Source organism: Solibacillus sp. FSL W7-1472 (assembly GCF_037969775.1).
Taxonomy (GTDB): domain Bacteria; phylum Bacillota; class Bacilli; order Bacillales_A; family Planococcaceae; genus Solibacillus; species Solibacillus silvestris.
In genome coordinates, this window is the sequence record NZ_CP150208.1 from 1,134,558 (window position 1) to 1,192,228 (window position 57,671).

Below are 57,671 nucleotides of genomic sequence, written 5' to 3' on the forward strand. Positions count from 1 at the left end.
GGTACACAAAAAGAACAAACAATCGTGATCCAATCTGATTCCGGTTTATCAGAAGAAGAAATCGAGCGTATGGTGAAAGATGCTGAAGCAAACGCTGAAGCTGATGCGAAACGTAAAGAAGAAGCAGATCTTCGCAACGAAGCAGACCAATTAGTATTCCAAGTGGATAAAACAATCACAGACTTAGGTGAGCAAATTACAGAAGATGAAAAGAAATCTGTTGAAGATGCACGCGACGAGTTAAAAGCAGCTTTAGAAAAAGGCGAGCTTGAAGGCATTAAAGCTTCTAAAGAAAAATTAGAAGGCGTACTACAACCATTAGTAATGAAAGTATACGAGCAAGCAGCGGCAGCAGCGCAAGCAGCACAAGGCGGCGCTGAAGGCTTTGAAGGCGCAGCAGACGCTGGTCAAAAAGACGACGGTATCGTAGACGCTGACTTTGAAGAAGTTAAAGACGACAAAGACAATAAATAATTCTTTCTGATTTTCACATAAAAGCCAAAGACCGCTTGCGGCTTTGGCTTTTAAGTTTGTACAGTAATGTTAATAAATACCGTAAGCTACTTATAAAGTCCAGTGCTTTCCATTCCGGGTCGGACGCTTTCCGCGGGCACGGCCTGAGCCTGTAGTCTCAGACATCGTGCTGTTCCCGCAGGAGTCGCCTCCCCTCCATTCCAAGCACTTCTGCTAAAATAGAAATTTCGTCTCCTAACTAATTTTCTTTATAATTAGCTATGAGGAAATTTATTTACTAACTTTAATGTTAGTACTTTAATACTAACCGGTAGTTGTGCGAAGTGGAGGGGCCGACTCCTAGGGGATTAGCGTGCGCGGAAAATCAGGTTGCTCCTGCGGTTACTCGTCGCAAAGCTTTATTCAAAGCTTTGGAGCCACGCCCCCAGGAAAGCGTGCCCCGCAACGCAGCACAACGGGCTATGTGATTACAACGGAATATTAATTGCATTCATTATGCAAAGCAAAAGCTATACATCATTTTTTCAACATGTTAAAATAGACGTTATGTAAAAAGAGCGGAGAGTGAACAATGAGTAAGCGCGATTACTATGAAGTACTTGGCCTGAGCAAAGGTGCAAGCAAAGATGAAATAAAAAAAGCGTATCGTAAATTATCAAAACAGTATCACCCGGATTTAAACAAAGAAGAGGGTGCAGACGAAAAGTTCAAAGAAGTCGCAGAAGCGTATGAAGTGCTGTCAGACGACCAAAAACGCGCACGCTATGACCAGTTCGGCCATGAAGATCCAAATGCAGGCTTTGGTGGCGGCGGCTTCGGAGGCGGCGCTGGCTTCGGCGGATTCGAAGACATTTTCAGTTCGTTCTTCGGAGGCGGCCGACGCCAAGATCCGAACGCCCCGCGTAAAGGCGACGATCTTCAGTTCCGTATGAACATTTCTTTTGAAGAAGCAGTATTCGGAAAAGAAACAGAAATTGAAATTCCAAAAGAAGAAACATGTGATACATGTCACGGCTCCGGTGCAAAACCAGGTACGCAGCCACAGACATGTACACAATGTAATGGTGCGGGCCAAATTAACCAAGCGGTCGACACACCGTTTGGCCGTATGGTAAACAAACGTTCTTGTCCATCATGTCGTGGTCAAGGTAAAATCATTGTGGAAAAATGTACACCATGTCGCGGTACTGGTACGATTACGAAAAAGAAAAAAATCAAAATCACAATCCCTGCAGGTGTTGATGATGGTCAACAATTACGCGTAGCAGGTCAAGGTGAAGCAGGATACAACAATGGTCCGGCCGGCGATTTATACATTATTTTCAATGTTCGCAAGCATGAGTATTTCGAACGTGACGGCGATGATATTTTATATGAATTAAAACTAACAATCCCGCAAGCTGCATTAGGTGATGAAATCGAAGTACCGACAATTCACGGTAAAGTGAAGCTGAAAATCCCTGCAGGTACACAATCGGGTGCACAATTCCGCCTGAAAGATAAAGGTGTAAAAAATGTACACGGCTATGGTATGGGGAACCAGTATGTTATCGTAAATGTTGTCACACCGACGAAATTAACGGAAAAACAAAAACAATTGTTACGTGAATTCGCAGAAATTAGTGGAGACATTCCGGAAGAACACGGAAGCTCGCTGTTCGACAAAATCAAGAAAAAAATTAAAGGCGACTAAGGAGTGTATTGCAAGTGAAATGGACAGAACTTTCGATTTTAACAACGCATGAAGCTGTTGATGCAGTGACGAACATTTTACACGAAGCTGGTGCAAGCGGTGTAGTAATTGAAGATTCAAAGGAATTAGACAAAGAGAGAATCGATAAATTTGGTGAAATTTACGCACTGAATCCAGAAGATTTTCCGAAAACAGGTGTCATTGTAAAAGCATACTTATCGGCTTCAAGTTTTTTAGCGGAAACAATCGAAGAAATTAAGCTTGCAATCGCAAACCTTGTAAACTTTGATATTAATATTGGTGAAAATGTATTAACTTTATGTGAAGTTGATGAAGAAGATTGGTCAACGGCGTGGAAGCAATACTACCATCCGGTAAAAATTTCGGAACGCTTTACAATTGTGCCGACTTGGGAAGACTACAAACCCGTATCAACGGATAAGCTGATCATTGAGCTGGATCCGGGAATGGCGTTCGGAACAGGAACACACCCTACAACGGTCATGTGTTTACAGGCACTTGAAAAAGTTGTACAACATGACCACACAGTAGTCGATGTTGGTACAGGATCTGGCGTACTGTCAATTGGTGCTGCCATGCTTGGCGCGAAAAGCGTTCATGCACTGGACTTAGATGAAGTAGCAGTTAATGCAGCACGTGAAAACGTTGAATTGAATAAAATGAGTGATATTGTAGAAGTATTCCACGGCAATTTATTGGACACAGTAAAAGAACCGGCTGATATTGTCGTAGCGAATATTTTAGCAGAAATCATTATGTCATTTACGGACGATGCATTTTCAATTGTAAAACCAGGCGGCATCTACGTGACATCGGGCATTATTGGAGCGAAGAAAGATGATGTCAAAGCAGCTCTTGAAAAAGCCGGATTTGTCATTGAAGAAGTATTAATGATGGAAGATTGGGTAGCGATTATTTCACGTCGTCCTTAATTAAATCGTTTAATCGAAAATCGAACATTTTGCTAATGTGCAAAATGTTCGATTTTTACGTTATCAACTAGGAGTGAAGACAATGCAAAGGTATTTTGTAGATACTGTGGAAAATGATATGGACCACTTTATGATTTCTGGGGAAAACGCGCGCCATATTTCAAAAGTAATGCGTATGGCGGTAGGAGAAGAAATCATTGTTGTACATGACAATGTAGCGTATGTTTGTGAAATTATCGAGCTGGACCAGGATGTACGTGTGAAAAAAACAGGTACGACAATCCCTTCGCCGGAAATGCCGGTACAAGTCGATATTGCTTGCGGCTTGCCAAAAGGCGATAAACTGGAACTGATTGCGCAAAAAGCGACAGAACTTGGTATGCACGCGTTAATTCCGTTTGCTGCGGAACGTTCGATTGTAAAATGGGATGATAAAAAAGCAAAGAAAAATCAGGAACGTCTTCAAAAAATCTCTCAGGAAGCAGCGGAGCAATCGCATCGTACATATGTCCCGGATGTTGTACAGCCAATCAGTTTTAAGCAGCTTGTACAAACATTCTCAAACTATGATGCTGTCTATATTGCTGATGAAGAGGATGCGAAGTTGGCAAACCGTACGACATTCAAACAAAAACTGCAATCGTTAAATAAGGAAAAAACGTTGCGCATTTTATGTATTTTCGGTCCTGAAGGTGGCATTTCCCGTAATGAATCGGCAGTATTCCTTGAAGCCGGTGCACAGACAATGTCACTGGGGCCTCGTATTTTACGGGCAGAGACGGCACCGTTGTATGCGTTATCTGCAATTTCGTATGAATTTGAATAGTGAATGATTTAAAATAACAGGCCTAAACAAAGCGAAGAGCCTTAATTTCTCACACAAAGAGAAATTAAGGCTTTTTGTTTTGTACATCGGAAATCCGTTATGTACAAACTATCTCAAATTAAGTGTATTTCTCCCTTGTATAACGAAAAATAAATATGTATAATGTTTGTATAACTTGGAACAGTGTTTCTGGACAAATTTTTATTGTAAACAGCTACAATATGGAATTTTATTAATATTAATCGTGAAATGAATAAAGAATATTACTAAACATTATACAAATTATTCTGTACGAGGAAATCGTTGTACAATTTCGAATCGAAACAGGGAGGAACTATAGATGAAAAAAATTGCAGTGGTAGGGGCAGGACCTGGTGGATTAGCGGTTGCCATGTTATTGGCGCATAAAGGCTATGAAGTGACGGTATATGAAAAGCAGGCTTATGTAGGTGGGCGAACAAGCGAGATTAAGCTTGGTGATTATAAATTTGATATGGGACCAACATTTTTAAATATGTTGTACATTGCAGAGGAAATTTTTGAGTTAACAGGTCGCGATATTCAAGACTATGTGGATTTGATCGATTTAAATCCGATGTATCAATTAATCTACCATAATAAAAAGATTAATATGACGCGTGATGCAGATGAGATGATTCGTCAAATCGATGAGCTGTTCCCTGGAAATGAGGGAAGTTATGAGCGTTATATGGAACAGACGCAAAAGAAACTTGAAGTGCTTGCTCCTGTATTGCAGGCACCGATGAACAAGCTGACAGACCTGTTCAATCCGAAAGTGATGAAAGCTTTCAAAGAATTGGAAGTAGGGAATTCTCTTGTTGATACGCTTTCAAAGTTTTATAACGAAGAGGAATTACAGCTTGCTTTTACATTCCAGGCAAAATATCTGGGGATGTCTCCATGGGAAAGTCCCGGCGCATTTTCAATTCTTTCATATATTGAACACGCTTACGGCGTTTACCACATTAAAGGTGGTATCAATAAGCTGACAGAAGCGATGGCGAAAGTTGTCCTGGAATCAGGCGGGAAAATTTTATTAAATAACGGTGTGAAGAAGTTAAGAACAACAGGCAAAAAAGTAACGGGTCTACTGCTGGAAGATGGTCAGGAAATTGAGGCAGATGAAGTAATCATTAACGGAGACTTCGCACATGCGATGACGAATCTTGTGGAACCCGGTCTATTGAAAAAATATACTCCGGAAAAGCTCGAGAAAAAACAATACTCCTGTTCAACGTTCATGCTGTATTTAGGTGTCAATAAACGATTTGATTTACCGCACCATACAATCTGGTTTGCAAAAGATTACCGGAAAAATGTAGAGGAAATTACAAAAACGAAATTGATGTCTGAGGATCCTTCGATTTACATTCAAAATGCCGTCGTTACGGATGAAACGGTTGCACCAAAAGGAAAGTCGACATTATACATTTTAGTTCCGGTGCCGAATAATATGAGCGGTATCGACTGGTCGGAAAAGGCAGGTCCTTTCCGGGATATGATTTTAAATATGGTAGCCGATAAACTGGGTGTTAAGGATATGTGGGAATATATCGAAGAGGAGCGAATGATTACACCAGCCGACTGGGAACGAGATATTCATGTATATAAAGGGGCAACGTTCAATTTAGGGCACCAATTATCGCAAATGCTTGTATTCCGCCCGCGCAATAAATTTGAAGAGCTCGATCATTGCTGGTTAGTCGGTGGTGGTACACATCCGGGCAGTGGCTTGCCGATTATTCTGGAATCGGCTCGAATTACAGCAAACGGTATTTTACAGCAGGATAAACAGACGTTACTCCCGGTTAAACCACTGCCGAAAGTGGAACTATATAGAAAGAAACAATCTCAATTAAAGCATCAGCCTGCAGCCATTCAAACAAATGTCTGACTAGGGATTTCAATGTAATGAAACCTTTAATTGAATGGAAACGTATAATAACTATTCAATTAAAGGAGGCAATACAATGTTCAAAAAATTAGCATCAGATGCATTAGGGTTATCAGATATCGGGGTAGTGATTTCAAGACAGGACTTTGACAAAACAGATGCAGATGATTTTATTTTTAATGAAGTGGATGAACAAATCTATTTTCTGATCAAAACAAAAGCGGATGAGTATTGCTTCACCAACTATGCATTAATCCATGTAGACGGGGCAAATGCGATCAGTAAAAAACGTATGCTGCGCCGCTATGACTACGAACATTTTGCGATTGAAGAAGTGCTGCTGGAAACGGCCGGAACAATTGATTTGGATGTGGAAATTAAATTTGTGATCGGAAATATGCCGTTAAGTATTGATATTCATAAAAAACACTTAACGGAAATTAAAGATCTATACAAAGCGCTTCATGCGATTTCCCTTGAACAGAAGGCGAATACATTCAGCATGGATGCGGCAAAACAAAGCTTGAATTTAGCTGCCTCTGCAATCGGCCGCGCGGGTAATGAAGGTGTTTCACCAGCTGATGCATTTAAGGAAATCACAGCATTTTCACATAGCTGGCTGTTGGAGCAAAAGAAAGCGTTTGTTAAAAAAGATTTCGGCGATGTTTTCGAGAAATATATTAATAACTAATAGATTGAAGATGACACTCATATCTGAAATAGGTTATGAGTGTTTTTCTTTTCAATTCTTTTCCGTTTTTGGACCGTGTTTAAGGGGAAGAGAAACAATAAAGTAATTCTTTCCCTTTTTAATTATAAATGATGATAGGTGGCGCTGATGAAAAAAATATTACTCGTACTAGGATTGCTGCTGATGATTACAGTTCCGTTAGGGATATATTTCATCAATGATAAATCCGTTTCGGAAAGTGATGATGCAGATGAGGATTCTTCAACATCGAAGCAAATAGTTACAACATCCGTTGAACCGGTCTATGAGCAGAATATTGCCTATAATGCCCGGGTGTTAAGCGATCGATATGAAGTGATGCAAAACGGTAAATGGCAGGAAATGACCATAAAAGGGGTAAATATCGGGATGGCTAAGCCCGGTCTTTTCCCGGGTGAAGCAGGAATTACAAAAAAAGATTATACAAGATGGCTCAAATCAATTGGTGATATGCACGCGAATGCAATCCGTGTTTATACAATCCACCCGCCGGCATTTTATGAAGCGTTGCTGGAGTACAATGAGTCGCATGAACAGCCGATTTACTTGTTCCATGGGGTTTGGCTGGAAGAAGAGCCGGTAATTGAGCAATTGGATGTATATGGTGAACCGACAGAAAAGTTTCAAAAGGAAATAAAAGATATTATCGATATATTACACGGCAATGCAGAAATTGAACATCAGCCGGGACATGCTTTTGGGAATTATACTGCCAATGTCGCTCCATATGTTATTGGCTGGATGATGGGCATCGAGTGGTATCCGGATGCAGTTAATTCAGTTAATAATAAAGGCAAGGCACAATATGACGGCAAGTACTTTTCGACAAAAGATGCTGCTCCATTTGAAATCTGGCTAGCAGAGCAGATGGAATATGCCGCCCAGTACGAAATGGACGAATACAAATGGATGCGGCCGTTCAGCTTTACGAACTGGGTAACGACCGATTTATTGGACCACCCGTACGAACCGAGTGAAGAGGAAGATATGGCGACCGTAAATCCGAATGTCATTTATGAGAAAAACGAGCTGCAGCATGTTGGTCAATTTGCAAACTACCATGTCTATCCGTATTATCCGGATTTTTTGAACTTTACGCCTGAGTATTTACAATATAAGGACCATCGCGGTGAACCGAATAGCTATGCAGCCTATTTAAATGATTTGAAAAAAGCGCACCGTCTGCCGATATTAATCTCCGAATTCGGAATACCGGCTTCCCGTGGATTGACTCATAAAAATCCGTTCGGCTGGAATCAGGGCTTTGTGACCGAGCGCCAGCAAGGGGAATATTTAGTCAGTCTCTATGAAGATATTCTGCAAGAAGGCATGCTTGGCGGTTTAGTGTTCTCATGGCAGGATGAATGGTTTAAGCGGACATGGAATACGATGGATCTCGATAATCCGGATCAACGGCCATTTTGGTCAAATGCACAAACAAATGAACAGCAGTTCGGACTGCTCAGCTTTGATACATTGAAAATAAAAGTGGATGGGGATATTTCGGACTGGTCAGGGAAAAAGCCGATGTATAAAACGAAACAGATGGCCATGTATATGGATTCCGACGAACGCTATTTGTATATACGGATGGATATGGAAAATACGGAATTCTCAAATGCCGATTTTCCGTTAATTTATTTCAATACAGTGAAAGGGCAGGGGAATTCAACATATAAGGACTACCCGTTATTGAACAAAGCTGATTTTGTACTGACGATTAAAGATGAGGAAAATAGCAGAATTGAAGTCGATGCCTACTATGATGTGTTCCAGAAACTGTACGGCGACCGATTGAAGCTCGTCCCGTTTGAAGGGATGACCGAAAAAAACAGCGGGCAATTTAACCCTATTGAGTATGCAATAAATAAACAGCTCACGATTCCGATTCTCGATAAAACCTATCCATTCGAAAAATACGAGACCGGGAAGCTGCGAAAAGGAAACGGTAACCCGGAAAGCCCGGATTATGATTCACTAGCCGATTATGAAATCAACAAAGCGGAGGGGATTGTCGAAATTCGTATTCCTTGGCTATTGCTGAATTTTACGGATCCGAGCCGTCTGGAAGTTTGGTCGGATTTATATGAAAATGAAGAAATGACAAAGGAAATAATAGAAGGAATTGAAGTCGGTGCATTGCTCGTCGAAAATAATACCGTGAAAAACCGTATACCGGACAAAAAATCCGACCTAAAAACCTATACTTGGGAAGGCTGGACAATACCCGAGTATAAGGAACGTTTAAAGCAATCGTATTATATTTTACAGGAAAAATTTTCAGAGATACATTGAGCTAAAGCAAAGACCCACTGTTTTCCGAGCGATTGAAGTGGATTACAGTGGGTTGAGGCATATGTATGAACAGGGGTGAAATAAAAATGAAAGAAACGGAGAATCAGTTTAGTAATAGCGTAGAGAATCTTCAAAATTTGAAGCATCTTTATGATTTGCAGTTAACTTATATCCGAAAAAAGGGGATTCATTTTACGTTTGTTTTCGTGAAATATTCAGATGAAATGTCTGTAAGCTATGAAGAATTCTATCAGTTGGTAAAAGAAAATTTACGTAAGTCGGATTTTGCTTTTTCGCATCAGTCAAAACAATACATCATTCTTGTTCTATCGATCAGTAAAGCAATGGAATCCAAATCATTTCTAGGTCGGCTTCAAACTGCTATGTCAACTTTCAAAATGCCGCTTGTTGCCGTTATTGCAGAAATTGCGAATTCTTTGCATCCGCTTGAAGAAATACTGGAAGTTGGCGAGGAAGAGTTGATGAGCCTTGATTTTTCAGATTCACAAATAGTGGTGATTCCGCAGTTTATGGAAAAAGAGCGAATCAAGATGAAAGTCAGCATCATCGAAAATGATCATATTACACAATCTATTTTTTCGAATCTGTTTCACAATCTGGAAACAGCTGAACAAGATTTGGAGGTCCGGGTGTTTAATGACGGACTTGAATTTATAGAATCCGACTGGTACCGAAGTGAGCATCATCATATTATCGTGCTGAATGATATTTTACCTAGAAAAAATGGCTTTGAGGTTTTGCATTATTTGCGCGGTTTGCCTAATGAACAAAAATATTTAATTTTATTTATTTCATCACGTAATTCCGAGGAAGCACAGCTTTATAGTTTTGAAAATGGAGCTGATGCTTACTTTGTCCGTCCCTTTAATTTGAAAATTTTTGAAATACGTATTAAAAATCATTTGAGAAGGTCGCGATAATATGATAGATCGTCAATTTTTAGTCGGGGCGGTTATTGCCGGCACTATCATGCTGATCGTTATTTTATGTATATTTATATATTTAGTCTATAAAGGGACGAAAAGAAATCGAATCAATGAAAGGATGAATGCGTATTTCGAACAATATAAAACGCAATGGTATAACTATCTTGTTTATAACAAACCGCTGGATCACCGGCCGGAAAATCAAATTACAATGAAGGCGGTTGATCATCTGTTTGTTTCCTATTTGACAACGCTTAATAATGCTTCTATTCACACCAAAGTTTCCGAATACGCTGCATCGAATATGCAGAATTATTATATCGAGCAAATAAAAAGCCGTGATCGATCGGTCCGTTTGAATGTATTGCAGCGTACATTACTGCTGGAGCTGGAATTTTTAGTGCCCCTCATTGAGCGGCGTTTAAAAAGAAAACGAGATTATGAGATGGAAGAGTATTTATTAATGCTGCGGGTAGTCGCGAAATATAATCAGAATTTATTTTATGCCCATGTTTATAAGCCAAGATTACCTTTGGATGATTATGAATATAAACTTTTGTTATCGACAATTGATGAAGGCTATATCGACTATTTCACAAGCCATTTTGATTCTTTGCCAATCGGATTGAAACTTGCCCTTCTTGATTTTCTGAGTTTAAGCACAAATGTAAGTAATGATTTTCTTTCTTTCTATGAGCGTTTGTTAACATCGGAAGATCAGGAGTTAAGAATTCGAGTTCTAAAAGCGATTGCATCATTCGGGATGGTTTCTGATTTCCAACTGTATGAGCGCTTTGTCGATTCCGCCAGCTGGGAAGAGAGGCTGATGATGGCGAAAATTTTGCGGTTTGTAAAAGAAGAGGTATCTTATCAAAATCTTCAGCGGTTAATGGCTGATTCAAATTGGCAAGTACGTAAACAGGCAGCCTTATCTTTACTGAATATGCCAAACGGACGAGTAATTTTACAGCAAATAATCGACAGTGAAAACGATTTGTATGCAGCAGATATGGCAAGGGAAGTCATGAAGTTAGGATGATGATAAATGAATCTAGATAACATACTTTATTGGTTTAACGAAGTGTTCAGTTCATTAATTTTTATATACATGTTATTTGTTATATTGGTTTATTCATTAATGCTGGTCTTTGCTTTCTTACAGTTGAGGAAAGACAGGAATCTGGATAAGAATTTGGAAGGAAAGGTAAATTTAAATGCGGTTTATTCGAAGCCTGTTTCAATCATTGTCCCGGCTTATAATGAGGAAATCGGTATTATCAGTACGGTTCAATCTTTATTGACACTTGAATACCCGCAATATGAAATCGTGATTGTAAACGATGGTTCAAAAGATTCGACATTGCAGACAGTGATTGATGTCTTTAAGATGGAGCCTGTTTTCCGGACTGTACAGAATCAGCTGCCGTCAGCGGAAATCAGGGGCATTTACCAGTCGAAGCTCCATTACAATATTGTTTTAGTAGACAAGGAAAATGGAGGGAAGGCCGATGCGTTAAACGCAGGCATAAATGTATCAAGATTTCCTTATTTTTGCTCGATTGACGGTGATTCAATTTTATCCACTAAATCATTGCTGCAGGTGATGAAGCCGATTGTCTCTTCCAACGGGAAAGTCATTGCTGCAGGTGGAAGTGTGCGTATAGCAAACGGTTCGGAAATCGAGTACGGCAGTGTTTTGAAATCGGTTGTCCCGAATAATCCGATTGTCGTCATGCAGATTATTGAATATTTACGTGCTTTTTATATGGGAAGAATTGCGCTGAGCCGTTTTAATTTATTATTAATTATTTCCGGTGCGTTTAGTGTCTTTTCGAAAGAATATACAATAAAAGTCGGTGGCTACAATAAGAATACGATCGGCGAAGATATGGAACTGGTCGTCCGGCTGCACAACTATTTACTGAAGAATAAAATAAAAAAATCGATTGAATTTATTCCCGATCCGGTATGCTGGACAGAGGCCCCGGATAATCTAAAGGATTTAAAAACACAGCGGAGACGATGGCATCAGGGGCTGTTAAGCAGTCTTATGCTGAACCGTAGGATGCTGCTCAATCCGAAATACAAACAAATCGGTCTCATATCTGTTCCGTATTTTGTATTTATTGAATTAATCGGCCCGATTGTTGAACTATTGGGATATATATATGTCATTTTATCATTTGTAATTGGGAACATCTATTTGGAATCGGCTCTTACTTTATTTGTCCTGTTTTTAATTTACAGTACCGTCATTTCGATGTTTTCTATTTTGCTGGAAGCATGGAGTATGGGTACTTATCCACGTATCCGGGATTCGGTAAAACTATTATTGTATTCATTATCGGAAGTGTTCTGGTTCCGTCCGCTAATGGTTGTTTTCCGTCTTCAAGGATTCTGGTACTTTATTCGGGGTAAAAACGATTGGGGAAGCTTAACACGTTCTGGATTGCAAAAGAAAACAAATGATACTTTATAATATAGACTAAGTTGATAGGCGGAACTACTCCGTCTATTTTGTCTGTCTTCTTCTTTATTTTCGAAAGAACCGGAATTTGTCCGTACATAAATTTTCCAAAACAAATTCATAAAGACTCCCCATTAATAACCAAAAAATTGGGTCAAATTCCATATATAAATGAAGTATTGGAGACAGGAGAAAAAATTGGTTGTATAAAGATAACGGAAAAAGGTGATATATTAGTAAATAACATGGAAAACAGATTGAGAGGGTCGCGATAATAATGGAGATTGAAGAAATTTTAAAAGGGATCTTAATTATCTGTAGTGTAATGCTTTTTATTTTATTATGTATTTATTTTTATGCAATTTATCGTAAGAACAGAAAGAAACACTCTTTTAATAAAATTAATAACTATATCCAGCAAAATGAAAGGGACTGGTATAATTATTTAGTTTTAAACAAGCCTCTTCGGAATCATTCTACTACAAAGAATGAGCTGGCGGCAATTGATACTATTTTTGTTTCGTATGTTACAACGATGAATAAAGAAGAAATCCTGGAGAGAGCTTCAACATATGCTGCATTAAATATGAAAAACTATTATGTGGAGCAATTGAATAGCCGTGATGAAACTGTCCGTCTACATGTTTTACAGCGCACATTGATTTTGGAGCTGGAATTTTTAGTGCCGTTAATCGAACGCCGGCTAAAAGATAATCGAACCGGCTCGATCGAAGAATATTTATTAATGTTACAGGTTGCAGCGAAATATAATAGAAATTTATTTTTGGCGCATATGTATAAGCCTAGATTGACTTTTTATGATAGTGAGTACCATCTGTTGCTATCGAATATTGAGAATAGTTATTGTGACTACTTTAAAGATCATTTTGAAGAATTGCCGATTCAGCTGAAATTAGCGTTTCTGGAGTTTTCATGCCTGAACATGAACATGAATCCTTCATACCTTGCATTATTTGAACAGTTATTGGTGTCCGAGTGTCCGGGAATCCGTCTTCGAGCATTAAGAGCCATTTCGTCGTATGGCAAAATTTCGCATGTGAAGCATTATGAAGTGTTTGTTCATTCAGCCCTTTGGGAAGAGCGTCTATTGCTTGCCGAAATTTTACGTTTTGTCAAAGAGGATGATTCATACACTTATCTGAAAATGTTAATGCTTGATCCAAATAGCCATGTTCGAAAACAGGCAGCTTTATCACTGATGGATTTACCGAATGGACAGGTAATACTGCAGCAGATTTCCGACAGTGAAGAACATATCTCTCCGGCTACATCTGTAGAAGAAAGCCGGTAGTTTAACAAGTAGTTAAAAAAATAGGCTTTGTATAGCGATTTATGCTATTATAAAACACGTTGATATTTTTCTTCATTTAGAGAATGAAGAGCATGCTACCGGTCGACTAAAAAGAGGCAATTCGCCGGAGTAAAATAGATAAGTGCTAACCTTGAAAGGATGATATAAATTATGAGTTACGAACGTACGAAAACCGTATCTCTACATACATTAGGGTGTAAAGTAAACCACTATGAAACAGAAGCAATCTGGCAGCTATTTAAAGAGCAGGGATATGAGCGTACTGAGTTCGATCATCAGGCGGACGTTTATGTTATTAATACATGTACAGTAACAAACACTGGGGATAAAAAATCACGCCAAGTGATTCGTCGTGCTATCCGTCAAAATCCGGATGCGGTTATTTGTGTTACTGGCTGTTATGCACAAACTTCACCTGCTGAAATTATGGCAATTCCAGGGGTCGATATCGTTGTAGGTACTCAGGACCGCGAGAAAATGCTTGGATATATCGATCAATACCGTAACGAGCGCCAGCCGATCAATGCGGTACGTAATATTATGAAAAACCGTGTGTATGAGGAATTAGATGTACCGGCATTTACTGACCGTACTCGTGCCTCACTGAAAATTCAGGAAGGCTGCAATAACTTCTGTACGTTCTGTATCATTCCTTGGGCGCGCGGCTTAATGCGTTCACGTGATCCGGAAGAAGTTATTCGCCAGGCTCAACAGCTTGTGGATGCGGGTTATTTGGAAATTGTCCTAACAGGTATTCACACCGGCGGATACGGACAAGACTTCAAAGACTATAACTTAGCACAGCTGTTGCGTGACTTGGAAGCGCAAGTAAAAGGCTTGAAACGTTTACGTATTTCTTCAATTGAAGCATCTCAATTAACAGATGAAGTAATTGATGTACTGCAAAACTCTGAAATTGTTGTAAACCACTTACACATTCCGATTCAATCGGGTTCAGATACAGTTTTAAAACGTATGCGTCGTAAATATACGATGGAATTTTTCGCAGAGCGTCTGGAAAAGCTGAAAATGGCTTTACCTGACTTAGCGGTTACTTCTGACGTAATCGTAGGTTTCCCGGGTGAAACAGAAGAAGAGTTCATGGAAACATTCAACTTTATCCGCGATCATAAATTCTCTGAGCTACATGTGTTCCCGTACTCTCAACGTACAGGTACACCTGCAGCAAGAATGGAAGACCAAGTTGATGAAGAAATCAAAAACGAACGCGTTCACCGCTTGATTGCACTGAATGACCAGCTTGCAAAAGAATATGCTTCTCGTTTTGAAGGGGAAGTGCTGGAAGTCATTCCGGAAGAGCGCTTTAAAGATAGCGACAACGAAAACCTATATGTCGGCTATACAACGAACTACTTAAAAGTAATTTTTGAAGGCACAGAAGAAATGGTCGGCCAGCTTGTAAAAGTTAAAGTTACTAAAGCAGGCTACCCGTACAACGAAGGACAATTCGTTCGCGTATTGGAAGGCCAGGCAATTTAATAATATGCTTGATAAAAAAGAGGGATTGCACTATGCAATTCCTCTTTTTGTCCGTTGTTCTCCTTTAATAACACTAATTCATTTTAATAATAAAAAATAGGGTAGAGAAAATAGTGTGCGCAAGTTTTTATGATCGGGCGAAACGTTATGTATTTTTTTACAGCATATTAATTTACAAATAGTTAGTCCTAAACTAATGGAAGTTTAAGTATATTATGTAGAGGACAAGCCAACACTATTATTTGGAACATTATGTTTATCCCGATTACAAGCAAAGAAGGTGAGCAATTTATATGAAGAAAATATGGATGGTTGCTGCAATTCTATTTATATTATATGGTTGCACGGAGAAAAAAGAAGAACCAACAGTAGAAAGTGAATCGGCTATGGTAGAAGTCAATATCCCAACGGAAGTAGCCCAGCATTACGGCTCGCTTAATATCGAGTACAAAGCATCGGACGTTTATAAAACTATTCAGCCGAATGGTGCCGTTTCTTTAGAGATTAATAAGCAACAATTAACTGAAATTGCGCAACAAACGGAACAATTCCTGGAGCAGTACAAAGAAACGAGTGAGCAAAGTACAGAAGATGGAATTACACATATCGATGCTAATGAAGACTTTTCAAATTGGAAAATTGTATTATCGGATGATGCACTTTTAGGCGAAGAAGCATTTGATTTGGCACAAGAGCATTTAATTAAAAATATTTTAACGTACCAGTTAGTCCACCGTAATATTCCTGAATTAAATATTCAGTATGTCACAGATACCGGTGAACCTTTGGACAGAAAAATTATTCGTACAAAATTTGCCTATTCAGACGAATAATTTAAGTTGTCTGATAATTTGCGTCAATTAAAATACATGCTAAACTATAGATGTACGGACAACTAATGTTTAGTAAAAGGAGTAATGAGAAATGACTCAAAATTATGCAGTAATGATTGATCATACTTTATTAAAAGCTGAATCTACAAAAGATCAAGTAGAAAAAATTTGTGCAGAAGCAAAGCAATATGGATTTGCTTCAGTATGTGTAAATCCTACATGGGTTAAATTCAGTGCAGAGCAATTAGCTGGGTCAGACGTAAAAGTTTGTACAGTTATCGGCTTCCCGTTAGGTGCTACAACATCTGCAGTAAAAGCATTTGAAACAAAAGATGCGATTGCAAACGGTGCTGGCGAAATCGATATGGTTATTAATATTGGTGCTCTAAAAGACGGAAATTACGATTTAGTTCGTGATGACATCAAAGCAGTAGTAGACGCTGCAAATGGTACATTAGTGAAAGTAATTATAGAAACTTGCCTATTAACGGATGAAGAAAAAGTAAAAGCTTGCGAACTTTCTGTTGAAGCAGGTGCCGATTTCGTTAAAACATCTACTGGTTTTTCAACAGGTGGAGCGACAGCTGAAGATATCGCATTAATGCGTAAAACAGTCGGTCCGGATCTTGGTGTGAAAGCATCCGGCGGTGTTCGTAGCCTTGAAGATATGCAACGTATGATTGAGAATGGTGCTACTCGAATTGGCGCTTCTTCTGGTGTTGCTATTATGAATGGTCTAAAATCAGATTCTAATTACTAATTCGATAGTTTTTGTTGACTCTTTTTTAATCATACGCTATACTACTTTAGTACACATTAACTAACAGTTAATGCATGTATGACGTGTGTTCGGAGGGAGGGAAAGAGAGATGTCAAAAACTGTCGTTCGCAAAAACGAATCGCTTGAAGATGCTCTTCGTCGCTTCAAACGTACTGTATCAAAATCAGGTACAATTCAGGAAGTTAGAAAGCGCGAGTTCTACGAAAAACCTAGCGTTAAACGTAAAAAGAAATCAGAAGCTGCACGTAAACGTAAGTGGTAATTTTCCCTGTAAAAACCCTACGTTCATAACACGCAATTTTCAGATTTAACTGAGCAGACAAATGATATACCCCGCAGTTATTTATATAACTGCGGGGTATTTGCATTTGTTTTTATTCTTCAAATCAACCATAATAGAGAAGAGAAAGAAAGCGTTTTCGAGAAACTTTTAATAATTAGCGATCAGTACCGTATAATTGGTATATGTTAGCAAATAATATAGGAGGAAGTTTTTTTTAGGTATTTAAAAAAAATTGAAACTTTTCTTCATCTCATCCGTAGAATTAACTGTACATAACTTAGCTAAAGGGGTGATAAAATTGAGACGAACGAAAGGGATTAGTTGGATTTTTCTGATGGTCATGTCATTCGTATTAATGTTTCCTTCTTTAACAGCATTTGCAGATGGTAAAGTGTATGAAATATCCATCAATAATGAAATTGAAAAAGGTTTGGTGGAGCATTTAAAGCGTGGATTTGATGAAGCAAAAAGTAATAACGCAGAAGCAATTATTCTGAATATGCATACACCCGGCGGATTTGTTGCTGCGGCTTCGGAAATCGGCAGGCTGATGGATGCAATCGATATACCGATTATTGCATTCGTCAATTCGGATGCGCTGTCTGCTGGTGCGTATATTGCTTTACATGCTGATAAAATTTATATGACACCAAACGCAACAATGGGTGCTGCGGCGGTCATCGATTCTTCCGGTAACACAGCAGGAGAAAAGGCGGAAAGCGACTGGCTTGCCAAAATGACTTCGGCTGCCGAAAACTCCGGCAGGGATCCTATATATGCGCAGGCAATGGTCAGAAACGACTACGATTTGCCTGAACTAAGAGCCCCTAAAGGAAAGCTCCTCACTTTAACTGCAGAAGATGCGGAAAAAGTTAAGTACTCAGAAGGCACTGTTGCTTCGATAACGGAACTGCTTGAAATCACCAACCTTGATGGCAGCGAAGTAGTAAAAGTTGAGCTAACATTTGCTGAAAAACTGGCACGCTTTATTACAAATCCGATTATCGTTCCTATTTTACTGTCGATTGCAAGTATCGGATTAGTTGTTGAGCTGTATTCACCAGGCTTTGGTGTTGCAGGGACAATGGGGCTTGCTTCATTAGGTATGTTCTTCTTTGGACATACGATTGCAGGTTTTGCCGGATATGAAACAGTCATCATTTTTGTAATCGGACTTATTTTACTCATTGCCGAGCTATTTGTACCAGGTGGTATAGTTGGTATTATCGGTGGCGCATTAATGATAGGAAGTTTGCTTTTTGCAGGGGAAAGCTTTGTTCATATGGCTTATTCGATTTTAATCGCAATGATAATTGCAGGTATAGGAATGGTGATACTTATGAAATTCTTCGGGAAAAAGTTGCATATGTTCAACCGTCTCGTGCTGAGAGATGCAACGACGACGGAAGAAGGTTATGTTTCAAACAAAAACCGAATTGAATTAATAGGCAAAACAGGGCAGGCTATTACGCCGTTGCGACCATCAGGAACCGTTGTTGTTGACCAGGAACGTCTTGATGTTGTAACACAAGGCGGTTATATTGATGCTGGTAAAACAGTTGAAGTAGTGAAAGTAGAAGGCTCTCGTATTGTCGTAAGAGAATTTATTGGAAGAGGTGGAGAATAAGTATGAATATGTTGGCAGATGCAGGAACAATAACATTAATTGTCGGATTAGTCATTGCATTTATTATCCTGGCAGTATTTTTCACATTTGTTCCGGTTGCACTATGGATTAGTGCACTAGCAGCAGGTGTAAGAGTAAGTATTTTCACATTAGTCGGAATGCGTTTACGTCGAGTAATTCCGTCGCGTATTGTGAATCCTTTAATTAAGGCTCATAAAGCCGGTTTAGAAGTATCGATTAACCAATTGGAATCACACTATTTAGCAGGTGGTAACGTAGACCGTGTTGTCAATGCATTGATCGCGGCACACCGAGCGAATATTGAGTTAACATTTGAACGTGCAGCAGCAATCGACTTAGCTGGCCGTGACGTTTTAGAAGCGGTACAAATGTCGGTTAACCCGAAAGTAATTGAAACACCATTTATTGCCGGTGTTGCGATGAACGGGATTGAAGTAAAAGCAAAAGCGCGTATTACAGTACGTGCAAACCTCGACCGCTTAGTCGGTGGTGCTGGTGAGGAAACAATCGTTGCCCGTGTTGGTGAAGGTATCGTTTCGACACTAGGTTCTAGTGCATCACATTCAAAAGTACTGGAAAACCCGGATTTAATTTCTCAAACAGTTTTATCTAAAGGTTTAGACTCTGGTACGGCATTTGAAATTCTATCGATCGATATTGCGGACGTTGATATCGGTAAAAACATCGGTGCCGAGCTTCAAATCGAGCAAGCACAGGCAGATAAAAACATCGCTCAGGCAAAAGCCGAAGAGCGTCGTGCAATGGCCGTAGCAAGCGAGCAAGAGATGATTGCAAAAGTTCAGGAAATGAAAGCAAAAGTAGTAGAAGCAGAGGCAGAAGTTCCAATGGCTCTTGCAGAAGCGCTACGTTCTGGCAACTTCGGTATTATGGATTACATGAACTACAAAAATATTCAGGCGGACACATCAATGCGTGATTCGATCTCAAAAGTTTCGAATGACGACAACAAAGATCCGAAAAACAAATAATCGAGGAAAGGAGTGAGCACTAAATGGAAGGAATTATCATTATGGTGATTGTCTTTATTGTCAGTTCTTTATTGGGTAAAGGTAAAGAACAACAGCAAAAAAAAGAATCAAAACAGATGCCGCCATTTAGCAGTCAACCTGCTCCTCGAAAACAGGAAGTTCAACGTCGAACAGAGCAAAAACGTCCAAAATCATTGGAGGATTTTGCGAATGAAGTATTCGGCCAGCTGAATGAAAAAGCAAAACCAGTAAGTCAAAGAATAGAACGCGAGCTCCCTAAACAAGTAGAAAAACCTGTTGAAGCTGCTCGCTCAATCGTGGAACCAGTAACTGACAAGATCAATAATCCTCGTTCATTAAAGGAGCGTCCAATTGTTGCAATGGCCAAAAAAGAAGCAGAAGCCTTCCAAGTTGTGCCATCGACCAAACGTGATTTAATGCAGGCCATTATTATGACAGAAGTTCTGGGCCCACCTAAAGCAAGAAAAAAATAATACGAGACTACCTATTTCAACGTAATGTGGGAATAGGTAGTTTTTTTACATAGTATAGAAAACCAGTAACTAAATTTATGCGGAAACGGGTATATCTATTATGAGAGGGGGATACAGACATGAAAAAAAGATGGATGTTATTGTTAATTCTTATTTTAGTATTGGCCGCATGCGGTAAAGAAGAGGAAGAAGCACTTTTGGAGACGGATGGAACGTCTACTGTATATGAGAGTGAGGAGTCATTGACACATAGTATGGAAGGTGTCACTTTAAAGCTCGACTATACGGTCAATAAGGTTTCCGCTGAGCCGGGAGAATTAATTCTTGAAATTAAAGGCACTATTGAAAATGAGTACAGCCAAATTGTCTACTATACGCCGGATTTTACAATTCAAACATCAGAGCAGGATGAAATAGAGCAGCTGTCGTCTTCTGTTGAGAACGAGCAAATTATGGTGAATCCTCAAATGGAAACGACTTTTAACGTGACTTATTTGATTCCTCAGCACATATACGATGAAAATAAATCACTGAATATGCGGGTTCCAGCTGCATTTAAGGAGCCGGAAAGCGAAAGTTCCGGTGATGCGTTGGGTGACTTTGCAAACTGGGAAATTCCGATCAAGTAAAAACAATCAGCCATTAACGGGTAGTTTTACTACCGGTTAATGCGGGATAAAGTGAAACTTCAATCAGTGGGGGTCTTTCATCAACCCCCAACTGATTGTTAGTTAAACCAATCGGGCTTTTACGGGTAGTTTTACTACCCGTTAATGCGGGATAAAATTATCTATACATGCCTTCTTTTTTCCAAGCATATAGTGACGTAAAAAGGAGGCTTTTATTGAAAAATTTATTTCCTAAAAACAATAAATTGCAAATCACCTCTTTTATGGATATCCGCTATGATGGTTCCTATACGATAGGTGATGTAACCCCGACTGAATATAACTGTACAACTAAAGATTTTACGATGTATGTTCATGCAGGGGAAGTGGAAGTCCAGCATTTATTCGAAGAAGGTTTTTTAATTCAATGTAAAAATCTGCAGAAGCTTACGATTGAGCGGAATGCAAAATGAGTAAATCCTATAAAAAGCTTATAACAATTAAACTAAAGCAATCTAAAGAAGCTAGTGCTTTTATTATGCTGATGAAAGAGCATAAAATCCGGATTTTCAACTTGAATTTTAAACAGAGCGAAATAACTTTCCAAGTAGCGCATAGTAACTTGTCTTTACTGCGCAGACTAAGAAAAAAAGCGAAAGTTAAAATTACAGTCCGTTACAGCGAGCCGGAGAGAATTCTGCAAAAAGATATGGTTACGGCGATTGGCATCATCATGTTAATCGTCCTGCCGATCATACTGTCACGGTTTGTATGGCAAGTTGAAGTTGATGCCGCCACAATCGAGCTGGAAGATGAAGTGGCACACTATCTGCAAAAGGAAATGGGTGTGGAGTTTCCTGTACCGAAAAAAACGTTTTTATCCGATAATGAAATCAGACAGACGATGATGAAGGAGTTTCGGGAGTTTTCATGGGTACATATTATGAAAAATGGAAGTAAGATTACGATTAATCCGCAATTGGCGCCAAAGATTGAGCCGGTACCAAAAGTAAATAAGAACCAGCATTTAGTGGCGAACAACAGTGGTGTCGTAACTCATTTCCAAATTGAGCGCGGAGTTCGTCAAGTGGAACAAAATATGACGGTATACAAGGGAGATATTCTCGTTTCAGGTGTTTTGCAGCATGGGGATAAAGAAATCATTGTTGGTGCAGAAGGCGAAGTGTTTGTTGATTACTGGCTTGAAACATCATTTTCTGTTCCTAAAACAATCGAAATTGAAGTATTGGATGATCATGGCTGGAAGTATGACGTGAACTGGGAGAAAATCGGGACAGCAATAGAACAGATGTCTATTGAACCGTTAAAGACTTTTGTAACGTATAAGCCTTATCGAATGTTTCATAAAAAGAAGGAAAAGATAAGTGAAAAGGATGTAGAAACGACTATCTTGCCATTATTGCACGAAAAGATGATTTCTTCATTACCACTTGAAACCGCCATAAAAGCAGAAAAACTTTTGCACGTCCACAGTGATGATGATACAGTTAAAGGGAAAGTCTTGTATTTAATTAATGAAAATATCGCACAACCACATCCAATTCACCAAGGAGAATGAGTATGTCAGAAAAATATGTTGAGCTTCAAATAGACAATCCAAATGAAGCTGTAATGCTTTTAGGAATGTCAGATGCAAATATAACATTGATTGAAGAAACTTATAGCGTACAAATTATTACGCGTGGGGAAGTCATACAAATTGCAGGCGATGATTTAGAAAAGAAAAATCAAGCATATGCCGTTTTAGAAGCGTTATTGAAAGTTATACGAAAAAATATTAATATCGATCAGCGTGATGTGTCAACAGCCATTGAAATGGCCAGCAAAGGCACAATTGAATATTATGCGGAGTTATATGATGAAGAAATTGCGCGTAATACAAAAGGCAAGCCAATCCGTGCAAAAACGATTGGGCAACGTGAATACATCCGGGCAATCCGTCATAAAGACCTGATTTTCGGAATTGGACCTGCCGGAACCGGTAAAACGTATTTAGCGGTTGTGATGGCTACACAGGCATTAAAAAATGGTCATGTAAAACGGATTATTTTAACACGTCCTGCCGTTGAAGCAGGAGAGTCATTAGGGTTTTTACCGGGGGACTTGAAGGAAAAGGTCGATCCGTATTTACGTCCGCTCTATGATGCACTTCATGACATTTATGGACAGGAGCAGACGCAGCGTCTAATAGAGCGCGGGACGATTGAAATCGCACCTTTAGCGTATATGCGTGGCCGTACATTGGATGATGCATTCGTCATTTTAGACGAAGCTCAAAATACAACGCATCAGCAAATGAAGATGTTTTTAACGCGTTTAGGTTTTGGCTCAAAAATGGTCATTACAGGCGATAAAACACAAATTGATTTACCTAAAAACACGGAGTCCGGTCTGATTATTGCAGAGCGTACATTACGTTATGTAAAAGATATCCATTTCCAAATACTTGAGCAAGGTGACGTAGTCCGTCACCCATTAGTAGCGAGAGTAATACAGGCTTACACGGAGCAGGAATTATAAAGGGTAGTAATCCTCTGTGCCGAAAGCGAAGCGTCAAGCACAGGGCGACATTGTCCGTCACCCATTAGTAGCGAGAGTCATTCAGGCTTACACAGAGCAGGAATTATAAAAAATGGAACTTTCAACTTTTATTTAAAGGTTGAAAGTTTTTTATTGGGAAAAATAGCATGAAACTTATTGGAAAAAACTCCGTATATAAACTAAGAGGAGGAATTATTCCACCCATTAGTAGGTGGAAAGACATTTATTTGAAAAACATACGTACTTTTCGTAACACCCAACATATAAATTTGATAAAATGAACATAGAAACAAAGGGAGGTGCATGATCATAAAAAGATTTAACAAGCTCATCCAATTAATCAGCTTTCGCGCACTGTTATTCATCGTCCTTGCGGCTACTGCACTCCTGCAGTTTTTCCTGATGATTGATAATGTTCGGGGCGTTACATATGATATCCAACTAACTGAATTATCACCGGAAACCATTCGTTCATCTAAAACAGTGGAAGATACGGTAAAGACAGAAATAGAAAGGGAAAATGCGGAGAAAGCCGTAGACCCTGTATACATATATAAAGATGAAGTGCCAAGTCAGCGTGCAACTTTTGTGACAACCATTTTTGATATTGCATTGGAAGTGAAGAAGGATATTGAAGAGGCAGAGGAAGAAATACCCCAAGCCGAACAAATAAAAATGCTGCGTACCGGATTAAAAGATATATTTGATAACCATCAAAATCTGATTTTATCGGATGCACAGTTGCTGAATGTATTAAGTGCATCACAAGCAAATCTTGAGTCTGCACGTGATGCATTGGCGACATTGGTTGAAGTGAACTTAAATTATCCGCTTCGTAAGGATAGCTTGCTGCCGTACCGTAATGAACTGGAAAGCAAGATCCGTCAGCAGCCTTCGATATCTGAAGGCTTAATGAGTGTGGCGATCGTTATTGGTCGTGCAGCTATTGTGGAAACAGAAGTACTGGATGAAGAAAAAACGGCCATTGCCAAACAGCAGGCAAAGGAAGCAGTTGAGCCAACACGTATTTTGCAAGGACAGATCATTGTCCAGGAAGGCGAAGTAATTACACGCGAAATTTATCGTCAGCTTGAACTATTAGGGATGCTGGACAGTGAAGAATCGATTAAACCGATTGCCGGATTAATCATTTTGATTTTACTGCAAATGTCTTTCCTGTTTGTTCTGTTTGATCGCACGGAAAAAGACATTGCTTCAAAGCGCAATGAACTGCTCGTGACGATTATTGTATATGTGATTGCGTTAATCATGATGAAACTGATCGCACTGATTTCAACGAATTTTGATCTGATGATTGCCTTTATATTCCCATCGGCATTAGTGACAATGCTAGTCCGCGTGTTAGCCAATGACCGCACCGCAAGTATTGTGACAATCATTACTGCTGCGTCTGCAGGCATCATCTTCCATGAAGGATTATCGGGTATTTTGCAGATGGATACAGCGCTTTACATTTTATTTGGCGGATTTGCGTCAATTATTTTTATGCGCAGCCTTGAAAAACGGACAGACATTTTGCAGGCGGTAGGTATCGTAACGCTTGTTAACATCGTATTTATCGCATTTTATATACTGATGGGACAGTCAGGATACGGAATGAAGGAAGTTGCGTTTTATGTTGCTGCAGCGATTATTTCAGGATTGTTATCCGGTGCTTTAATGATGGGTCTCCTTCCGTATTTCGAATCGGCTTTTGGACTTTTATCGGTCGTGCGTCTGATCGAATTATCGAATCCGAATCACCCGTTGTTAAAGAAAATTTTGACGGAAACACCCGGTACGTATCACCATAGTATAATGGTTGCCAATCTCGCTGAAGCAGCATGTGAAGCAATTGGGGCTGATGGCTTGCTAGCAAGAGTCGGTTGCTATTATCATGATGTAGGGAAAACGCGAAGACCTTTATTCTTCATTGAAAACCAAATGGGGACAAATCCTCATGATACGATGGCACCCGAGAGTAGTGCAGAAATTATTATTGCACATACTACAGATGGGGCAGAGCTGTTGCGCAAGCATAAAATGCCTCAGGAAATCATCGATATTTGTCTACAGCATCATGGGACAAGCACATTGAAATTCTTTTTGTTTAAGGCTAAGGAAGAAGGGAAAGAATTGGACGAAAGTGTATTCCGATATCCGGGTCCAAAGCCACAGACGAAAGAGGCCGCAATCATTAGTATTGCGGACAGTGTTGAAGCAGCAGTACGTTCAATGCAGCACCCAAATGCAGAGAAAATACAGAAGCTTGTGCAAACGATTATTCAGGATCGTGTACAGGATGACCAGTTTGATGAATGCGATATTTCATTAAAAGAACTGAAAAAGATAGAAGACGTATTATGTGAAACATTAAATGGAACGTTCCACTCGCGTATTGAATATCCAAAGGAATAGTAGGAGGGAACAACATGTTATTAATTGATTTTTTAGATGAAACAAATGAAGTACAAGAATCCCACTTGGAGTTAGTGGAAAAACTGCTTCAGCATGCAGCGGAACAGGAAGGAATCGAGGATGGCTCGGAAGTGTCGGTGACATTTGTGACGAATGAAGCAATCCATGAAATTAACCGTGAATACCGCGATAAAGACCAGCCTACTGATGTCATTTCTTTTGCATTGGAGGAAATGGGTGAAGGGGAACTGCAAATTATCGGTGAAGGGATTCCACGTATTTTAGGCGATATTATCATCTCGACAGACCGTACTCGTGAACAGGCAGCTGAATATGGCCATACGTTTGAACGTGAGCTTGGCTTCCTGGCTGTCCATGGCTTTTTGCATCTGCTAGGCTATGATCATATGACACCGGAAGATGAAAAAGTTATGTTCGGGAAGCAAGATACGATTTTACAGTCATACGGCCTAGGTCGTGATATTAATGAACGTCCGTAAATTTTTTCGTTCTTTTCGTTATGCAATGGAAGGACTAGTTACGGCTGTACAGGAACAAAACTTCAGATTTCACTTAGTGAGTGCAGTAATTGTCCTGATGGCTGGTTTACTGACGGGGCTATCGATCGTTGAATGGTGTATCATCACTTTAGTCATAGCTTTTGTCATCGGAACTGAGTTGATCAATACGGCGATCGAGCGTGTAGTGGACTTGGCATCACCGGAAATTCATCCGCTCGCCAAGCAGGCTAAGGATGTTGCGGCAGGTGCTGTACTTGTTTTTGCGCTCGCAAGTGTTATAATCGGACTACTCATATTTTTACCAAAATGGTTTTAAAAATAATGTTTTGGGGGAACCAAAGATGAACATGGAACAATTAATGGAACAATCTAAAATTGCACGTGAATTTGCTTATGTACCTTATTCGAAATTTAAAGTAGGTGCGGCATTATTAGCAGAAGACGGTACAGTGTACAATGGCTGCAATATCGAGAATGCAGGTTACAGCATGACAAACTGCGCGGAACGTACGGCGTTTTTCAAAGCAGTGTCAGAAGGCAATATGAAATTTAAAGCGCTGGCGATCGTAGCAGACACACCGGGTCCATGTTCCCCATGCGGAGCTTGTCGACAAGTAATGAGTGAATTTTGTGCTCCGGATATGCCTGTCTACTTAACAAATATGAATGGTGACGTTCAACAAACAACAGTAGGTGAGCTAATCCCGGGTGCATTTAATACGGAGGATATGAAAAATGCAGGAAAATAAAGGATACAAATCGGGCTTTGTCTCGATTGTAGGTCGTCCTAATGTGGGCAAATCAACATTTTTAAACCGAGTAATCGGCCAGAAAATTGCGATTATGTCTGACAAACCACAAACGACACGTAATAAAGTACAAGGTGTTTTAACACAACAAAACTCTCAAACGATTTTCATCGATACACCGGGGATTCATAAGCCTAAACATAAATTAGGCGAATTTATGTTGAAAACTTCACGTAATGCTTTACGTGAAGTAGATGTGATCATGTTTATGGTTAATGCTGAACAAGCTATCGGAAAAGGTGATGAATTTATCATCGAGTTGTTACAAGGCAATAAAACACCGGTATTTTTAATCATCAATAAAATTGATTTAGTACATCCGGATGAACTGGTAAAAATCATTGATTCGTATAAAGATAAGTTCGACTTTGCTGAAATTATTCCAATTTCAGCATTACAGGGCAACAACGTGGAAAACTTATTATCGACAATCGAAAAGTATTTACCTGAAGGCCCACAATATTACCCGGCAGACCAAGTAACGGACCACCCGGAACGCTTCATTATTTCTGAGCTGATTCGTGAAAAGGTATTGCACTTAACACGCGAAGAAATTCCACATTCAATTGCGGTTGTCATTGAGCGCATTAAGCCACATGAAGAAAAGGAAAATATGATTCATGTACAGGCGACAATCATGGTAGAACGCGATTCACAAAAAGGAATTGTCATCGGCAAACGCGGTGCTCTTTTAAAAGAAGTCGGCTCACGTGCCCGCCAGGATATTGAAATGCTACTAGGCTCAAAAGTATACTTAGAGCTTTGGGTAAAAGTTCAAAAAGATTGGCGTAACAAGCAAACGCATTTACGCGATTTCGGATTTAGAGAAGACGAGTATTAATAGATAGCAGCAGAACACACCGATTTTCTTTAAGGGAAACTCGGTGTGTTTTTTTATCTTATCGCATGACACATATTACTTGTTTAAATGCATTGGCAATTGCAGGCAATAAAATTGTTACAGGAAATTTTTGGGAGAAATCGCAACAACCTGATTCTGTTAAAATTGCTCAATTACTTTTAAATCTTAAAGAAATTGATTGGTTATCAACGAGAGATTTGAAGTATTTAAAAGGGGCAGCAGGTTCAAAAGTTTTAGCAAATGATATTTTAAATTGTTTGAAACTAAGTTAGTAGAAGAGGCTAAATATTAGCCGCTTCTTTTGTCGTAATATATTTATGATAAGTTAACAGCTATAGGCTTTTTAAACAATAGCGCCCTTCTACGCAAAAAAGGGCTTTCCTTCTTCAAGGAAAGCGCCAGATTGTGGAATAAGGGGCTGCCATATTCGAGTGGCTTACGACCATACGTAAAAAAATTTGTTCGCTAATACGATTTTGAAAACGAAGTTGGGCTATAATTAATGCTACCAAACTAACGTGCGTATAGACATGTTCTCTACTCAAAATATGATTCGTAATTGAAAAGGTGAAAAAATGAAATTTAATTATAAAATTACAGATGCAGGTTGGGCTACATGCGAACTGGAATCGTCAAGTCAACAATTTTCGTTTGAGGCTAGTTGTATTTCTGATGCATTGAAAGAATTTTTAGAAGCTATCGTGCGGTTGAATCCAGATATTGATCGAGAGTTTTATGAAGATGAAACAGAATGTAGTTGGCATCAAGAGCCCGGTTTAATTGAGTGGGAATTCAATCTTTCCGATATAAAAAGCGCTGAAGAAAATCTATTTGTTACAGTGAAACAATATGAAGATGATAGTAGAAGACATCGACCATTCATTGATGTGAAATTTTCATGTAATTACGATAAATTCGTGTCATCAATAGTAACGAGTTTAGAATCACTCATCACAGAGTTTGGTCTAGTCGGTTATTCGGAAATGTGGGATGGTGCCGATTTCCCAATAGCTTATTACTTAAAGTTAAAACAATACACTATAAATAAATCGGTTTTTCCAACCGTTACAGAAACGACTGACGATAGCTTAAAAACAACAACAGGCCTGGATTATGAATTAAATTTAATTGCGAAAAAGCTAAATATTTAACTATTATACAAAGCGATAAATTTTGGGAGCTACAAACCTTTGGCTATTAATTAATAAAATCTTATACAGTTCTCATACAAAAAGCGTTCCCAAATCAAAGTTTTGGAATTTACCAAAAAGCGGGAAACGTTAATTTAATAACGTTTCTCGCTTTACTTTTGGAAGAATGTACTCTGCGACTAACTTAATTGCCAGATTTTAATAGTGTTCTTTCTTATTTAGTACATTATCACCTCCGGATTTTAGGACAATATCAGGCTCTGTATAATAATAATAGTCATTACTTCATTTTCAGCTTTAGAGGGAGGTTATTATGAGCTCAGAAGTTAAAAAAATTCAAAAAGACCTTACAAGGGAAGAAAAAAATATGGTTCTTGCTGAAATAAAAAAAGTATTGAACAGTGGCTTCAGAATATTAGGCTTTGATGGTGGAATGGCGTTTCCACATTACCCATGTTATTTATATTTTAGTAATTCTGATAAAGAATTGAGACGGTATTCTATTGGTATATTTTCTATTTGGCTTGGCTATTGGAATACAGGATGCAGTTTCCGTTTTACTAAACAAAGTGAGTTATATAAGTATATTAAAGCTTTAGTTGAATACCAGGAAGAAATTGAAAAAGATTTCCCTGTATTATTTAATTATATTGTTTCCTTTCTAATAGAGCTTACAGAAAATTATGGTTATGCGGAGGAAACACGTATGAAACTATATATTATTAATATTGTTAAGGAAGATTTTCTCAGTAAAAAATCATATTATAGAGAAAAATATAGAAATAGAATAAATTTTATTGAATTTCTTAAAGAGCTTAAAGTTGAGGATTATGATAAACCATATGAATAAAAACTTAGGTATTTCTTATTAAATGAAAAAAAATAAATACACCTTGAAAACCCTTACTTTTAGAATAATAAGAAGCATCGCTTTTTATAAATTTTGCTTCTTAAAAATCAAGAAATACCTTAGGCACGAATGTTGTTAAAATCAACTTTTTATGCCTTTTCTTTTGAACATTGGTTATACAACATTTTATAAAGATGAGACGCAAACTACCGATGAAACGGTGTTTCTACTTGCTTGGCTTGTTCTTTGATTCGCATAAAAAATTGTATAGCCAATCTCTTATCTTTATATATCTGCATCTTTTCTAAAACTCTTCAGAAAAATAGGTTAGTTCAACAAAATGGCCCTTAACGGAAAAACGCGATCTTCCTATTGAAGAATCGCTCCCGATTGTGGAATAAGGGGTCGTCATATCCGTGTGTTTTCATACTTTACATACAAAGAAGTACCCAAATACGATTTTGGGTACGGGAATAGACTGTAATTATGTTACCAAACGTCGGTTTGGGAAGGTTATACTTCAACTAATGATGCAGGTTTCTTCAATAAGCAGGAATGTTTTAATAACCTATAGTTTCTAAAAGGGAGTGTGTTCAGATGAAAAAAATCGTTTTCCCTATTTTAATTAGTCTTGTTTTGGTTGGGTGCAACGGGAAGTCGGATGATAATGAAGTTATAGGACAACCAGAAGGCAAAATTACTGCGAATGGCGAACAGTATATAATGATGCCAAGTAATTACGAATGGAAAGAAAATAATATGGAAGTAAAAGATATAAGTCCTCACGATAGAGTTAAATTAGCGGGTAACTTTGAAACATTAGAAGCCGAAAAAGGAGATACTTTGAAATTAGAGATTGATAAAAAACCTTCTTCCGTTGAAATGATTAAGGTTAATGAAGATGACACAATTGAACGTATTGAAATGAAAGATAACGAAATAATCTTGCCGTCTGAAGAAGGATATTATATTTATGAACTAAATGCGACATGGGATAAAGGAAAAATAACATTTTTATTTGATGTTTATGTGAAATGACATTGCCCTATAATTAAAAACTTAAGGTCGTTTTTCTTAAACTAACAGGGTACTCTTTAGTGGAACAAGCATATCGGAATGTACCCAAACACCGCTTTGGGTGCATTTTAATTCTTCTACAAGTGGGCGATTTGATTAAACATCCCATTTAAATATAAATGGGATAATTCGTATCTATATTTACATTTTATTACTAATATATTATATTTTACTAGTTGTAAAAATTAAATCCTTAGAGAAGTAGAAATGAAAATACTTGGTTTTAAAAAGTGTACTTATTTAGATGGGAGATAACTTTTATGGAACAAAAAATACTAGAATTGCTCAACGGAATCTATCCAGTGGATTTTATTAAAGTAGAAGCCGTAACAAATGAAATGTTTCGCTGTACCGCAACACAAGGTGAATACTTTGCAAGAATTACTAACTACAAAAGTTATGATGAACAGTTAGAAGAGGTTACCTATACAAACTACTTACATAAAGAAGGACTAGGGGTATCACCTACAATTGTCTCAATTAATGGTAAAGAGGTAGAAAAGATCACCATTAATAACAAGGAGGTATTAACGGTACTTTATAAGGCTGCCCCTGGTAAGCACATATCAAGAAATCAATGGAATGCAGATGTTTTAAACGAATTAGGTAGACAAATAGGCAAATTACATCGCCTCTCTAGAAAATTTGAAAAAATCCATCCGACAAAATATACCAATGATTGGTATCAAAATGAGGAATATGCTTTCTTGAAATATATTCCTGAGGAAGAGACTACGATTAGAGATGTTGCTCAAGAGATTTTAACAAAGATTAAAAACATACCAAAAGACAATTCCAATTATGGATTGTTACACGGGGATTTATGGTTAGAAAATGTAGTAGTAGATCGTGATTTAAAATTGACGATGGTTGATTTCCAAGACTGTGAGAAGAATTTTTATATCTTTGATTTGGCCGTTCCAATATATAGTGCGATAGAGTATTCATTTGTCGGTGGTGGAAACATCATAGAATATGGAAGAAGTATTACAAAAGCAATTATCGAGGGTTACCAAGAGGAAAATGATATCCCAGAGGAAATGTTAGAAAAACTCCCCTTATTTATAAAACTAAAAGAAATATTTGAATATAGCTTAATGCATATGTACTGGGATAAAGAAAAGCTAACTGAAGAGCAGATAAGAATAATGAATCATTTTAGAATGAGAATTGAAAATGATCATACTTTCTTAGACACAAACGGATTGTTGATAAACTATACTTAAAATTTCGCATCGCTATTGTTGAAGCATCTCTATTTTCATTAAAAATTTATACATTATGCAATATAAATCTTAATAATGTTCCCAAATGAAAGTTTTGGGACACATTAAAAAGCCACGAATGTTGTTAAATCAACGTTCGTGGCTTTTTACGAGAACTATTTTTTATACAGTTTTTTATACAAAAGGTGCAAACGTTGATGCAGCAGCATTTATACTTGCTGGACTTGTTCTTTAATTTGCATAAAAATTTGTATAGTATATTTCATATCGTTGTAAATCTGCATCTTCTGCATCTTTTCTGACGCTACCCCATGGAAAATGTTATTCAATAATATGGCCCGATTGTGGAATAAGAAAACTGCATTCCATACAGCTTTTTTAAGTGCTGCAAATAAAACAGGTCCTGGGGATACAACAATTCGTAATGGCATTCGGGGTGCAAAAGTAATTGACGGATGTTATTTCAAAAAAAGAAAAGCTAGGGTAACTCCCTAGCTTTCCTTTCTATCTATGCTATATTTGCACCAATCCATAAAAACGAAACAATTATAATAACATTTAAACTAGTAAAAAGCAAACCCAATATTGGTAAAGTCTTTTTTTCATTTAAAGTACGGAAACAGAAAACAGCCAACACAATAGAACAAATTGTGCCAAGACCAATAAATGCTAGAATCACTGGCGTAAGTGTTTCAGAAGTTGCTCTAGCTATTGGATCTAATAGAAACATAGCTGCTGTTACTAATACACTTGATATTAAAAATAAATAACTTTTCCAAGAGTGTTTTTTAGCTGACATTGTGAATTGTAACCTCCAATCCCAATTAATTAACACTTTTTATTTTACCATTAATTTTACAAGAGTTCGATAACAAACTAATTTCGGAGACGCTTCAGACATTCGGAATCCAGCGATCACTAAGCATGAAGGGATGTCCGTACGATAACGCCGTGGCTGAAGATATTATGACGAATATGGAGTTTACTTTTTAGATGCGTTGTTCCACATTATCGGTGAAAAGTTCTACATTTGGCCGGAAACATTCTACTTTGCCCTCGAAACATTCTACATACTCTGATGAATTAGCGAATAAAATGAATAGGTTCTACATTTCAGCAGTTTTGTTCCACATTTCATTAAAAATTTTCTACATTCAGCCGGAAACATTCTACCTTCCCCACAACATGTTCTACATTCACCCACAACTTGGCGAATAAATCCCCCACCCTAGGACGACAATGATTTTGTTCTTGATTATAGGCAATGTTCTGCTACCATTTAGTAAGGGAATATTTAACAGAAGTTAGAAGGTGAACGCATTGAATAATTTAAATAAATTTTTATTGGCGCTTTGGGGGATTTCACTCGTTTTATTATTTATTGTCGTTGCGACAGTCGATCAGGACAAAACGATTATTGTCGCAGAAGGACAAATGAATATCGAAGAGCCCATCCCGTCGCCAACAATAAATATAGAGAATGATATAAAAGACAAAAACGAGCCAATTAGTGAACGTGAGCAACAAGCACCAAAAGAATCGATTCGTCTTGCAATGGCGGGGGATATTTTACTGCACTTAAGGCTTGCGGAATATAATGATTTTACTTCATCTTTTTCAGCAGTGACACAGATGATGCAAAGCTATGATTTTCTGATCGCCAATCAGGAATCGCCTCCTGTCGGAAATGAATATCCACTAAGCGGCTACCCACTATTTTCGAGTCCGTCCCATATTATTCGGGATATTCAACATGCAGGAGTCGATTTAGTCACAATCGCCAATAATCATATTATCGATCAAGGGGAAAATGGAATGCGTACCGTCTTTAACAATCTTGAAGACTACCATATGCCTTATGTAGGGGCTTATAAAAATGAAGATGACAGGTCTACCCAACGTATTATGGAAATCGGATCGATAAAAATTGGACTGCTTGCCTACACATATGGGACAAATGGACTTTATTTGCCACAGGAATCGCCATTTCTCATAAATTATATTGATGAAGCGAAAATAAAAGCGGATGTCGAGGAATTAAAACAATCGGTCGATGTTGTAGCAGTATCGATGCATTGGGGATCGGAATATGTGTATGAAGCAAATGACAACCAAAAACATTATGCAGATATATTAAATGAAGCGGGAGCCGATATCATTTTCGGGACCCATCCGCATGTCCTGCAACCGTATGACAAGCTCATCAATGAACAGGGACAGGAGACACATATTTTTTATTCTCTCGGTAATTTCTTTTCAACAATTATAACGATCCCGAACACAATGATCGGCGGAATCGCAAGCCTTGAAATTACTAAGGAAGGCGACCGGATTACTATAGATGAACCTGAGCTTTATGCCACTTCTGTATTACTGGATGCAGATGGAATTTATCGGGTTTATCCATTAAAAGATGTGGAACAGCGCTCTGTTAAAAATTTGCAGTGGGTAAAGCAAATCATGGGCCAACATGTAACCGTTTATTAAACTTTTCTAGCAATTGTGCGGTATAATAGAGATACGAAAGAAATAAAAGGATGTGCAACAGATGCTACATAAATGGGAAGGCATCGTTTTAAAGGCGCGTGCTTATGGTGAATCCAATAAAATCGTGACTCTAATGACACGTGAAGCCGGTAAAGTTGCGTGTATGGCACGTGGAGCGAAAAAACCTACGAGCCGTTTGGCAGGTGTAACGCAAACATTTATGCATGGCTCGTTTTTAGTCCAGCGAACATCAGGCATGGGGACATTGCAGCAAGGGGAACATTTCAATTCGATGCGCCACATCCAAACAGATATTGTGGCAACAGCTTATGCAAGCTACATCGTGGAAATTGTCGATCGCCTCGTTGAAGAAGGCAGACCGGAACCTTATGCTTTTGATATATTAATTCAGGCATTGAATGCAATTGAAGAAGGGTATGATCCGGAAGCGATTACATTGTTTGTCGATTGGAAAATGCTCCCGTTTGCAGGGATTCAGCCGATTTTGCATGCATGTGCAGGGTGTGGAGCTGTTGATGGAGAATTTGCGTTTTCATTTACACAAGGCGGATTTATATGTCATCGGTGCTTCCATTTAGACCCGTATATTATCAGGTTGTCACCAACACAGCTCAAGCTGATTCGCATGTTTTATACGGTGCCGATTGAGCAAGTCGGCAAGTTGGAGTTAAAACCGCAGACAAAACAATTTATCAAAAAAATTGTCACGACAATCTATGAAGAACAAACGGGAATTCGTCTGAAATCACGTAACTTCATCGAACAACTGGAGCGTACACCATTACTGCAGCGTGAAAAGAAGGAAGAGGAATAAAATTATTGCTATTCCATTTTAAGAGGGCAAAGTCTAGATTAAAAGAGTTGATTGAAATGAAGGGGGGACTCCAGCTGAAACAGCCCGACGTCTGAGACTACAGGCTCAGACCGGGCCCGCGGAAAGCGTCCGACCCGAAATGGAAATCAACTCCTGTTTAAGCACCGGGAAAATTATTGCCTAGGAAATAAAGCGAGTCGAAAGCGTAGAATCGCGCAGACTTGCTTTCTTTTGTTAAGGAGGGAAAAACAATGCGCCAATTTGAAAATGAGCATTTAACCGTATTTCAAAGTGTGTTATATCAAACGACATCAGCGGTAATCAAAACAAAGCAGGCATTAATCGTAACCGATCCTAACTGGCTGCCGAACGAAATTGCCGAAATAAAAACCTATATCGAGTCGATTATTGAAGATCGGAAATTATATCTTATTTATACACATAGTGATTATGATCATATTATTGCAGCAGGCGCATTTCCGCATGCGACAACAATTGCAAGTGAAGCTTTTGTTAAGCGGGCGAATAAACAAGAGGTATTGGAACAAATCCGTCAGTTTGATGCTCAGTACTATATTGATAGAGATTATTCTATTATCTATCCTCACATAGACATCGTGATTAAAGAAGATGGTCAAACAGTTGAGCTGCCGGATATAACATGTAGCTTTTACTTATCGCCAGGGCATACGGCAGATGGATTATTTACAGTTGTGGAGTCGTTCGGTATTTTTTTGGCGGGGGATTATTTATCGGATGTCGAGTTTCCTTTTATAGAAGATTATGAAGCCTATTTAGCAACAATCCAAAAGGCGCAAAAAATTATATCGGATAAAAAAGTTGAAGTTATTGTGCCAGGACATGGGACAACGACAAATAACCGAAGTGAAATTCAAAAACGTATTGATGCATCGTTATTATATTTAAATAATTTATCAAGCGGTAATGTGGATGAATCGGAATTACAGAAACTTTATCCGTTTTATAAAGGATTAAAAGAAATGCACGAACTTAATAAAAAAATATTCAACAAAAATAGCCACAGGATTTAAGAGATAGAACTTAAATTCTTTGGCTATTTTTTTGTGCATCTAGCGGTTATCCAGTTCATTCATCCGCTCCAGCACTCGTCGCTTGCGGTACAGCATCATGCCTGCCTCGGCAATATCTTCAATCATTGACTTATTGATAAAGGCACCAAAAATCATACCTGCTACAGGAATCATTTGAAAGAGCTTTTTCATACCAAAATTGTCCCGGTACGTAAAGAAAACTTCCTGCCAGCCTTGTAACTGAGAAACCATATTTTCTGCCGCGTTAGGTTTTTCATAATGCTGTGCCAGCTCATTTAATATCGCTTCTTTGCCGACAACATCAGAAGAGGCAAATTGCAGACACTTTACGATGAAAATACGCTCGGCTTTTTCATTTGGATCATATCCATGGATCATCGCAATTTCCTGTAATGTTTTTAACGCAATCCCTAGAATGACAGGAATATCGAGCGCCAATGTAAACACACCACCAAAGCCGGCGGATGCTCCTTGTACGGTTGCAATATTTGCCCGGTTTTTTTGTAGCTTTTCACTCAGTTCCACCATATCTTCAATTGGCATTTGACCAATATCCTCCAATGTGGAAACCGAATGCAGCGTATGTTTTTGAATATGACGCATCATCGATTTTTCGCTTACTAAATATTTTCCGCCGGTTTGAACATAACTCACCAGTTCGTCGATTAAAACGGATATTTTCTCTTGAATGAATTTCGGTGTTAATTTATCGAGTATTTTAAATGGGATGCGGCCAATCTTTTCCCAAAACCATAAACCGCTTTGATCTTTCTCCCATTGTTGGATTGTTAATAAGTGATTTTCCAGCTGCTGTTGTGTTTCCATGAATCGCCCTCCTGATGGACATGTTACTTATTTTACGTTCCTAAATGAAAAAGGTTTCAGCGAGTCATTCGAATTGTGTCAGCAATGGGATGATATCTTCTTTTAACCGCTCATAAAACTCTACTTCAAGTTTTAAGTGTTCATGATGGTGCATTTGTTCAAAAAGAGTAAACATCGCTTCGATTTTTTCTTTAGAAAAGCGGAAGTGGTGATTAAAGTGGTTGCGCTTATTATGGTCGCTTAAATGCATATAGCTCCGGATTATTGTAAATAATTGATGGTATTTTTTGTTTGCCAGTTCATACGCTTCTCGACTTAACCGACCAAGTGCATTGCTCGGATCGTCAAATTTTCTGTAAAATGACTGTGCTTCACGATAAGTTTCAAGTTTCATATTCGCCGTGTAGAGGATGTGATGCTGTGCGCGGTGTTCCGGGCATTCAAAGTGGAGTATAGCTTTAACGAGATGTGAAATTTTATCGAATGTGTCTAAAGTTGTGGCGGTGCTGTCCTTTAACTGAAAAAACATGTAATCCCCTCCATCTATTCTTTATTAGATTATATCGTTTTCTTACACAAATTATCTAAATAATCAAAAAGTTAACAGGTTGAAATTGTATATTTATCAAGAAATAGATAGAAAAATGATAAGTTCTCGATAATGCGCATTTTTTCTGTAATAAGCAATGATATTGTACAAAAGTTTTGACAATTCGGAAAAATGTATTTTATAATATCGTTATTAGAAAGTCGTTACACAATATGCGTAATTGGAGGTAAAGTTATGAATCTACCGAATGTACAATTTACAGAAGAACAAAAGCAGTTTAGACAGGAAGTGCGAAGTTTTTTAAAGCAACATATTGAAAACGGGACATTTGAAACACGCTGTGACTCATGGCTTAGCGGCTCTGACCCTTCTTTTTCAAAACTAGTGGCAGAGCAGGGATGGATCGGAATGACCTGGCCGAAGCAATATGGTGGCAGTGAGCGCAGTACAATTGACCGCTATATTTTAACGGAAGAGTTTTTGGCATTTGGCGCGCCGGTAGCTGCACACTGGTTTGCAGATCGTCAGACAGGACCATTGCTGTTGCGTTTTGGTACAGACTACCAGAAGGAATTTTTCCTGCCGAAAATTGTGAAAGGTGAATGCTTTTTCGCGATCGGTTTAAGTGAACCGAACAGTGGATCGGATTTGGCATCCGTTGCAACACGCGCGGAAAAAGTAGAGGGCGGCTGGATTGTGAATGGTGCAAAAACTTGGTCCAGTAATGCTCATGATGCACATTACATGGTAACGCTCATACGTACAGAACCATTAGGTGAGAAAAAGCATGAAGGTCTTTCGCAATTTATAATCGATTTAAAAGGTGAAGGTGTGACGATTGCGCCAATTCGTTATTTAACAGGAGAACCGCATTTTAACGATATCTACTTGGATAATGTATTTGTTCCGGATGAGATGGTAGTAGGGACACTAGGTAACGGGTGGAAGCAAGGTTTGGCAGAGCTGGCATTTGAACGCAGTGGGCCTGAGCGAATTTTAAGTACATTCCCGCTTTTAAACGAGGTAATTGAACAACTGAAGATTAAGAGAGATCTAGTGGGTCTGGAAGAAGCGACGAAGCTTGTTGCCGAACTGTGGTCATTACGCAACTTATCAATTGGGGTTGCAAAAGTATTGGAAGAAGGCGGCGAAGTTGCAGTACCGGCAGCACTTGTAAAAAGTATCGGCACGAAGTTTGAACAGAAAATTCCTGAAATCATCCGCCTGATGCTTGATGTGTATCCAAACTTGCATAGCGACAATAGGGTCGAGCGATATTTGGCTGAATCTATTTTACATGCACCAGGCTTTACAATTCGTGGCGGAACATCAGAAGTTCTGTATGGAATCTTAGCGAAGGGGGTTATTGCACAATGAGCGAAATTAAAGAAATGGTCTTAGAAGTAGTTGAAAAGATTTTTAAAGATAAAGTCGAAAAAGAAACAGTTGATCTTTTGGAGGAGAATAAGTGGGCCGAAGATGTTTGGCAGCTGTTGCTTGATAATGAACTCCATCAGGTAGTGGTAAGTGAAGAAGATGGAGGAGCAGGTGGGGATATTGAAGATTTATTGGCACTGTATGAACTTTTAGGAAAATATGCTGTACCTGTTCCGTTTATTGAGCATACGTTAGCCCATTTTTTATTGCAGCAAGTGGACTTAAAAGGATTTGAGCAGTTAACTACCTACAGCATTACAACCCCGCTGCAGTTAAAGGACAATGCTTTATCCGGTACATTAAAGCATGTCGGGTGGGCCCAGTATGCCGAAAAAATTGTGGCGGTTGCACAGGAAGAGGCACAGCAGTTTATTATTGTTGCCAACTTACAAGATGCCCTTCTGAAAAACAGCACAAATTTGGCAGCCGAACCACGTTCAGAAGTCGTATTCGAAAATATGAAAGCGCTTCAAAAAGTGCCGATTTCAGCAAAGCAGTATGAGCAATTTAAAAAGTTAGTTACAGCGACATCTGTCAGCAAAATGAGCGGAGCACTAACAACCGCATTTCAGCTGAGTGTTCAGTTTAGTAAAGAACGTGAACAATTCGGCCGTCCAATTCACCGGTTCCAGCTTGTGCAGCAGCATTTAGCGAATATGGCAGGAGAACAGACGCTTATGACAGTGGCAGTCAATAATATTCAAACATTATTGGCAGCTGGGCGAGAAGAAAGCGAAGTGGCGTATGCACGCTTGCGAATGGATGATGCGAGTCGTGTGGTGGCAACTTCTGCGCACCAAGTTCATGCAGCAATCGGTGTGACACATGAACATCGCCTCCACCAGTATACGCGCCGCTTATGGGCTTGGCGAGATGAAGAATTTACGGCACGCTACTGGAAAAAACAGTTGGCACAGCAACTGCTGAAAACAAAAATAGACTTGTGGGAAAGCATTACAGATGAAGTAGAAACGCATGTACATGCATAAGGAGGAAAAACAATGTCGGATTTATTATTTGAAGTGAAGGACCATATTGCAACAATAACACTGAATCGCCCGGAAAGTTTAAATGCATTTAGCGAAGAAATGATCCTTTCGTGGATTAAAGCGCTTGAAGAAGTGCGTGACAATGATGACATTCGGGCTGTCATTTTGAAAGGAAACGGCAAAGCATTTTGCGCAGGCGGAGATATAAAAGCAATGGTGGCTGGCCAGGGCTTTTACCATAGTGAGGAAGATATTACTTCAACAGCGTTGGCCCGGAAAAATTCTTTATGGAAAAAGGTGCAGCGCGTACCTTTATTACTTGAAGAAATCGATAAACCGGTCATTGCGCAGATGCATGGCTTTGCAATGGGTGCAGGACTTGATATGGCATTGATGTGTGATATCCGTATTGCTGCACAGTCTGCGAAGTTCTCTGAAAGCTATATTAATGTAGGAATTGTTCCTGGTGATGGCGGTGCTTACTTTTTACCTCGCCTCGTCGGTATCGACAAAGCACTTGACATGTTATGGACAGCGCGTGTTTTAACGGCAGAGGAAGCAAAGGAAGCACGTCTCGTAACATTTGTTGTAAATGATGAGGACTTGGAAAGCTTTACACAAAGTTATGCGGAGAAACTGACAAATGGTCCAATTGAAACGATCAAAATTATTAAGCGTGCTGTTTATCAAAGCCAATCAATGAGTCTTCGTTCTTCACTTGACTATATTTCGTCAAAAATGGGCTTAGTAACAGAATTACCAGCATACGAAGAAGGAGTCAAAGCAATAGTAGAAAAACGAAAAGCCGTTTTCAAATAATACAGTGCACATGGGGGGACGCGGATGAAGAAAAAATTTCTCGCAATAGTATCAATGGCTGCTATGTTGCTAGTAGGTTGCCAAAGTAATGCTGAGCGTTATGGGGAGCCGCTTATTTTTACAACAGGTACAACAACAGGTGTATTCTATTCACTTGGAGCAGGTATCTCAACGATGTGGACAAATGAACTGGAAAAGCGTGTTGCTTCTCAAGCATCAAATGGGAGTATTGAAAACTTGAATTTAATGCGTAAAGGTGAGGCGAATATTTCATTTACGACGGTGAATATTGCCTATGAAGCATACAACGGTGTAGGAAGCTTTGAAGGAAAACAATATGAAGACGTTCGCATATTAGGGAACTTATATCCTAATATCAGTCATATTATTGTGAAAAACGATGAGAAATACAATTCGATTGAAGATTTAAAAGGAACAAGCTTCGTATTCGGAGCTGCGGGAAGTGCAACTGAGGTAGAATCCCGTCTCGTCCTTGAAGCACACGGTATTGGAGAAAAGGATATTAAAGCAAACTATGTTGGCTTTACAGAAGCGACAGATTTAATGCGAAATGGTCAGGTGGAAGGTGTCAATATATACACAGGTGTACCGGCAGCTGCTGCGACAGAGCTGATCTCAACAGTGGATTCAAAAGTTTTAAGCTTTTCTGACAGCGCCATTGACCATTTAGTAGAGGAATACCCTTGGAACTTTGCTTATACGATCGAGCCAAACACATATGATAAACAGCCGGAAGCGATACAAACTGTCGGTCAGTACAGCACGATCGTAATTGACGAAAGTGTGAATGAAGAAACCGTTTATCAGTTGACGAAAGAGCTGTGGGAAAACTTGAACTCACTGCAAAAATCATTCAGCATTGCGAAGCAGTTCAGTCCGGAAAGCGCGGTTGCGGGAACGGCAGATATACCGCTACATCCGGGTGCAGAGCGCTATTATCGTGAAATTGGTGTAATCGATTAAAAGTAAAGGACAAGGAGGGGACGGTATGACAGAAAAAGTACTTGAAAAAGATGAAATTCAACAATTAATGGACCTTGAAGATAAAAATATCAATTCCCGTAATTATGTTGGTATATTTGGAAAAATCGTGATTGGTGTTGCAATCATCTGGTCCATTTTCCAAATATATATGAGCAGTATCGGTGTGATGGAAGCGACAAAATTTCGTGCGTGGCATTTAGGGTTTTTGCTTTTATTTAGTTTTATTTATTATCCTGCTACAAAGAAAAGTGTTGGGACGAGAAAGTTGCCTACATGGTTTGACAGCATCTGTATTACATTATCAATTTTCGTGACACTTTATTTCGTTATTATTTACGATATTTTAGTTCGAGACCGTGCAGGAGAAAATACGATTCTTGATTTATGGGTCGGCGGGATAGCGATCGTATTATTATTTGAGGCTGCACGTCGCGTTGTCGGCAATGCGCTGACGTTAATTGCACTGTTTTTCCTTGCCTACAATTTCTTTGGAGCCTATATACCAGGAATTTTAGGGCATTACGGATTTAGCCTTGAGCGGATCATCAACATTATGTTCTGGGGCGGGCAAGGAATTTTCGGAACGGCTCTTGGTGTTTCGGCAACATATATTTTTATTTTCGTACTGTTTGGTGCTTTTTTAAAAAACAGCGGGTTTTCGGATTTTATCAATGACTTGGCACTGACAATTGCGGGCCGTACAGCAGGCGGACCTGCTAAAGTTGCAGTATTTGCAAGTGCGTTGATGGCCACAATCAGCGGGAGTGCAGTAAGTAATGTTGTAACAACTGGTACAGTGACAATCCCGATGATGAAAAAGGCCGGCTATTCGAAAAAATTTGCCGGGGCTGTTGAGGCGGTAGCTTCGACAGGTGGCTTAATTGCACCACCGGTAATGGGTGCCGCAGCCTTTATTATGGCGGAGTATTTAGGTGTTGCGTATTCGGTTGTTATGCTGGCGGCAGTTGTACCAGCAATACTTTACTATTTAACATTGTTTATGATTGTGCACTTTGAAGCGAAAAAAATGGGGTTATCGGGTATTTCAAAAGAGAATATTCCGGTAGCAATGCAAGTTCTTAAAAACGGGGGGCACTTATTAATCCCTTTATTTATTTTATTATTTATGCTGTTTGCAGGCTATTCGCCGTTATATGCGGCAATCTTCGCGCTATTTTCAATCGTGCCGACAGCAGCCATTCGCAAACATACACGTATGAATCTGAAAGCGGTTATCGATTCTGTTGTTGAAGGGGTCAAAGGAGCGATTAGTGTAGGAATTGCCTGTGCAATCGTAGGGATTGTTATTGCGACGATCACGCTAACAAGTATCGGTTTGATCATCGGAAACAACGTATTAAGTTTTGCTGGAGACAGTGTCATGCTGGCAGCTATTTTAACAGCGGTAATCAGTATTATTTTAGGAATGGGGATTCCGGCAACAGCTGCCTATATTATTGTTGCCACAATTTCTGTACCGATTTTAACACAATTAGGTGTACCGGCGATTGCAGCACATATGTTTGCCTTCTACTTTGCTGCTTTATCAAGTATTACTCCACCTGTAGCATTGGCACCATATGCCGCAGCAGGTATCGCTGGGGAATCGCCGAATAAAGTATCATTTGAATCGGTTCGTCTCGGGTTGATTGGATTTATTGTCCCGTTCTTCTTTATTTTTAACCCGGCGCTGCTGCTAACAGGCGGTACAATCGGAGAATACATTTTTGCGGCCATTACGGCTTGTATAGGTGGTGTCTCGATTGCTGCCGGAATTAAAGGCTATTTATTCCGACACACGTATTTCATCGAGCGCCTCGTCTTTTTTGGCGCTGGGATTGCGTTAATGGATACTACGTTAATTTATAACTTAATCGCGTTAGCAGTCATTGCCGTTGCTGTTGCGACACAAATCATTTTGAAGCAACCGGAACGGAAAATTGCACCATCGTTAATAAAAGAGTAGAAGAATTGAGGTGATGGGGATGCGCCCATTGGATAATGTTAAAATATTGGATTTATCGCGTGTGTATGCTGCTCCGGCAGGAACGATGATTTTAGCGGATTTAGGTGCTGAAGTCATTCGGGTCGAGCATCCTGCTGGTTCGGATAGTATGCGTGGTTGGGGACCATTTATAAATGGGGAAAGCACGTATTATATTTGTGCGAATCGCAATAAAAAATCAATCACATTAAATTTAAAAGACCAGTCCGATAAAGAAGTACTGCTTGATTTAGTAAAAGAAGCGGATGTCATTATCGATAATTTTAAAGCGGGCGATATGAAGAAGATGGGGCTCGATTATGAGCAGCTTAAGCAAATTAATCCGCGAATTATTCAATGCTCGGTGACCGGATTTGGTCAGACCGGGCCGCTCGCTGCAGAGCCGGGATTTGATCCGGTTATTCAGGCAATGAGCGGATTAATGGATGTAACGGGACATCCTGATGGAGAAGCGACAAAAGTAGGGGTGCCAATTGCAGATATTTTAACATCCCACTATGTTGTAATTGGGATACTGTCGGCATTAAGAATGCGTGACATGACGGGCAAAGGTCAATTTATTGATCTGGCACTGCTAGATGTACAAATGAGTTCACTCGCTAATGTTGCAAGCGCATATTTGAATACCGGTTTCAAGTCGAACCGTCTTGGCAACCAGCATAATAACGTAGCGCCATATCAGGTGTTTGAATGTTCGGATGGCCCGCTCATGTTTTGTGTCGGCACTGAAGATCAGTTCAAAAAGTTTTGCCAGATGATTAATCGCGAGGGCTGGGTGACAGATGAGCGATTTAAAACAAATTCATTGCGCAAACAAAATGAAGACGCACTAGCAGCTTATATTTCCGATATTACCAAAACGAAAACCCGTGATGAATGGCTCGAGCTTTTGCAGCAGTATAAAATTCCTGGCGGACGTGTCAACACAATAGAGGAAGCGTTTCAGCAGCCGCAAGTTGTCGCCCGGAATCTAGTAGGCGAAATCGAACATCCGTCATACGGGACAGTGAAATTTGTGAAAAACCCTTTACAACATTCGGAGCTTAATATTTCCTATGAATACGGGGCACCGCAGTTAGGGGAGCATACGGATGATTTGTTGAAAATTAATAAAAATTAGGAGTTGTTGGGCCAAAATTGGTGATTCCTATTGATTGATATCTATTGTTGGTGAAAAAGTTAGGTGAAAAGTTTTATGACTTTTAACATAGCCCCTTCTTTTTTATATGAATGAGTTTTGCTACTATTAGGAAAAGGGGGGCTTTTGGGTGGAACAACAAAAATTTGAAAAAATGTATTTAATGCAAACAGTTCAAAAAACAATTGTAATATTGCGTGCCTTTACGAAAGAACAGCCAAAGCTTTCTTTAACGGAATTAAATAAAAAGACAGGAATCGGGCTATCTAGCTTGCAACGCTTTGTTGCCACACTAGTGTATGAAGGTTTTTTAATCCGGGATGATCGGACGAAGCAGTATCAGCTTGGCCTATCGTTAATCCACTTAGGGAAGCTAGTTGAGGAAGAATCAAGCATCATTACGATTGCACAGCCCATTCTCCAGCAGCTGAACAAAGCGACGAAAGAAAGTATTTCGATGAGCATTATTGACGGTAATGAGCGCCGCTGTATTATGAATATCGAGAGTTCATATGCTTTATCGGCACGTAATCATGTTGGGGATACTTCACCGCTCTATGCCGGAGCCTCTGCTAAATCATTGCTGGCCTTTTTACCGCAGGAAGAAATTGATCAGTATTTGGATGAAGTGGCGATGGAGCACGTAACGGAAAATACGGTTGTCGATCGCGAGCAGTTGTTGGAGCAGCTGCAGGAAATTCGAAAACAGCAATATGTTTTTACACGTGCAGAACGTATTATCGGTGCCTGCTCATTCAGTACGGCGATAATTTCTAACGGGCGGCCGGTTGCATCGATTGCAATTATTATTCCGGAAGCGCGCTTTGATGAAGAGCAGTTTGATGAATTACGTGAACTCATTTTACATGCAAAATTCGATATTGAAAAACAGCTGAATAAATAAAACAATCCAACCGGGTGTAGAACGGTTGGATTGTTTTTTGTTAAATTAAAAAACACTTTCTGCTCAAAACGAACAGAAAGTGTTTTATAAAATTAGAATTGTAAATGTTTTTCGATATAAGCTTTTACTTCAGCGATCGGCATACGGATTTGTTCCATTGAATCGCGGTGACGAACTGTTACTTGACCGTCTTCTTTTGAATCGAAATCGTACGTAATACAGAATGGTGTACCGATTTCATCTTGGCGGCGGTAACGTTTACCGATCGATTGTGACTCATCGTAATCAACCGGGAATGCTTTACGCAAGTCAGCCCAAACGTCGCCAGCTTCTTCAGATAACTTTTTAGAAAGTGGCAATACTGCTGCTTTAAATGGAGCTAGAGCAGGGTGGAAGCGTAATACTGTACGCGTATCATCGCCCTCTAATTGCTCTTCTTCATATGCATCACATAAGAATGCCAATGTTACACGGTCTGCACCTAATGATGGCTCGATGCAGTATGGTACATAGCGCTCATTTGAAACAGGATCGATGTAAGTGAAATCTTCACCTGAATGTTCCATATGCTGCTTTAAGTCGTAATCTGTACGGTCTGCGATACCCCATAGTTCGCCCCATCCGAATGGGAAGCGGAATTCAATATCTGTTGTCGCATTTGAATAGTGTGAAAGCTCATCATCTTCATGGTCACGTAAACGCATTGAATCTTCTTTCATACCTAATGCAAGAAGCCAGTTTTTACAGAACTCTTTCCAGTATGAGTGCCATTCAAGATCTTCACCCGGTTTACAGAAGAATTCAAGTTCCATTTGTTCGAATTCACGAGTACGGAATGTGAAGTTACCTGGTGTGATCTCATTTCGGAAAGATTTACCGATTTGTGCGATACCGAATGGTGTTTTTTTACGCATTGAACGCTGAACGTTTTTAAAGTTTACGAAAATACCTTGTGCTGTTTCAGGACGCAGGTAGATTTCGTTTGAAGAAGATTCAGTTACACCTTGGTGCGTTTTGAACATTAAGTTGAATTGGCGGATATCTGTGAAGTCGATTTTTCCGCAGTCAGGACAAGCTACTTCAAGCTCTTCCATTTTTTCTTTCATTTGATCGAAAGTCATACCGTCAACGATAATTTCTTTGCCTGTTTTTGTTAAAGAAGCTTCTTCAATCAATTTATCTGCACGGTGACGCGCTTTACATGCTTTACAGTCGATCATCGGGTCGTTGAAGTTACCTACGTGACCAGATGCAACCCATGCTTTAGGATTCATCAAAATTGCAGCATCCAAGCCTACGTTATGTTCTGATTCCTGAACGAATTTTAGCCACCAAGCTTTTTTTACGTTGTTTTTAAGTTCTACACCAAGTGGACCGTAATCCCAAGTGTTTGCTAAACCACCATAAATATCAGATCCAGGAAATACGAATCCGCGGTGTTTTGCTAATGATACAATTGTCTCCATTGATTTTTCTGCCATGAAAAAAACCTCCTATAAATATTTAATCAATTATGCCTCGGCATAATTGCGTCCAGATTTTTAGACCCACAGGATGTGGGTCAGTAAGCCGTTGTCACAGAATGTGACGTATTTAGGCTGACTTCTTTTTTCATCTAAAAAATCTGTGACATCTGCCAGAGCTTATTTTTATTCAGCGAGTGTATAAACACCCGCTGAATAAAAATAAAAGCACCCGTCTCCGGGCACAAAAGCTCTGCCCGGGGACGAGTGCATCAAGACGATGTACCCGCGGTTCCACCCCGCTTGTTTTTAAATAAATAAAAACCTCTTTTATAAAAATAGCTCAGGGGTGCCGTTTCTCAATTCAATGTAGGCTTGCACTATCCCTACTCGCTTATGTTAGAATTGATACTTATAAATCCCTTCATCGCTTACATATTAATAATCATAAACAACAAGTGAGTTGTTCGGTAATATTGTAGCATGGGTTTGTTTTCTTCGCAATATAGAAGGAAATAGTATATAATAATTAATGAAAAAGTATAACATTATTTGAAGCGGGTGAGTCCAATCGAACTCAATAAACGTCAAGATGTAATCTTGCAAATTGTAAAAGAAAATGGCCCTATTACGGGCGAACATATCGCAGAGCGCCTTGGATTAACGCGCGCTACTTTGAGACCTGATCTAGCTATACTAACGATGGCTGGATTTTTAGATGCGCGTCCACGTGTGGGCTACTTCTATGCAGGCAAAAAAACAACGGCAGCCTTTACGGAATCAATGCTGAATTTAAAAGTGAAAGATTTCCAGTCAATCCCGGTAGTTGTTCCGGATGATATGACGGTGTATGATGCGATTATCCATATGTTTTCCGAGGATGTCGGAACACTATTCGTTATTGATAAAGATGAAATATTACAAGGTGTGCTGTCTCGAAAAGATTTACTGCGTTCCAGTATCGGAACACAGGATTTAAATAAAATGCCTGTGCATATAATAATGACGAGAATGCCGAACATCGCCTATTGTGTTAATTCGGATTCATTAATCGTGGCGGCTAAAAAGTTAATAGAACGAGAGATCGATTCCATGCCGGTTGTTGAAGAAACAGAGCGGGGATTAGTCATTACCGGGCGGTTAACGAAGACGAATATTACACGTGCGTTTATTTCGTTAGCAGAAACGCATGATTTATAGGTGATCTCATGAAAAAATTGACTATATTTGTTGTGTCAGATTCGGTCGGTGAAACTGGAGAAGCTGCTGTGAAAGCAGTAGTAAGCCAGTTTCGGCCAAATTTCGAAAAAGTAAGGATTCGAAAGTTTCCTCATATTGCGAATGTTGATGTACTGGAAAAAATTGTCCAAATTGCGATTGCAAATGAGGCAACCATTGTTTTTACGCTAGTTGAAAAGCAGATGAGACAGGCACTTCAAAAAATTGCAAGTGAATATAAAGTGCATGCAATCGACTTATTGGGGTCGATGCTTGATTTAATCGAAACTTCTTTTGATGAAATGCCATTGCAAAAGCCTGGACTTGTGCATCAATTGGATGATGATTATTTTAAAAAGATCGAAGCGATTGAATTTGCTGTTAAATATGATGACGGCCAGGACCCGCGCGGCATTTTGCTGGCGGATATTGTGTTGGTCGGTGTATCAAGAACATCCAAAACTCCTTTATCGCAATATTTGGCGCATAAACGATATAAAGTGGCAAACGTGCCGCTTGTTCCGGAAGTGGAACCCCCTATAGAATTAATGCAAATCGATCCGAAAAAATGTTTTGGGTTAGTCATTACACCGGAAAAGCTCAATAATATCCGGAAAGAGCGCTTAATAACTTTAGGATTAACGGAAAATGCATTTTATGCGCAACATAGTAGAATTGAGCAGGAAATTAGCTATTTTTATAGTATTGTTGATAAAATAGGTTGTCGAACGATTGATGTGACGAATCGTGCTGTCGAAGAAACAGCGCACAAAATAATTGATATGCTAGAGCTTGATTGTTGATAGCAACTGAAGCCGCCTCTCCAAAAAGGAAGAGGAGGTTTTTTTGGTGGAATAATATTCGCGTTTTTTTAGAAACTAAGTGAACTATACTTTTGTTTCAGAAAACCTTTTGTATTTTGCTGAATTTCGACATTTATAGTTATATTCTGATTATTTTTTTGAAATTATATAGCAAGTATAGTCTTTTTGTTTTATAATAATAAAATTGTGGTAAAAATATTTATTATAGGGTAATTACAAATTTATTAAAGAATTTTGTCGTATTATAGAGGAAATTTGTAATTTATCTCGAATACTGTAGATGGTGATAATATGGCTGGAAAAATACCCGAACATGTGATTGAACAAATTCGTTCGCAGTCCGATATAGTCGATGTCATTAGCGATTATATGCAGTTAACGAAAAGAGGGCGCAACTATTTTGGATTATGTCCATTCCATGGTGAGCAAACACCCTCTTTTTCCGTATCCAGCGATAAACAGATATTTCACTGTTTTGGCTGTGGGGCAGGAGGAAACGCCATTACTTTTGTAATGGATATGGAACATCTGTCGTTTCCGGATGCACTCATTAAACTAAGTCAACGTGCGGGAATCCCGCTTGAAATGGAATTGTCGACCGATCAATCGATGTCGAATTCGCCCATTTCAAAAAAAGAGCAGCAAATGCGAGAGGCTCATACGTTTGCAGTGGAGTTTTATCATCATATTTTAATGAATACAGAAGATGGCGAACCTGCATTAAATTATTTGCTTGAAAGAGGATTTACACGTGAGCAAATCGAAACACATCAGATAGGATGGGCGTTACCGAACTGGGACACGCTGTCCATCTTACTGGAGCGCAAAGGATATGATCCGGAAGAAATGGTCGAAAGCGGTCTGATCATTCGTAAAGAAAGTGATGATAGCTACTTTGACCGTTTCCGGGGACGGATTATGTTTCCGATTCGAGATGAAAATGGAAAAACGATTGCATTTTCAGGCAGGATTTTGAATTCCGATGGCGAAGATGCTAAGTACTTAAATAGTCCTGAAACGCCGATCTTCCATAAAAGTCAAGTACTTTATAATTTGGATAAGGCGCGGGCATCCATTCGTAAATCAAGACAAGTAATTTTAATGGAAGGCTTTATTGATGTTTTAGCAGCAAACCAGGCGGGCATATACAATGCTGTAGCAACGATGGGTACGTCTCTTACGCCCCAGCATATTACAAAGCTCAAACGCTTAGTTCAGCAAATTACGATTTGCTATGATGGTGATAATGCTGGTTTTGAGGCTGCCAAGCGCGCTGCACAAATGCTTCATCAAGAACAGATTAAAGTTGAGGTCGCTGTTTTACCAGATAAACTTGATCCGGACGAATATATTCGTACACACGGACAAGAGGCATTTAAAAATCAAATAATAGAAAAGCCGCACGCGTATATTGCATTTATGATGATGCATGCGAAACGCGGCAAAAATTTTCAATTTGAAAATGACACACTTCAATACATTCAAGAAGTTCTGGAAACATTAAAAAATAATACTTCTCCAACTGAACGTGATTTATACATTCGCCAATTGGCAAATGAAACGAATATTTCCCATGAGGCAATCAGCACCCAATTAAGAAAAATGGTCGCGGATAATGTAAAAGAGCAGAAACGCGATCAAAAAATGGTGGAAGAACCAACTGTCCTACTCCAAAGGGAGCGTAAAAAAGACGCAACAGACCGTGCCGAAAGTATACTTTTAGCACATATGTTGCATGATGTAAATATTGTGAATAAAGTTCTCAGAGAGGGAAATAACGAACCTTTCATCCATGAGGAATATTTATCCGTATTTGTACGTTTAATTGGTTTTTATGAAGAATATGAAATGGCTGATTTCCATCGATTCGTCGAAGTGTTGGATGATCATGATTTACGAAAAATCGTGATGGATGCTGCGTTACTTGAGCGTGACCCTGATAATGGTGAAGCGGAAATAATTGATTGTTTAAAGCAAATCGAAAAACGCCGATTAGAACTAAAGATTGAACAATTAAAGCACGATCAAAAAGAAGCAGAAAAAATGCATGAGCATAGACGAGCACTTGAGATTGCCCAACAAATAATTAACTTAAATAGAAAGATAAAAATGGGCGTTTAACGCGATTTGTTTTTAGAAGGAGGAAGGTTTATGGCGGACAAGTCAAAACATTCAAAAGATACGGTAGTGAACGGGGTTTCATTAGAGCAGGTAAAAAAGCAACTTTTAGCTAAAGCAAAACAGGTTGGCGAAATGTCAATGAAGGAAATCTCTGATACATTAGCATTTTTTGAACTGGAGAACGAAGAGATTTTCAACTTTGCCGATGAAATCGAAAAAAATGATGTAACAGTTGAAGGAAAAGAAGAATTTGAAGAAGAAGCACTTTCTAAGCAAGAATCAAGTGAAGAAGCTTTCGACTTAAATGATTTAAGTGTTCCTCCTGGCGTTAAAATTAATGACCCGGTACGTATGTATTTAAAAGAAATCGGACGTGTGGATTTACTTTCCGCAGATCAGGAAATTCGTTTGGCGGAACGTATTGAACAAGGTGACGAAGAAGCACGTAAACGTCTGGCAGAAGCTAATTTACGTCTTGTAGTTTCGATTGCTAAACGCTATGTAGGTCGTGGAATGTTGTTCTTGGATCTTATTCAAGAAGGAAATATGGGTCTGATTAAAGCAGTTGAAAAATTTGACCACCGTAAAGGGTTCAAGTTCTCGACTTATGCAACTTGGTGGATTCGTCAAGCGATTACACGTGCGATTGCAGACCAGGCCCGCACAATCCGTATTCCAGTACACATGGTTGAAACAATCAACAAACTAATCCGTGTACAACGTCAACTTCTTCAGGATTTAGGCCGTGAACCATCTCCAGAAGAAATTGGAGAAGAAATGGATTTAACACCTGAAAAAGTTCGTGAAATTTTAAAAATTGCACAAGAGCCTGTATCATTGGAAACTCCAATTGGGGAAGAAGATGATTCACATTTAGGTGATTTCATCGAAGACTCAGAAGCACAATCTCCTTCTGATCATGCAGCATATGAGTTATTGAAGGAACAGTTGGAAGACGTGCTGGATACATTAACAGACCGTGAAGAAAACGTATTGCGTTTACGTTTCGGTTTAGATGATGGCCGTACGCGAACTTTGGAAGAAGTAGGTAAAGTGTTTGGCGTTACACGTGAACGTATTCGTCAAATCGAGGCGAAAGCATTACGTAAACTGCGTCATCCATCTCGCTCAAAACGCTTAAAAGATTTCTTAGAATAAGCTAAACAGGAAAAAGATGAAGGAGTATTTTACTCTTCATCTTTTTTTGTGTAAATATAGCAGGTAATTACTATTTTCCAAGAATAATGGTATTGCTTTTTACCGATGTTGTTTATTCGTGAATTATTTACAATATGATGTAGCATATAAATACAGATTTGGAGCGAAACGATGTCAAATCCAAAAAAACAAATTATTATGAATGAAATCACGTTCTGGAAACAAAATAAAATGTTACCAGAACATTATTGCGATTTTTTGATGTCGCTTTATTCGGAAGGAAATCATCAAGAAGAGATTGAAGGAAAATCAAAAAATGCCGTCATAAATGTCGAAAAACGAAAAAACCGGAATCTATCGATGTTCTTTCCCATCAGCGCATTTGTTATGTTGCTACTGCTGTTTACAATGCAGTTCGAATGGGTTGTCATTGCTGTTGCCGCAGTTTTTGCAACAGGCTGTCTGATCGGGGCTATCTATTTTGCAAAAAGAAACCATCTCATGGCAGTAATGCTGCAGCTGGCGACCGCTTTAGCGATTTTAGGTGTAACATTGAAAGTGAGTACAACATATTTTGCCGGCAATAATGAAATGCTTTATATCATCCTTATTGTGAACTGTCTATTTTGGCTGTTAAGCGGTGTCATGCTGAAAATTATTTATTTTACGATCTCAGGCGTTCTTGGGTTAATTGCCATTATTAGTGCATGGATTTATTTCCTTTAGGAACATCAAAATAATACATAAACTTATACTATTCTTTTAAGCTATGCAGAAGAAATGAAACTTTTCTGTATGGCTTTTTTGTATCATTTTACAAAATACTCTGCAAAATACATATATTTTCTGTAAAAATACATATTTTTAGATTACAATAGAATTGAAATGAAATAGGCTGAGAGGATGAATGGTATGCATTTTGATTTAACAACTGAGCAAGCGATGTTACAAAAGATGATACGTGAGTTTTCGGATGAAGTAGTGGCACCAGGAGCAATCGAGCGTGATAAAACGAAAGCCTTCCCAGTGGAAATTTTTAAAGAACTATCCAATATGGGCATTATGGGTCTGCCATTTCCAGAACAATATGGCGGGGCGGGTGCAGATACAATCAGCTTTGCAATCGTTACCGAAGAGTTGAGCCGTACATGTGCTTCGACAGGAATTACATATTCGGCACATATTTCATTAGGCGGTGCACCATTGCATTTATTCGGTACAGAAGCGCAGAAGGAAAAATACTTAACGCCGATCTGTACAGGTGAATCATTCGGCGCATTCGGTTTAACAGAGCCTAATGCCGGTTCTGATGCAGGTGGGACAGAAACTACCGCTGTGTTGGATAATGGAGAATTTATCATTAACGGGTCGAAAGTTTTTATTACAAATGCAAGTTATGCCAAACATTTAGCGTTAACAGCTATTACAAATCGAGATGGAAACAAAAAAGAAATCAGCGCCATAATTGTACCGACTGATGCAAAAGGGTTTACGATTAAGTCGGAATACGAAAAAATGGGCTTAAATGCTTCGAATACAACGGAATTGATTTTAGAAAATGTCCGCGTTCCGGAAGAAAACTTACTTGGAGTCCGGGGGAATGGCTTTAAACAATTTTTAACGACGCTTGACGGCGGCCGGATCGGTATTGCGGCAATGGCAGTTGGAATTGCACAAGGCGCATTAAATAAAGCGGTCCAATATGCAAAAGAACGTAAGCAATTCGGAAAGGCACTGGCAGATTTTCAGGCAACGCAGTTTAAATTGGCTGATATGGAGGTAAAAATACAATTAGCGCGGACATTTGTGTATAAAGCGGCATGGTTGAAGGATCAGGGGCGTCCATTCGGCAAAGAGGCTGCTATCGCCAAATACTACGCTTCCGAGATGGCAATGGAAGTTTGCGATGAAGCCATTCAAATTCATGGCGGCTACGGCTATATGAAAGAATATGAAGTGGAACGCTTTTTACGGGATGCAAAACTGTTGGAAATTGGGGAAGGTACGTCTGAAGTACAGAAAATGGTAATTGCAAGACATATATTATGATAGAAATAGCAAATTGGTAAAATTGTTACAAAGCTAGTAAAACTTGTCCGTAAAGTCTTTCAGTTTTCTATAGAATCAAGTACAATTAATATTGTTTACTAGGCTAATGTCTAGCATGAAATAGAATATTTAATGAGGGAGGGGAACGCAATGAGAAACAATCCACTTATTCCTTACGTACTTATCATGGCATTCGGTATCGGACTAATTTTCTTCATGTCATTTGAGGGTGCAGCTGATAAAAACAGTGCGGACGGCGAACATTCAGGGGAAACTGCTGAATTAAATGGTGAAGATATTGCTCAAAAGAACTGTATTTCGTGCCACGGTGGTGATTTAACTGGTGGTGGAGGTCCTTCAATCGTTGGATTAGATGCTGAGCATATTAAAGATTACGCATTAAATGGTTCGGAAAACGGCATGATGCCGCCAGTTCTTAAAAACGAAGCGGAAGCAGATGCAGTAGCTGAGTATATTTCAGGTTTATAATGAATAGCCAAGTGCAGAAATGGAGTGATCCTGTTCTGCACTTTTTTGTATTCTGGAAAGAGACGTTTGTGTGAAAGTTCTATATAATAGGGGTAGTTTGTGATATAGAAAAGAGGATATATAAATATGAACGCACAAAAACTTTCAAAACGACTGGAAACGGTCGCTTCATTTGTACCGACAGGAGCAATTGTAGCGGATATCGGAAGTGACCATGCCTACCTGCCATGTTATTTAGTGCATAAAGGAATTGCTGCACGTGCAGTAGCGGGTGAGGTTGTAAAAGGACCTTATGAATCAGCTGTAAAACAAGTTCGCACAGAAGGCTTAACAAATAAAATTACAGTACGCATGGCAGATGGTCTGGCAGCTGTTGAAGAAGCGGATGAAATTACAGCCGTTACAATTGCAGGGATGGGCGGACCATTGATTGTGTCCATTTTAGAAAAGCATCCACAAGCATTAAAATCGGTAACCCGATTAATTTTACAGCCGAATATTCATGCAAAGGCCATCCGTGAATGGGCAATGGAAAATGGCTGGGCAATCCAGGATGAGGTCATTTTAGAAGAGGATGGGAAAATCTATGAGGTCCTTGTATTACAGCGCGGGGAAATGAAATTAAACGAAGCGCAAACTTTGCTTGGACCAAAGCTGATGGAAACAAAAGTACCTGTTTTCATTGAAAAGTGGTCACGTGAAATCGCGAATTGGCAACGTGTTCAACAAGCAATTTCAGAAGCGGAAAAAACACCTGAAAATCAGGAAAAGTATGAACAACTTACACATTACATTAAAATGGTACAGGAGGCGATTGCGTGAAATCCGTAAATGGCAACGAGATTATCCAAGTATTTGAATCATGGTCACCTAAAAAATATGCATGCATGCCGAATGATCCGATCGGCTTGGCCATTGGTACGTTAAATAAGCCTGTCACAAAAGTGCTTGTAACACTTGACGTGACAAATGAAGTCGTAGATGAAGCGATCGACAACGGCTGTGAGCTTATTATTGCCCATCATCCGCCGATCTTCATGAAGCTTTCGAACTTGCGTACAGATAATCCGAAAGGGGCACTGTATGAAAAGTGTCTGAAAAATGATATCGCAGTATATGCAGCGCATACGAATCTCGATGTAGCGCCAGGCGGGGTCAATGATTTACTGGCAGATGCTTTGCAACTGGAAAACCGCAAAATTCTGGAAGTGTCGTTCGAAGAAAAAATGATGAAGCTAGCCGTATTCGTTCCTGTGGATGATGCAGATGCTTTGCGTGATGTGCTGGCTAAAGCCGGAGCCGGTCGTTTAGGCCATTATGAGGCATGCAGCTATACATTGGAAGGTAAAGGCCGTTTTCGTGCAACAGAAGGAGCAGATCCGGCTGTAGGAGAGATCGGTGAGCTTCACATCGAGGAAGAGGAAAAAGTGGAAGTCGTGTTCCCGCAATCGATGAAAAATAAAATATTAAAGGCGATGCTAAACAACCACCCGTACGAAGAGCCTGCCTATGATCTGTTTACGATGGATGTTGATACGAATGCACAAGGACTTGGTCGAATCGGTAAGTTAAAACAACCAATGACATTACGGGAATTTGCTGAATTTGTGAAAGTGCAGTTGGACGTGCCTTGTCTGCGAGCAGTTGGACCTTTGGATCGTATTGTCCAGAAGGTTGCTGTTGTCGGAGGAGACGGCAATAAATATATTCGCACTGCAAAATATGCAGGGGCGGATGTATTTGTAACAGGAGATATCGGCTTCCATATGGCACAGGATGCAGAAGTGGAAGGCTTAAGCATTATCGATCCAGGTCACCATGTTGAAAAGGTCATGATTAAAGGCGTTGCAGAAAAAATGGCTTCTTTATGTGCGGATCAAAAATTGCCTGTTGAATTTATCCAGTCAAAAATTAATACAGAACCGTTTCAGTTTATTTAATCAGGAACAACAAAAAAACTCAATTTTCTCCGGTAGAAGAAAATTGAGATTTTTTAGGTTCGCTTGCTTGGCATTAGTAAGGCATAATTTTTTCAAC

Annotated in this window: 56 protein-coding genes (2 of these 56 cut by a window edge); 51 read left to right on the plus strand and 5 right to left on the minus strand. The window is 39.2% G+C overall.

Annotated features, from left to right (window positions below; genetic code table 11):
- The 32 genes from dnaK to MKY07_RS05570 form a co-directional block, all read left to right on the plus strand.
- On the plus strand, nt 1-474 hold the 3' end of the coding sequence (gene dnaK, locus MKY07_RS05415; RefSeq protein ID WP_065217043.1) for a molecular chaperone DnaK. Its footprint begins 1,383 nt before the window's first position; only the last 474 of its 1,857 coding nucleotides appear in the window; its start codon lies beyond the left edge, outside the window; it ends in the stop codon at nt 472-474.
- Nucleotides 475-1,045: 571 nt separating this feature from the next.
- The gene (gene dnaJ, locus MKY07_RS05420) at nt 1,046-2,167 is read left to right on the plus strand and encodes a molecular chaperone DnaJ (RefSeq protein WP_339264023.1); all 1,122 of its coding nucleotides are present in this window, start codon (nt 1,046-1,048) and stop codon (nt 2,165-2,167) included.
- Between the two features lie 14 nt (nt 2,168-2,181).
- The gene (gene prmA, locus MKY07_RS05425; protein ID WP_339264024.1) at nt 2,182-3,120 is read left to right on the plus strand and encodes a 50S ribosomal protein L11 methyltransferase; all 939 of its coding nucleotides are present in this window, start codon (nt 2,182-2,184) and stop codon (nt 3,118-3,120) included.
- Between the two features lie 82 nt (nt 3,121-3,202).
- Nucleotides 3,203-3,946, plus strand: a complete 744-nt coding sequence (locus MKY07_RS05430) for a 16S rRNA (uracil(1498)-N(3))-methyltransferase (protein ID WP_339264025.1) — start codon at nt 3,203-3,205, stop codon at nt 3,944-3,946.
- A gap of 340 nt (nt 3,947-4,286) precedes the next feature.
- Entirely contained in the window at nt 4,287-5,861 is a 1,575-nt protein-coding gene (gene crtI / locus MKY07_RS05435) for a phytoene desaturase family protein (RefSeq protein ID WP_339264026.1), read from the plus strand.
- Nucleotides 5,862-5,937: 76 nt separating this feature from the next.
- On the plus strand, nt 5,938-6,552 hold the full coding sequence (locus MKY07_RS05440) for a PH domain-containing protein (protein WP_014824432.1): 615 nt from the start codon (nt 5,938-5,940) through the stop codon (nt 6,550-6,552).
- Nucleotides 6,553-6,699: 147 nt separating this feature from the next.
- Nucleotides 6,700-8,886: a hypothetical protein gene (locus MKY07_RS05445; protein WP_339264027.1), complete on the plus strand. Its 2,187-nt coding sequence runs from the start codon at nt 6,700-6,702 to the stop codon at nt 8,884-8,886.
- A gap of 86 nt (nt 8,887-8,972) precedes the next feature.
- Entirely contained in the window at nt 8,973-9,827 is an 855-nt protein-coding gene (locus MKY07_RS05450; RefSeq protein ID WP_339264028.1) for a response regulator, read from the plus strand.
- A gap of 1 nt (nt 9,828) precedes the next feature.
- Nucleotides 9,829-10,872 carry a HEAT repeat domain-containing protein gene (locus tag MKY07_RS05455; protein ID WP_339264029.1) on the plus strand — a complete coding sequence of 348 codons (1,044 nt, stop codon included), beginning with the start codon at nt 9,829-9,831 and terminating at the stop codon, nt 10,870-10,872.
- 6 nt (nt 10,873-10,878) lie between these two features.
- Complete coding sequence (locus MKY07_RS05460; RefSeq protein WP_339264030.1) at nt 10,879-12,312, plus strand: glycosyltransferase; 1,434 nt, start codon at nt 10,879-10,881, stop codon at nt 12,310-12,312.
- Between the two features lie 265 nt (nt 12,313-12,577).
- Nucleotides 12,578-13,612, plus strand: coding sequence for a HEAT repeat domain-containing protein (locus MKY07_RS05465; protein WP_339264031.1), 1,035 nt, complete (start codon nt 12,578-12,580; stop codon nt 13,610-13,612).
- Between the two features lie 171 nt (nt 13,613-13,783).
- A complete protein-coding gene (mtaB, locus tag MKY07_RS05470; protein WP_339264032.1) occupies nt 13,784-15,133 on the plus strand; it encodes a tRNA (N(6)-L-threonylcarbamoyladenosine(37)-C(2))-methylthiotransferase MtaB in 1,350 nt (449 codons plus the stop codon).
- A 293-nt stretch (nt 15,134-15,426) separates the two neighbouring features.
- Nucleotides 15,427-15,966 carry an adenylate cyclase gene (locus tag MKY07_RS05475; RefSeq protein ID WP_339264033.1) on the plus strand — a complete coding sequence of 180 codons (540 nt, stop codon included), beginning with the start codon at nt 15,427-15,429 and terminating at the stop codon, nt 15,964-15,966.
- 91 nt (nt 15,967-16,057) lie between these two features.
- Nucleotides 16,058-16,726, plus strand: a complete 669-nt coding sequence (gene deoC / locus MKY07_RS05480) for a deoxyribose-phosphate aldolase (protein WP_008403142.1) — start codon at nt 16,058-16,060, stop codon at nt 16,724-16,726.
- Between the two features lie 109 nt (nt 16,727-16,835).
- A complete protein-coding gene (gene rpsU, locus MKY07_RS05485) occupies nt 16,836-17,009 on the plus strand; it encodes a 30S ribosomal protein S21 (RefSeq protein ID WP_004227078.1) in 174 nt (57 codons plus the stop codon).
- A gap of 319 nt (nt 17,010-17,328) precedes the next feature.
- Nucleotides 17,329-18,657: a nodulation protein NfeD gene (locus tag MKY07_RS05490; RefSeq protein ID WP_065217032.1), complete on the plus strand. Its 1,329-nt coding sequence runs from the start codon at nt 17,329-17,331 to the stop codon at nt 18,655-18,657.
- A 2-nt stretch (nt 18,658-18,659) separates the two neighbouring features.
- Nucleotides 18,660-19,667, plus strand: a complete 1,008-nt coding sequence (floA, locus tag MKY07_RS05495) for a flotillin-like protein FloA (protein WP_008403140.1) — start codon at nt 18,660-18,662, stop codon at nt 19,665-19,667.
- A 23-nt stretch (nt 19,668-19,690) separates the two neighbouring features.
- Complete coding sequence (locus tag MKY07_RS05500; protein ID WP_339264034.1) at nt 19,691-20,161, plus strand: hypothetical protein; 471 nt, start codon at nt 19,691-19,693, stop codon at nt 20,159-20,161.
- 119 nt (nt 20,162-20,280) lie between these two features.
- Entirely contained in the window at nt 20,281-20,790 is a 510-nt protein-coding gene (locus tag MKY07_RS05505) for a hypothetical protein (RefSeq protein WP_339264035.1), read from the plus strand.
- Nucleotides 20,791-21,005: 215 nt separating this feature from the next.
- Entirely contained in the window at nt 21,006-21,242 is a 237-nt protein-coding gene (locus tag MKY07_RS05510; RefSeq protein ID WP_008403137.1) for a hypothetical protein, read from the plus strand.
- On the plus strand, nt 21,239-22,348 hold the full coding sequence (locus MKY07_RS05515) for a sporulation protein YqfD (protein ID WP_339264036.1): 1,110 nt from the start codon (nt 21,239-21,241) through the stop codon (nt 22,346-22,348). Before MKY07_RS05510 ends, MKY07_RS05515 begins: the two co-directional genes overlap by 4 nt.
- A gap of 2 nt (nt 22,349-22,350) precedes the next feature.
- The gene (locus tag MKY07_RS05520; RefSeq protein ID WP_008403135.1) at nt 22,351-23,310 is read left to right on the plus strand and encodes a PhoH family protein; all 960 of its coding nucleotides are present in this window, start codon (nt 22,351-22,353) and stop codon (nt 23,308-23,310) included.
- Between the two features lie 324 nt (nt 23,311-23,634).
- Complete coding sequence (locus MKY07_RS05525) at nt 23,635-25,749, plus strand: HDIG domain-containing metalloprotein (RefSeq protein WP_065217027.1); 2,115 nt, start codon at nt 23,635-23,637, stop codon at nt 25,747-25,749.
- A 14-nt stretch (nt 25,750-25,763) separates the two neighbouring features.
- On the plus strand, nt 25,764-26,249 hold the full coding sequence (gene ybeY, locus MKY07_RS05530; RefSeq protein WP_008403133.1) for an rRNA maturation RNase YbeY: 486 nt from the start codon (nt 25,764-25,766) through the stop codon (nt 26,247-26,249).
- The gene (locus MKY07_RS05535; protein ID WP_008403131.1) at nt 26,236-26,586 is read left to right on the plus strand and encodes a diacylglycerol kinase family protein; all 351 of its coding nucleotides are present in this window, start codon (nt 26,236-26,238) and stop codon (nt 26,584-26,586) included. The genes ybeY and MKY07_RS05535 overlap by 14 nt, the downstream gene beginning before the upstream one ends.
- A 25-nt stretch (nt 26,587-26,611) precedes the next feature.
- Entirely contained in the window at nt 26,612-27,019 is a 408-nt protein-coding gene (locus tag MKY07_RS05540; RefSeq protein WP_008403130.1) for a cytidine deaminase, read from the plus strand.
- Nucleotides 27,006-27,920, plus strand: coding sequence for a GTPase Era (gene era, locus MKY07_RS05545; protein WP_008403129.1), 915 nt, complete (start codon nt 27,006-27,008; stop codon nt 27,918-27,920). Before MKY07_RS05540 ends, era begins: the two co-directional genes overlap by 14 nt.
- 92 nt (nt 27,921-28,012) lie before the next feature.
- The gene (locus MKY07_RS05550) at nt 28,013-28,213 is read left to right on the plus strand and encodes a hypothetical protein (protein WP_339264037.1); all 201 of its coding nucleotides are present in this window, start codon (nt 28,013-28,015) and stop codon (nt 28,211-28,213) included.
- A 303-nt stretch (nt 28,214-28,516) separates the two neighbouring features.
- A complete protein-coding gene (locus tag MKY07_RS05555) occupies nt 28,517-29,092 on the plus strand; it encodes a hypothetical protein (RefSeq protein ID WP_339264038.1) in 576 nt (191 codons plus the stop codon).
- Nucleotides 29,093-29,405: 313 nt separating this feature from the next.
- On the plus strand, nt 29,406-29,942 hold the full coding sequence (locus MKY07_RS05560) for a carbamoyl-phosphate synthase small subunit (protein ID WP_339264039.1): 537 nt from the start codon (nt 29,406-29,408) through the stop codon (nt 29,940-29,942).
- Nucleotides 29,943-30,539: 597 nt separating this feature from the next.
- Complete coding sequence (locus MKY07_RS05565; protein WP_339264040.1) at nt 30,540-30,980, plus strand: hypothetical protein; 441 nt, start codon at nt 30,540-30,542, stop codon at nt 30,978-30,980.
- 299 nt (nt 30,981-31,279) lie between these two features.
- Nucleotides 31,280-32,245, plus strand: coding sequence for a phosphotransferase (locus MKY07_RS05570; protein WP_339264041.1), 966 nt, complete (start codon nt 31,280-31,282; stop codon nt 32,243-32,245).
- 508 nt (nt 32,246-32,753) lie between these two features.
- Here MKY07_RS05570 and MKY07_RS05575 read toward each other — a convergent pair.
- Nucleotides 32,754-33,044: a hypothetical protein gene (locus tag MKY07_RS05575; protein ID WP_339264043.1), complete on the minus strand. Its 291-nt coding sequence runs from the start codon at nt 33,042-33,044 to the stop codon at nt 32,754-32,756.
- A gap of 512 nt (nt 33,045-33,556) precedes the next feature.
- Here MKY07_RS05575 and MKY07_RS05580 point away from each other — a divergent pair.
- The 3 genes from MKY07_RS05580 to MKY07_RS05590 all read left to right on the plus strand — a co-directional run bounded on the left by MKY07_RS05580 (nt 33,557) and on the right by MKY07_RS05590 (nt 36,619).
- Nucleotides 33,557-34,732, plus strand: coding sequence for a CapA family protein (locus MKY07_RS05580; protein ID WP_339264045.1), 1,176 nt, complete (start codon nt 33,557-33,559; stop codon nt 34,730-34,732).
- 61 nt (nt 34,733-34,793) lie between these two features.
- Nucleotides 34,794-35,567 carry a DNA repair protein RecO gene (gene recO, locus MKY07_RS05585; protein WP_008403126.1) on the plus strand — a complete coding sequence of 258 codons (774 nt, stop codon included), beginning with the start codon at nt 34,794-34,796 and terminating at the stop codon, nt 35,565-35,567.
- Nucleotides 35,568-35,818: 251 nt separating this feature from the next.
- On the plus strand, nt 35,819-36,619 hold the full coding sequence (locus tag MKY07_RS05590; RefSeq protein WP_339264047.1) for an MBL fold metallo-hydrolase: 801 nt from the start codon (nt 35,819-35,821) through the stop codon (nt 36,617-36,619).
- 39 nt (nt 36,620-36,658) lie between these two features.
- Here MKY07_RS05590 and MKY07_RS05595 read toward each other — a convergent pair whose 3' ends face one another.
- Complete coding sequence (locus MKY07_RS05595; RefSeq protein ID WP_008403124.1) at nt 36,659-37,465, minus strand: EcsC family protein; 807 nt, start codon at nt 37,463-37,465, stop codon at nt 36,659-36,661.
- A 64-nt stretch (nt 37,466-37,529) separates the two neighbouring features.
- The gene (locus MKY07_RS05600; RefSeq protein ID WP_008403123.1) at nt 37,530-37,994 is read right to left on the minus strand and encodes a hypothetical protein; all 465 of its coding nucleotides are present in this window, start codon (nt 37,992-37,994) and stop codon (nt 37,530-37,532) included.
- A gap of 255 nt (nt 37,995-38,249) precedes the next feature.
- Between MKY07_RS05600 and MKY07_RS05605 the strand changes: the two genes are divergently transcribed.
- The 7 genes from MKY07_RS05605 to MKY07_RS05635 all read left to right on the plus strand — a co-directional run bounded on the left by MKY07_RS05605 (nt 38,250) and on the right by MKY07_RS05635 (nt 46,312).
- Nucleotides 38,250-39,392, plus strand: a complete 1,143-nt coding sequence (locus tag MKY07_RS05605; RefSeq protein WP_014824408.1) for an acyl-CoA dehydrogenase family protein — start codon at nt 38,250-38,252, stop codon at nt 39,390-39,392.
- Nucleotides 39,389-40,441 carry an acyl-CoA dehydrogenase family protein gene (locus MKY07_RS05610; RefSeq protein WP_339264048.1) on the plus strand — a complete coding sequence of 351 codons (1,053 nt, stop codon included), beginning with the start codon at nt 39,389-39,391 and terminating at the stop codon, nt 40,439-40,441. The genes MKY07_RS05605 and MKY07_RS05610 overlap by 4 nt, the downstream gene beginning before the upstream one ends.
- Before the next feature lie 12 nt (nt 40,442-40,453).
- Nucleotides 40,454-41,260, plus strand: coding sequence for an enoyl-CoA hydratase-related protein (locus MKY07_RS05615; RefSeq protein ID WP_339264049.1), 807 nt, complete (start codon nt 40,454-40,456; stop codon nt 41,258-41,260).
- A 24-nt stretch (nt 41,261-41,284) separates the two neighbouring features.
- Entirely contained in the window at nt 41,285-42,244 is a 960-nt protein-coding gene (locus tag MKY07_RS05620) for a TAXI family TRAP transporter solute-binding subunit (RefSeq protein WP_339264050.1), read from the plus strand.
- 25 nt (nt 42,245-42,269) lie between these two features.
- A complete protein-coding gene (locus MKY07_RS05625; protein WP_008403116.1) occupies nt 42,270-44,231 on the plus strand; it encodes a TRAP transporter permease in 1,962 nt (653 codons plus the stop codon).
- Between the two features lie 19 nt (nt 44,232-44,250).
- Entirely contained in the window at nt 44,251-45,390 is a 1,140-nt protein-coding gene (locus tag MKY07_RS05630) for a CoA transferase (RefSeq protein WP_339264051.1), read from the plus strand.
- A gap of 148 nt (nt 45,391-45,538) precedes the next feature.
- A complete protein-coding gene (locus MKY07_RS05635; protein WP_008403114.1) occupies nt 45,539-46,312 on the plus strand; it encodes an IclR family transcriptional regulator in 774 nt (257 codons plus the stop codon).
- 92 nt (nt 46,313-46,404) lie between these two features.
- Here MKY07_RS05635 and MKY07_RS05640 read toward each other — a convergent pair whose 3' ends face one another.
- Nucleotides 46,405-47,793 (minus strand): glycine--tRNA ligase, encoded by a 1,389-nt coding sequence (locus tag MKY07_RS05640; protein ID WP_339264052.1) that lies wholly within the window; start codon nt 47,791-47,793, stop codon nt 46,405-46,407.
- Between the two features lie 543 nt (nt 47,794-48,336).
- Between MKY07_RS05640 and MKY07_RS05645 the strand changes: the two genes are divergently transcribed.
- The 9 genes from MKY07_RS05645 to MKY07_RS05685 all read left to right on the plus strand — a co-directional run bounded on the left by MKY07_RS05645 (nt 48,337) and on the right by MKY07_RS05685 (nt 57,574).
- Nucleotides 48,337-48,975, plus strand: coding sequence for a helix-turn-helix transcriptional regulator (locus MKY07_RS05645; RefSeq protein WP_008403112.1), 639 nt, complete (start codon nt 48,337-48,339; stop codon nt 48,973-48,975).
- A gap of 8 nt (nt 48,976-48,983) precedes the next feature.
- A complete protein-coding gene (locus MKY07_RS05650; protein ID WP_008403111.1) occupies nt 48,984-49,796 on the plus strand; it encodes a pyruvate, water dikinase regulatory protein in 813 nt (270 codons plus the stop codon).
- Between the two features lie 312 nt (nt 49,797-50,108).
- Complete coding sequence (gene dnaG, locus MKY07_RS05655; protein ID WP_339264053.1) at nt 50,109-51,938, plus strand: DNA primase; 1,830 nt, start codon at nt 50,109-50,111, stop codon at nt 51,936-51,938.
- A gap of 30 nt (nt 51,939-51,968) precedes the next feature.
- Nucleotides 51,969-53,096, plus strand: coding sequence for an RNA polymerase sigma factor RpoD (rpoD, locus tag MKY07_RS05660; RefSeq protein ID WP_008403109.1), 1,128 nt, complete (start codon nt 51,969-51,971; stop codon nt 53,094-53,096).
- A 171-nt stretch (nt 53,097-53,267) separates the two neighbouring features.
- Nucleotides 53,268-53,822 (plus strand): hypothetical protein, encoded by a 555-nt coding sequence (locus tag MKY07_RS05665; protein ID WP_065217016.1) that lies wholly within the window; start codon nt 53,268-53,270, stop codon nt 53,820-53,822.
- Between the two features lie 186 nt (nt 53,823-54,008).
- Nucleotides 54,009-55,145 carry an acyl-CoA dehydrogenase family protein gene (locus MKY07_RS05670; RefSeq protein WP_339264054.1) on the plus strand — a complete coding sequence of 379 codons (1,137 nt, stop codon included), beginning with the start codon at nt 54,009-54,011 and terminating at the stop codon, nt 55,143-55,145.
- Between the two features lie 150 nt (nt 55,146-55,295).
- The gene (locus MKY07_RS05675; protein ID WP_087615306.1) at nt 55,296-55,634 is read left to right on the plus strand and encodes a cytochrome c; all 339 of its coding nucleotides are present in this window, start codon (nt 55,296-55,298) and stop codon (nt 55,632-55,634) included.
- 126 nt (nt 55,635-55,760) lie between these two features.
- Nucleotides 55,761-56,456 carry a tRNA (adenine(22)-N(1))-methyltransferase TrmK gene (locus MKY07_RS05680; protein WP_339264055.1) on the plus strand — a complete coding sequence of 232 codons (696 nt, stop codon included), beginning with the start codon at nt 55,761-55,763 and terminating at the stop codon, nt 56,454-56,456.
- The gene (locus tag MKY07_RS05685; RefSeq protein ID WP_339264056.1) at nt 56,453-57,574 is read left to right on the plus strand and encodes a Nif3-like dinuclear metal center hexameric protein; all 1,122 of its coding nucleotides are present in this window, start codon (nt 56,453-56,455) and stop codon (nt 57,572-57,574) included. Before MKY07_RS05680 ends, MKY07_RS05685 begins: the two co-directional genes overlap by 4 nt.
- Before the next feature lie 73 nt (nt 57,575-57,647).
- On the opposite strand, the gene MKY07_RS05690 is transcribed toward MKY07_RS05685, so the two are convergent.
- Nucleotides 57,648-57,671: the end of a 4-hydroxy-3-methylbut-2-enyl diphosphate reductase gene (locus MKY07_RS05690; RefSeq protein ID WP_339264057.1), read on the minus strand. The gene runs 945 nt beyond the window's last position; 24 of the gene's 969 nt are visible here — the last part of the coding sequence; the start codon falls outside the window, past its right edge — the gene reads right to left on this strand; the stop codon is at nt 57,648-57,650.

Excerpts from the sequence above, each read along its gene's own strand:
- dnaJ (WP_339264023.1), top strand. The coding sequence starts at position 1,046 with ATGAGTAAGCGCGATTACTATGAAGTACTTGGCCTGAGCAAAGGTGCA.
- MKY07_RS05430 (WP_339264025.1), top strand. The coding sequence starts at position 3,203 with ATGCAAAGGTATTTTGTAGATACTGTGGAAAATGATATGGACCACTTT.
- crtI (WP_339264026.1), top strand. The coding sequence starts at position 4,287 with ATGAAAAAAATTGCAGTGGTAGGGGCAGGACCTGGTGGATTAGCGGTT.
- MKY07_RS05440 (WP_014824432.1), top strand. The coding sequence starts at position 5,938 with ATGTTCAAAAAATTAGCATCAGATGCATTAGGGTTATCAGATATCGGG.
- MKY07_RS05445 (WP_339264027.1), top strand. The coding sequence starts at position 6,700 with ATGAAAAAAATATTACTCGTACTAGGATTGCTGCTGATGATTACAGTT.
- MKY07_RS05450 (WP_339264028.1), top strand. The coding sequence starts at position 8,973 with ATGAAAGAAACGGAGAATCAGTTTAGTAATAGCGTAGAGAATCTTCAA.
- MKY07_RS05455 (WP_339264029.1), top strand. The coding sequence starts at position 9,829 with ATGATAGATCGTCAATTTTTAGTCGGGGCGGTTATTGCCGGCACTATC.
- MKY07_RS05460 (WP_339264030.1), top strand. The coding sequence starts at position 10,879 with ATGAATCTAGATAACATACTTTATTGGTTTAACGAAGTGTTCAGTTCA.
- MKY07_RS05465 (WP_339264031.1), top strand. The coding sequence starts at position 12,578 with ATGGAGATTGAAGAAATTTTAAAAGGGATCTTAATTATCTGTAGTGTA.
- mtaB (WP_339264032.1), top strand. The coding sequence starts at position 13,784 with ATGAGTTACGAACGTACGAAAACCGTATCTCTACATACATTAGGGTGT.
- MKY07_RS05475 (WP_339264033.1), top strand. The coding sequence starts at position 15,427 with ATGAAGAAAATATGGATGGTTGCTGCAATTCTATTTATATTATATGGT.
- deoC (WP_008403142.1), top strand. The coding sequence starts at position 16,058 with ATGACTCAAAATTATGCAGTAATGATTGATCATACTTTATTAAAAGCT.
- rpsU (WP_004227078.1), top strand. The coding sequence starts at position 16,836 with ATGTCAAAAACTGTCGTTCGCAAAAACGAATCGCTTGAAGATGCTCTT.
- floA (WP_008403140.1), top strand. The coding sequence starts at position 18,660 with ATGAATATGTTGGCAGATGCAGGAACAATAACATTAATTGTCGGATTA.
- MKY07_RS05500 (WP_339264034.1), top strand. The coding sequence starts at position 19,691 with ATGGAAGGAATTATCATTATGGTGATTGTCTTTATTGTCAGTTCTTTA.
- MKY07_RS05505 (WP_339264035.1), top strand. The coding sequence starts at position 20,281 with ATGAAAAAAAGATGGATGTTATTGTTAATTCTTATTTTAGTATTGGCC.
- MKY07_RS05515 (WP_339264036.1), top strand. The coding sequence starts at position 21,239 with ATGAGTAAATCCTATAAAAAGCTTATAACAATTAAACTAAAGCAATCT.
- MKY07_RS05520 (WP_008403135.1), top strand. The coding sequence starts at position 22,351 with ATGTCAGAAAAATATGTTGAGCTTCAAATAGACAATCCAAATGAAGCT.
- MKY07_RS05525 (WP_065217027.1), top strand. The coding sequence starts at position 23,635 with ATGATCATAAAAAGATTTAACAAGCTCATCCAATTAATCAGCTTTCGC.
- ybeY (WP_008403133.1), top strand. The coding sequence starts at position 25,764 with ATGTTATTAATTGATTTTTTAGATGAAACAAATGAAGTACAAGAATCC.
- MKY07_RS05535 (WP_008403131.1), top strand. The coding sequence starts at position 26,236 with ATGAACGTCCGTAAATTTTTTCGTTCTTTTCGTTATGCAATGGAAGGA.
- MKY07_RS05540 (WP_008403130.1), top strand. The coding sequence starts at position 26,612 with ATGAACATGGAACAATTAATGGAACAATCTAAAATTGCACGTGAATTT.
- era (WP_008403129.1), top strand. The coding sequence starts at position 27,006 with ATGCAGGAAAATAAAGGATACAAATCGGGCTTTGTCTCGATTGTAGGT.
- MKY07_RS05555 (WP_339264038.1), top strand. The coding sequence starts at position 28,517 with ATGAAATTTAATTATAAAATTACAGATGCAGGTTGGGCTACATGCGAA.
- MKY07_RS05560 (WP_339264039.1), top strand. The coding sequence starts at position 29,406 with ATGAGCTCAGAAGTTAAAAAAATTCAAAAAGACCTTACAAGGGAAGAA.
- MKY07_RS05565 (WP_339264040.1), top strand. The coding sequence starts at position 30,540 with ATGAAAAAAATCGTTTTCCCTATTTTAATTAGTCTTGTTTTGGTTGGG.
- MKY07_RS05570 (WP_339264041.1), top strand. The coding sequence starts at position 31,280 with ATGGAACAAAAAATACTAGAATTGCTCAACGGAATCTATCCAGTGGAT.
- MKY07_RS05575 (WP_339264043.1), bottom strand. The coding sequence starts at position 33,044 with ATGTCAGCTAAAAAACACTCTTGGAAAAGTTATTTATTTTTAATATCA.
- recO (WP_008403126.1), top strand. The coding sequence starts at position 34,794 with ATGCTACATAAATGGGAAGGCATCGTTTTAAAGGCGCGTGCTTATGGT.
- MKY07_RS05590 (WP_339264047.1), top strand. The coding sequence starts at position 35,819 with ATGCGCCAATTTGAAAATGAGCATTTAACCGTATTTCAAAGTGTGTTA.
- MKY07_RS05595 (WP_008403124.1), bottom strand. The coding sequence starts at position 37,465 with ATGGAAACACAACAGCAGCTGGAAAATCACTTATTAACAATCCAACAA.
- MKY07_RS05600 (WP_008403123.1), bottom strand. The coding sequence starts at position 37,994 with ATGTTTTTTCAGTTAAAGGACAGCACCGCCACAACTTTAGACACATTC.
- MKY07_RS05605 (WP_014824408.1), top strand. The coding sequence starts at position 38,250 with ATGAATCTACCGAATGTACAATTTACAGAAGAACAAAAGCAGTTTAGA.
- MKY07_RS05610 (WP_339264048.1), top strand. The coding sequence starts at position 39,389 with ATGAGCGAAATTAAAGAAATGGTCTTAGAAGTAGTTGAAAAGATTTTT.
- MKY07_RS05615 (WP_339264049.1), top strand. The coding sequence starts at position 40,454 with ATGTCGGATTTATTATTTGAAGTGAAGGACCATATTGCAACAATAACA.
- MKY07_RS05620 (WP_339264050.1), top strand. The coding sequence starts at position 41,285 with ATGAAGAAAAAATTTCTCGCAATAGTATCAATGGCTGCTATGTTGCTA.
- MKY07_RS05625 (WP_008403116.1), top strand. The coding sequence starts at position 42,270 with ATGACAGAAAAAGTACTTGAAAAAGATGAAATTCAACAATTAATGGAC.
- MKY07_RS05630 (WP_339264051.1), top strand. The coding sequence starts at position 44,251 with ATGCGCCCATTGGATAATGTTAAAATATTGGATTTATCGCGTGTGTAT.
- MKY07_RS05640 (WP_339264052.1), bottom strand. The coding sequence starts at position 47,793 with ATGGCAGAAAAATCAATGGAGACAATTGTATCATTAGCAAAACACCGC.
- MKY07_RS05650 (WP_008403111.1), top strand. The coding sequence starts at position 48,984 with ATGAAAAAATTGACTATATTTGTTGTGTCAGATTCGGTCGGTGAAACT.
- dnaG (WP_339264053.1), top strand. The coding sequence starts at position 50,109 with ATGGCTGGAAAAATACCCGAACATGTGATTGAACAAATTCGTTCGCAG.
- rpoD (WP_008403109.1), top strand. The coding sequence starts at position 51,969 with ATGGCGGACAAGTCAAAACATTCAAAAGATACGGTAGTGAACGGGGTT.
- MKY07_RS05665 (WP_065217016.1), top strand. The coding sequence starts at position 53,268 with ATGTCAAATCCAAAAAAACAAATTATTATGAATGAAATCACGTTCTGG.
- MKY07_RS05670 (WP_339264054.1), top strand. The coding sequence starts at position 54,009 with ATGCATTTTGATTTAACAACTGAGCAAGCGATGTTACAAAAGATGATA.
- MKY07_RS05675 (WP_087615306.1), top strand. The coding sequence starts at position 55,296 with ATGAGAAACAATCCACTTATTCCTTACGTACTTATCATGGCATTCGGT.
- MKY07_RS05680 (WP_339264055.1), top strand. The coding sequence starts at position 55,761 with ATGAACGCACAAAAACTTTCAAAACGACTGGAAACGGTCGCTTCATTT.